The following is a 55,861-nucleotide window of genomic DNA, read 5'->3' on the forward strand; positions in this document are numbered from 1 at the left end:
GCTCGGCATTGACGAGGTCGGCCTTGTTAACTACCACCACATCTGCAAACTCGATCTGCTCAGCCAGCAGCGCGGCAAGTGAACGATTGTCTTCGTCGCCAGCCACCTGGCCGCGTTGCGCTAGCAGGTCTGCGCTTGAATAGTCGGCTAGCAGGTTGGCGGCGTCCACCACTGTCACCATGGTGTCGATGCGCGCCGAGTCATTGAGCGAGTCGCCATTCTCGTCGGTGAAGTCGAAGGTGGAGGCGACGGGCAAAGGCTCGCCAATGCCGGTCGATTCGATAAGCAGGTAGTCGAAGCGGCCTTCGGCCGCCAGTTTGCGCACCTCCAGCAGCAGGTCTTCGCGCAGCGTGCAGCAAATGCAGCCGTTGCTCATTTCGACCATTTTTTCTTCGGTGCGCGAGAGGGCCGAACCCGCGTTTTCGGCGCCGCGCTCAAGCAGCGAGGCGTCGATGTTGACTTCGCTCATGTCGTTGACGATAACGGCCACGCGCAAGCCCTCACGGTTGGCCAGCACATGGTTGAGAAGAGTGGTCTTGCCGGCACCCAGGAAGCCGGACAAGACAGTGACGGGAAGGCGATGGGGAGTCATGGAGTTTTCTTTTTTTCTTGGCGTCGATCAATGCGGCAAGAGCTCGCCAATCAGCAAAACCGTGCATAGCCCTAGCGTCAGCAACAGGCCTTGGCTCAGCCAGTCGGCAGGTTGGCGTTTGCGGTGCAGTTCCGGCACCAAGTCGGCCACCGCGATATAGATAAAGCTGGCAGCAGACACCGCCAGCACATAGGGAATGGCGGACTCTGCCTGTTGCAGTGCGGCGTAACCCACCACGCCGCCTGCCACCATCGCCATGCCAGACAGCGCGTTCAGCAGCAAGGAGCGGCGTTTGGTCACGCCGGCGCTGAGCAGCACCATGAAGTCCGACATCTCCTGAGGAATCTCGTGAGCTAGCACTGCTAGTGCAGTGGTCCAACCGAGCACCGGATCGGTGAGGAAAGCCGCAGCAATCAAGACACCGTCAACGAAATTGTGGAGGCCGTCGCCAACCACAATCATTGCCACGCGTGGCGCGTGGCTTGTAAGGCCCTGGGCGTGGCGGTGATCGTGGCGCCACAGCGCCACTTTTTCCAGCATGAAGAAAGCCAGCAGCCCGCCTAGCAGCACCAACCCCGCCTGGGCAGGGTCGAAGCCGAGGTGCATGGCCTCAGGCAACAGGTCGGTGAACGCAAATGTCAGCAACAGCCCAACCGCAAAGGCCACCATCCTGTCTGCAAAACGTGGCAGCCAGGTTAATGCCACAGTGGCGGCCAGCAACACGGAAAGCAGGCCTGCGGCCAAAGTTGCAACCAAGATAAAGAAGAGTGTCATGGGAGAGTGGTGATGGCGCAGTTGCTTTGCAATTGCAACTGTGTTGCGAAATCGGTATATTACTGCAACTTTGTGGCGTTACAGATTTCCCAATTTTTTTCGCTGTCCGGTGAACAAGCCAGTGCCTCAAAGCGCAGCCTTTTTGCTTCAGTGCTCTAGCGGGCCAGCTACAACAGATCACCTACATTCAAAAAATGGTCAAAAAACGATCTTGCCAACCATGTCGGTAGCCACCAGCTCGCTGCCCTCCGTGCGTATCAACGCCAAACGGATGTTGCACAAAAGCTTGATCTTTCTGCACAAGTGGCTAGGCGTCGCACTGGCAGTGCTGCTCCTCATGTGGTTTGCCAGCGGGGTGGTGTTGTATTTCGTGCCGTTTCCCGTGCTCAGCCAAGTCGAGCGGCTTGCAGGATTGCCGGCGCTTCGGCTGCCGCCAGGCTGTTGCCTGACGGCCGCGCAGGCTGCTGGCCAGGCAGGCCTGTCAGCCGGCGAAGCTCGGCTCGGCATGCAGGCCGGTCTACCAGTCTGGCGTGTGCTTGACGGGAGCGGGCCAGACGGTAGACCGCAGTGGCGCGCCCTCGATGCGCGTAACGGACTGTTGCTGCCGCCGCTGCCGGTTGAGGCTGCGGCGGCTCTGGCAGAGGCATTTAGCGGCCAGAAAGCGCTTCACACTGAGGTTTTAGAGCGCGACCAGTGGACGGTGCCGCAAGGCCTTGATCCCTACCGGCCGCTGGTGCGGGTCGAACTTGACGGACCTGGCGGGCTGGAGTTGTATGTTTCGCCGGCCGCGGCCGAGGTGGTGCGCGACACGCGGCGCGCCGAGCGATTCTGGAATTGGCTTGGCGCAGTGCCGCATTGGATTTACTTCACTGAACTGCGCAAGTATCCCAAGACTTGGCACAACCTCATCGTCTGGCTGTCGATTTCGGGTGTCATTCTTTTAGTGACGGGCATAGTGCTAGGTGTCTGGCATCTGTATCTAAACCGTTCGCGCTGGATTCCCTACCAAAAATTCTGGATGCGCTGGCACCACATCAGCGGGCTGGTGGCGGCAATCTTTACATTGACATGGATGTTCTCCGGCCTGTTGTCTATGAATCCATTCGGCGTCTTTTCCGCGCGCGCTGCGTTGCCGGCTGAGCGCAGTGCCTGGGTAGGTGCAAGAGCCGTGGCCCAGCTTGATCCGGCGGCGGCGCTAACCGCAGCACAGGGCTTGCAAGTGCGAGAAATCGATTCCCTTCAAGTGGGAGGGCAGGCCTGGTATCGCCTGCGCGGCGAGGCATCCCATCTGCTGCTGCGCGCAGATGGCACGGAAGACTTGAAAGCTATGACCGCGCTGCCAGACAGTGTGGTCCACGCATCAATGCAGGCGCTACGTCCTGGCGCGATGCAACTAACACGGCTCGACTTCTACGATGATCAGTATTACGCCCGCGAGATCACTAACAACACTCCGTACACTCGCCCGCTCCCGGTCTGGCGCGCGCAGTGGGCTGACGGCGTGGGAATATATGCGGACCCAGGCTCAGGGCGGCTGCTGCTACGCGCCGACACTTCTAACCGCTGGCAAAGGATTCTCTACAACGGTCTGCACAGTTTTGACTTTGCGCCCCTGCTCGCACGTCCTAGGCTGCGCGACACGTTGATTGTGCTGCTATCACTGCTGGGCACCGCCTTGTGCTTTACGTCTTGTGTGATCGCCTGGCGTGTGCTGTTCTCCGCAAAACGCAAGCGCTCCAGCACATCACCTGATGCCGGGCCAAAACCTACGGGGTTGACGAGAAAAAGTTTGATACGGCAGACGATGCTGTTTACAATTGCAACTCGGTTGCGAAAGCGCGGCTAATGCCGGATACCTTGCGTCTTTTTGCTCTCACCGTTTTTTTAAATGTCCAATTCCTTTAACGCCGACGCTTGGGTCGACGCCGCTTTGGCGTCTGCCGGGCTGCGCCGTACGGCGGCAACGCTGGCTTTGGCGCGGTTGTTTGCGCGGGGGGATGAAGCCATGTTGGCTCACGCTCAAGTTGAACAGTTGTTGGCCGCAGAAGGTTTGAAGGTGAACCGTGTGACCTTGTATCGGTTGCTCGACCGGTTTGCCGCTGCTGGCCTGTTGCGCCGGACAGTGGATGCACAGCGTGTTTCGCGGTTTGTACGTTCGTCCCAGGAGGGGGGTCCGGCGCCGCGCTTTGAGTGCGACGATTGTCATCGGCAGTTTCGCTTGGCAGACGACTCCCAAAAACTAAACGACGCTGCGCGCCAGGTGCTCCAGGTGCTGGAAGCTGCCGGGCATGAAGGTCACACCATTGATGTGTCCGTTCATGGACGCTGTGCTGGTTGCGCGACGGACGCGGCGCCCAGGAGCGCATCGTGAGGGTTTTGCGAAGCAAAGTGACTTCATATCCCTCAATGGCCGTAGCAAGCGGTTGTAGAAGGAATATTGGTTTTGCGGGCTTGCGGGCAAAACGCGTCTCGTCTCTCGCGCATTATCTGCTTGGTCTGGTGCTGGCTTCAGTGCTATTTGCGCAGTCGCTTGGACTGATGCATCAGTTGGTGCACGGGACACACGGGCAGGGTGCGCAATTTGCAGAACTGCAGCACCACCACGAAGACGAGCACGAGCACGAACACCAAGGCGGAGCAGGTGACCACGGTTCGGCAGGACTGGAAACACTTTTTGCCAGTCATGACGAAGGCAGCAACAGCTGCCGAATTTTCGACCAACAGGGCCACAGCGCCCTGATGATAGCCGTTGCATCGCTGGCCTTGCCCGGTGTGCTCGGCGTTCTGTTGCCGGCAGCAGGCATTCCCTGCCGCCTGGCGGCGGCCGCAGCGCCATTCGAAGCGCGCGCGCCGCCTTTCCGCTAGACCTCCTCCCGCTCTACGCACGTTGTCGGTGTGCCAGCCCTATTCGCTGGCATGCAGTGATTCGTTCGCGCGCTGCCGATGGCGGTGGCCACCCCTTTTCCCCCATGACCTTCAAGGATCACCATGCTTCAAGCCATTGGCCTGACCAAGAACTATGGCGCGCAGACCGCGCTTGACCGGCTCGACCTCGACATCCAGCCGGGCGATATTTATGCCCTGCTCGGCGCCAATGGTGCCGGCAAAACCACCGCGATCAATCTGTTCCTGAACTTCATCGCGCCGAGCGCCGGAGAGGTGCGCATCAACGGGCAGGACGTGACGGAAAACCCGCTGTCCACCAAACAGGACGTGGCGTATATCCCGGAGCAGGTCAACCTCTACGGTGTGCTGTCCGGGTTGGAAAATCTGGAATATTTTTCGGCGCTGGCACTAGGCCATCGCCTGCCGCGCACACGGCTGCTGGAGCTGATGGATGAGGCCGGGCTGGGCCGGGAGGCGGCTGAGAAGCGCGTGTCCGCGTACTCCAAGGGCATGCGCCAAAAGATCTGGATCGCGGTGGCGCTGGCCAAGGACGCCAAGGCCTTGCTGCTGGACGAGCCGACCTCTGGCCTTGATCCGCAGGCCGCGAGCGAGTTTTCAGCCCTGTTGCGCAAGGCCGCAGATAAGGGCGTCGCCGTGCTCACCACCACCCATGACCTATTCCACGCCAAGCACACGGCTACCCGCATCGGCATCATGAAAAAAGGTGTGCTGGTGGACAGCCTGGACAGCGCGCAGATCGCAGACACCGACCTGCAGGCCCTGTACCTGCAGCACATGAGGGACTGACCATGATCGCACTCATTGCATCAAGGGATTTTCTGGAACGCACGCGCGACGGGCGGCTCTATTGGGCGGGCGGCGTAGTGCTGGTGCTTTTGTTGGTGGCGCTGGCGGTCGGCTTCGGTCGCCAGCAAGAGGTGCGCGCCGAGCAGAAGGTGGCCCAGGCGCTGGACTACAAGGATTGGCTGGCCCAGGATAAGCGCCATCCACACGACGCGGCCCACCAGGGCACGCATGCCTTCAAGCCTGAAGCGGCGCTGGCCATCGTCGATCCGGGCATCAACCCCTACATCGGCGGCACGCTCTGGCTGCAGGCCCACCGCCAGAGCGAAGTCAAGTTCCGACCGGCGCAGGACGCCACCGGCTTGCAGCGCTTTGGCGACCTCTCTGCTGGCTGGATTTTGCAGGTGCTGGGGCCGCTTTTGGTGATCGTGTTGGGCTTTAACGCCTTCGCTGGCGAGCGCGAGCAGGGCATCTTGCGCCAGACCTTGAGTCTGGGCGTGTCGCCGCTGCAGTTGCTCTGGGGCAAGGCATTGGCGCTGGCCGCAAGCCTAGGCGTGCTGCTGGCTCCCGCCGCGCTGCTTGCAGGAGCTGCAGTGGCGATCGGCGCAGATCCCGGAGAGGCCAGCCACGCGCTGCTTCGCTTCGGCGCGGTGGCGCTGGGCTATGCGCTGTACCTCGCCATCTTTGTCTTCATGGTGCTGGGCGTCTCGGCGGCATCGTCTACGTCTCGCGTGGCCATCACCGTACTGCTGGCGCTGTGGATCGCCAACACGGTCATCGCGCCGCGCGTCATGTCTGAACTTTCGCGGGCCGTGCATCCCAGCCCGACCAAACTGGAGTTCACCAAGGAACTCTCCGCCGGCCTTAAAACCGAAGCCGACCGCGTCTGGCAGGAAGCCTTTGGCACCACCAAACGCTGGAGCAGCGATGTGCCTCTGAACAAGTGGGGCCTGGCACTGCAGATTGATGACAACGCCAGTTATGCGGTGCTGGATCGTTACTACGGGAAGCTCTGGGATACCTATGGGCAGCAGCAACATATGCAGGAGTTAAGCGGCATTGTGTTGCCGATGCTGGCGGTGCGCGCCTGGTCCATGGGGATGGCAGGAACGGATTTTGAGCACCACCGCGATTTCACCACCGCCGCCGAACAACATCGCCGCGTCGTGCAGAACCTGATGAGCGATGACCTGGTCGCCAAGGCCGACCCGCTGGGTAACCAGCATTTTTCCTACCAGGCGGGGCCGGAACTGTGGGCCAAGGTGCCGCCTTTCGACTATCACGCACGTGAGCCTGAATGGGCCTTGCTGCGCAACTGGCCCAGCCTGGCCGTTCTGGCTGCCAGCTTTCTGCTTGTGCTGGCATTTGCCTGGTTCGCCGTGACGCGCCAGCGCGCCTTGTAGGAGCTGACACCATGCAAACTTCCCAAACTCAAACCGCGCGCCTGGCCATGGTGATGCGCCAGGAGCTGCGGCTGCTGCTGGCCGAGCGCAGCCTCTGGATCGTTGCCACGCTGTTCCTGCTCTTGATCGGGTATGCGCTTTACAACGGCGTGCTGCAAACCCGGCTGCGCGACCAGGCCCAGGCCGCCATCGTCGCCAGCGACGCGCAGACCCGCGCCAGCCAGTTGGCGCTGCTTGGCAGCATCTTGCAGGGCAGCGTCAAGCCGGCGCCTTTCCAGAATCCGGCCGACCCCGCGAACATGGGCGGTGGCTACGGTGCCCAGCACGCAATTCTGCCCAGTGGCCCGCTGGCGCCGATCGCGCTGGGTCAGACCGATCTTTTTCCGGGCCAGTTCAAGGTGACGTTCCAGAGCCGCATTCATTTCATCCACAACAACGACATCGAGAACCCTTGGCACTTGTTGAGCGGCCATTTCGATCTGGCCTTCGTCATTGTCTATTTGCTGCCTCTTCTGATCTTTGCGCTCAGCTACAACCTGCTGTCGGGCGAGCGTGAAAGCGGCACGCTGCGCCTGCTGGTGTCGCAGCCACTGTTGCTGCGAACGCTGGTGCTCGGCAAGGTCGCCGTTCGGGCTGCCGTGTTGCTGGGCATGGCGGCACTGGTGCCCGTGGCCGTGCTGCTGCTGGCTAGGCCGGAGGCATTGGGCGCAGCGGGTGCCACCTTCTGGTGGGCGTTGCTGGTCGCAGCCTATGCACTCTTCTGGTTCGCCCTCGTGGTCGCCGTAAACGCGTTCGGAAAATCCTCCGCTACCAATGCCATGGTGCTGGTGATTGGCTGGGTGATGCTGGTGCTGATCGTTCCGGTGTTGCTGAACTTGGGGGTCACTGCCGCCAGCCCGGCGCCGTCCCGCACCGAGCTGGCTACCCGCACGCGCATGGTGACCATCGAGGCGATGAACCGCTACCAGAAGCTTCTGGCGGCCGACTACCGCTACATGGACAAGCCCGAGGTGTTGCTGCCCAAGGACGGGAAGATCGAGCTGAGTGGCCGTCAGCTGGCAAACTTTTCCATCCAGCGCCAGACCGACGATGAAATCCAGCCGGAGCTGGACCGCTTCGACGCCCAGCAGGCCAGACAACAGCAACTGGTAGCGCGTTACAGCGCGGTCTCGCCTGCCGCTGTTGCCTATGAAGCCATGACGGCGCTGGCCGGCACGGGGGGCCGGCGCCACACGCTTTTCATGGACCAAATGGCGCAATACCACCGCGACTGGAAAGCATTCTTCTTTCCGCGCATCGACGGGGGCGTTGCGATGTCCGAGGCCGACTTTGCGCGCATTCCCAAGTTTGCCTGGAAAGAAGAGCCTGCCGACCTGGTGCGCAAGCAGGCGCTGCAGTCATTGCTCCAGCTGATCCTGCCGTCCTTGTTGCTCTTGGGCGTTGCCGGCTGGCGGTTGCGGCGCTATGCCGTGGTTTAGACAATCACGACCCGCCACTAAAAATTTCAACAAAAGCATTCAATTTAACTGGAAAAGAAAATGAACCAAGTATTTATTCGCACCGCTGTGGCCCTGGCCGCTGCTGCCGTTGCGCAGCCGACTCTGGCGCAAGCCGTTGAAGACAAACAGCTTCCCGCCATCCAGGTGCAGGGGAACCGCGAGGTTGGCACCATCAAGCTCGATGAGGCGAGCAGCACCGCTTCGCGTTTGGGCCTGACCGTTCGCGAGACACCTGCTTCGGTGGAAATCCTGTCGAAAGAGGTGATGGAGGAGCGCGGGGCACGCACGTTTTCGGAAGCCTTGCGCGGTGCGTCTGGCGTCACTGGTGGCGGCCCACCATCAGCACCAACCACTCTCGTGACTCGTGGCTTCACGGCCCTGACTTATTTGTACGACGGTACGCGCTCATCGGGAGCCGGCTTCGTTAACCGGGTGCAGGACACCTGGAACTACGACCGTATTGAAATCCTGAAGGGTCCGGCCTCTGTGTTGTATGGCGATGGTGCCATTGGCGGCGCCATCAACTTCATCACCAAGCGGCCGGACCGCAATAACCCCGGGACAGAGGCCCTGCTGAGCTATGGCAGCGGGGGCTCGTACCGCGCGGCGGTGGGCAAGGGGGGAGCGCTCGGCGAGAGTGGAGCTTACCGCTTCGACTTCAGCCACAACGACAGCAAGGTGCGCAGCATTGCCAACAATGGCGAGAAGCTCGACCATTTCACCAGCGGGGTCACGTTCGACCTGAGCAGCGCGCTCAAACTTGACCTGTCGTTTGATTACCTGCGCGATGACAACAAGGTGTACTACGGCACGCCGCTAATTCCCGGTGCGCTGTCCACCCAGCCAACCGGTGTAGTGAGCACACCGGACGGCCGCGTCATCGACAGGCGCCTGACCGGACTCAACTACAACGTCAGCGACCAGAACAATTCTTCGGAGACCTTGTGGTGGCGCGCCAAGTTGACTGCGCAACTCTCACCTCAGTGGACGTTGCGCAACGAGTTGTCAATCAACTCTTCCGACCGGACCTTTCTCAGTTCGGAGTCTGCCGTCTTCGTGGCGCCCAACCTGATCAACCGCGACCAGACACTGATCACGCACGACCAGAAGTCCATCTTCAACCGCCTCGACGCCAGCCATGTGGGCAAAATAGGCGGCCTGTCCAACCGCTTCACCATAGGCGCTGAAGTCAGCAAAAGCGACTTCGACAGCATGCGCCGGTTTTCCAACGGATCCGTGGCGACCAACAATGCGCTGCGTGTCAATGCTTTCAGCCCCAACATCGGCGTCTACAACTCCGACCCGGCCTTGATGACGGGTGCGGGCAACCGGACAAATGTCACCTCCGACACCAAAACCGCGTCGGTGTTTGCGGAAGATGCCCTGAAGCTAACGGACGCCTTCACCCTGGTGGGCGGCCTGCGCCATGACCGCATCAACATCCAGCGCAGCATCCGTGATCTCAACGCTAACACTTTCAGCAGCTTTGGCACGACTTATGGCAGCAACGCGGTCCGGGCCGGTGCGGTGTATGACCTGTCGAAGGAATCGACGGTTTACGCCCAGTACACCAATGCCGCGACCCCGGTCGGCTCTCTGTTCCTGCTGTCTGCAACAAACTCGGCTTTTCCGCTATCGCGCGGCAAGCAGGTCGAGGTCGGCTTCAAGCAAAGCCTGGCGGAAAAGCGGTTTGAATGGACGGCAGCGCTGTACCAGATCGAACTGGGCAACGTGCTGTCGCGCGATCCGGCCAACCCGGCGGTGACCATCAACAACGGTCAGCAGTCTTCGCGCGGCATTGAGCTGTCCGCGGCTTGGCGGCCTACGCGCCAACTCACCCTGGCTGGCAATGTGGCGGCGCTGCGTGCGCAATTCGACACCCTGGTCGAGGCCGGCAATGTGTCGCGTGTCGGCAATGTGCCGACCAACGTGCCCGAGCGTGTGATGAACCTGTTCGCTACGTATCGCCTGGACCAGCTTCCGGTGGAGTTTGGCGGCAGTGTCAACCGCACCGGCAAGATGTACACCGACACCGCAAACACTATCCAGATCAACGGCTACACAACAGCAGACGCGTGGCTGAGCTACCGGATGAAGCCTGCGCTGCTTACTCTGCGTGTGCGTAACCTGACCGACAAGCTCTATGCCAACTATGGAGGCCGCTCGACCAGCCAGGTATTGCTGGCCCCCGGACGCACGGTAGAAGTGACGGCGAAGTTCGACTTTTGACTGGCCGCAGTAACCGCTTGCAGAGGGCTGCGGTGCTTCGTCAATTGCGACCATTCCAAAATGCCGCGAGTAGATGCGCTCACACGATAAATTGCACTGATGCCACTAGGATACCTTCGATCCTGTTAGGCCCAAAAGTACCTGCAGCAAGGAGAAGGTTTCCCCTTCTGGAGGCGGGTGCCAGTATAGAGCAGAAGTCTTCGCCGATCACAGCAAGGGATTGGGGTTTGCTGTACCGGGCTATTGAGGCTATGCTGGTCCTCACTGTGAATCAGCCCTTCGCGCTCTTAGCCAAAGATCAACACGGCGGCCATACGGGTTCGCGTGGCAATCTTGGATTGTGTGGAGGCTATGGACCAACTTCACCGTGAACTGATCAGTGAAGGCAGGAGTCGGCCTTCCGCTGAGGCGACCAGCTTCTTGCAGCCGCTTTAGTTAATGCAGTGACGGCAGGTGCCGCGGCAGGCTAATGGAAAAGATGCTTCCCGATCCGGGCAGGTCTCGCACGCTCAACACACCGTCATTGGCCTCGACGCTACGGCGACAAATCGACAAACCTAGGCCCGAACCCGATTTGTCGGTCCCGCTCTGCTTGAATGGGATAAACAAGTCTTCGATATTGCCGGGTGGCAGGCCTCCGCTCTGATCCTGCACATCAAAACGAATATTGTCGCCGTCGGCATAGACGGTCAACAGCACCTTGGTGCCTGGCTGCGTGAACTTAAAAGAGTTTTGCAGCAGGTTTCCTACAGCAGAGAAAAGCAGATCACGATCGGCCTTGATCGCGAGTCTGAGGCCAACCACAGAGCTGGAGAACTCACATCCCCTGGATTGCGCCTCCAACTTCGCTGATGCTTTGACTTCAGCGACAAAATCGGCAATAAAAATCACTTGCTGGTTGACGGGTATGCCCGCGGTTAAACGTACGTCGGTCAGGGTGCGGTCGGCCATGCCGCGCAAGCTGATCAGGGTCTTATCCAGCATCTTGCCCGTTGCTCCGCCAAAACCCACTTGGCCAGATTTGATGGCGCCAATGGCGTGCGTGATCGAATTGATATGATTTCGCATTTCGTGGGCCAGAAAGCCCAACCGCAGATTCAGCGCCTGATCTTCTCTGCCATCGCGAAGAAGCCTGCGCTGATAGGTAAATTCGGTGACCGCGTCCGCAATCGCGTTGTCCAGGCAGCGGTTGAGCGTGCGAAATTCGTCAGTCTCAATGGGCTCTTTGAACTCGTGGGCTAGATCCGTGATGGCCTGGCACAAGTCACCATAGTCGTGAACCACTTGCTCAATCGTAAAACCAAGCTCGGATAGCTCTCTTCCGTGCTGCGTGGCTGATTCGCCAATTTCCGGATATTCTGAAGGGCCGCCGGCAGGCCCGGACACTGACCTACTTTGCAGTGACGCCGAAGTTTGTTCAACCTCCAGAGTTTTAATCAGTTGGTCTATGAAGACGGATATCCCGTAGCGGGAGTTTGGTTTGTCGGTCGTGATCTCAGATCGTTCCGCCACTTTGGCGAGACACCTGTTGACCAGCTCTTGTCGGTTGCGAAATATGAATTGATAGAGCATAGGTAACAGTCAATATACGCCTGCAATGAGGTCAGGACTGTGCGCTAACGAACCCAGTTGTTTCATTCATTTGAAAGTTGCCATGAATACCCGAAAGAGAAAGCGCCGGATTTACACACTGTTTCACCACCGCTTCCATGGCGAACAGCTATGGAGATCAGCAGAGGAACAGGCCTGGCTGGACGTGGCTCCGGTGGGCCGGGAATTTGGTAGCTGGGACTATGAACGCCTCCAAATCCTGGATCTTTACGCGTCAGGGCAGTTGAACCGCGATGAGGTCATGGGCAAACTCGGTGTGGATCTGAAGGCGTTGCAGCACCAGATGTGGGCCGCTGGCCTTGTGGTCAAGAAGGACGAAGCGACATGAGAGAAGGCGCTCCAGACCTTGCCTTTGCTTAGAACGGCCACTCCCGAGTCCATTGCACAGGGTGTGGGGTCGGTGGGGCGTTCAGGCAAACTGCAGCTCGATTTTTCCGGCGCGGCGGCGCACCGGGCCGACCACGATCTTCACGTCATGCCCCAGCCTGGCTACCAGCTCCAGCAGCTTGGCTTCGCTGACACCACGGAACTGGCCACGCGTGATACGCGACACCTTGGACTGATCAATGCCCAGCAGTGCAGCCGCATCTTCCTGCGTGAGGCGGCGCGCCTTGATTGCACGGGCTATCTCGCCAGCCAGCTGGGACTTGCGCTGCATCTCGGCCGCGTCGGTGTAACCCAGGTCGGCGTAGACATTGGTGCTGCCTTCTTCGATGGTGATTTCGCTGTGCTCATTCATTTGCGTGCTCCTTGCTGTGCCTGCCAAACTTCGAAATCCTGTTTCGCGGCCTTCAGGCGGGTGTTGATCAAGTCCAGGTCCGGCTTCGGCGTGGCGATGCCGCTTTTAGACTTCTTCTGGAAGCAGTGCAGGACATAGACCCAGCCGGCGAACTTGACGGTGTAGACGGCCCGGTAGGTGTCGCCCTGGTGATCCTCAACCACCTCCAGCACGCCGGCCGAACCGAAACCTGTCATGACCTTGGCATCCTGGTGCTTGCCGCCAGCCTGGGCCAGGTCGATGGCATGGCCAAAAACGTCTTTGACATCCTCCGGCATCCCATCGAGGTCGCGCTTGGCGGAACTGACCCATTTGATAGGCTTGCGGGCTTGCTTCGACATCGCCTTAATTATGCCTGTTTGGGCATATTCTCGTCAACTCACCCCAGGGCCGAACTTTTAGCGGCATTGCGATTTTTTCCGCGTGGGCACATAAGCGCGCTTACGGCGCCAAACGGGTATTTGGCTCCCACCATACCGGCGCGACGGCTGAAGCGGCCCTAAAACAGCATCATATTCGATAATCTACTATTACCCAATGTTAGATATTTCTATATTCATAATTTCTTGACCTCATAAATAGTATGTAATATCATGGTACATACTATAGTACGAAATAACGAGGTGAACCATGGCCAGAGCCGGTATCTACAAGTCTGAAGTGCTGCGTGCCCGCAATAAATTGCTGGCCACGGGGCGCAATCCGTCCATCGATGCGGTGCGCGAAGAGCTGGGCACCGGCTCCAAAAGCACGATCCATCGCTACCTGAAGGAGATCGAGGAAGAGGAGGGGCCGGCCACTGGCAGCCGGGTGGCCGTCAGCGAGGCGATCCAGGACCTGGTGGGCCGTCTGGCCGCCCGCGTCAACGAGGAAGCGGAAGAACGGGTCACCACGGCGCAGGCCAGGCACGCCGAGCAACTCACGCAGCACCAGCAAGCCACCGCAGCCCTGAAAACCGAGGCGCAGTCCACCCGCCAGCAACTGGAGCAAAACCAGAGGACGCTGGCGGAAGAAAAGACCGCTCACGGCAAAACCAGCGAAACGCTGAACAGCAAGACCCTGGAATGCACGCAGCTCGCCCAGCAGGTGGTTGACCTGCAAGAGCGCCTCGCGGCCGAAGAACGCCATCGCCAATCCCTGGAAGAAAAGCACCAGCATGCGCGCCAGGCGCTGGAGCATTTCCGGCAGTCCACCAAAGAGCAGCGCGAGCAGGACCAGCGCAAACACGAGCAGCAGGTGCAGTACCTGCAGGCCGAATTGCGCACCGTGAACGAGACCTTGGCCACCAAGCAACAAGAGGCTGTCCGCACCCTTCAGGAAAACGCGCGTTTGCTGGGTGATTTGTCGCGCGCCCAGGGCGATCTGCACCAGGCCCAGGAAGAGGTGCGGGGCCTGCGGCCGCTTAAGGATGAACTGGGATTTGCGCAAAGGCGTACCGAGGAATTGGGCCGACGCCTGGTCGAGCAGGACAGTGCCGTCCAGCAGCTCAGCACCTCGAATAAGGAGTTGCTGACCAAGGTCGACGAGCTGCTGACCGCAAAGCAGCAGCTGGAAGTGGCGCTGGCGACGGCTAGGTCATCCGTCACGGCCCAAGAGCAGGTGGTGGCCAGCATGCTGGAGCGCTTTAGTGCGCCGGCGACTGGTCCGTCCTGATGTGGTTGCGAGCCCGGCTGAGGGGGCCGTTCGACAAGGGAAGAAGGAGTCGAAAAAGCCAACGGGGACAGGGACTTAAGCCTGTTTCTGCGGGTTTTTACATGAATCCCTGCCGACCCTCTTATCGGTCCATGGATCCAACCTGTCAGCGCCCTGCGCGTTCTGAATTAAATAAGCTCCGAGCCCATGACTGGTGGTCTTGGTTAGCTATAAAAATAGTAGCGATGACGCAACCGCACCAGCATCCTTCCTGTTTTCGCCCAAGCATGTAGGACGACGGAGCTTCCTGCCTTGGCTGATCTCCGTGGCGGGCAAACTGCAGCAATGCTTACACACGACACTCTGAAACTGAGCCGCTGGGCCGCGTCAGCCTGCCTGCTCACTGGCCTGGGCGCAGGTCTTGTTCATGCCCAGGCGCCGGCCGGCAGCGCCGCAGAATCGGGCGCTGCCTTGCAGGCCAAATACACCGCCTTGAGCCCCCAGCTTGCGCGCAACCCCTTCCAGCGTCCGCTGGTGATGGACTCGACCGAGTCGGCCAAGGCCGTCAGCGGTAGCGCCTATGCCGTCATCAACTACCGGTACACCACCGTGCTCGCTGCCTTCAAGGACCCGGGCAACTGGTGCGAGGTACTGATTCTTCACCTCAACACCAAACACTGCGGCGCCGACAAGGACAGCCGGCCGACAGCACTGTCGGTCAGCGTTGGGAAAAAAACGCCGCAGGAGCTCAAGGATGCGCACGCCCTGACCTTCAGTTTCACGCCAGCCGCAGCGCGAGCCGACTATCTGGCGGTGCGGCTCAACGCGGCCAAAGGTCCGCTGGGCACCCACAACTACCGCATTGACCTCGAAGCCGTGCCGATTGAGGGCGATAAGACCTTCATGCACCTGCGCTACTCCTACGGCTACGGCATGACCGGCCGATTGGCCATGCAGGCGTACATGGCCACGGTGGGCAGCAGCAAGATCGGTTTTTCAGAAGTAGCCAGCGAAAACGGGGGTGCGAAGGCACCGGTCGGCGGCATGCGCGGCGCGGTGGAACGCAACACCATGCGGTATTACCTGGCGATTGACGCCTACTTGGCGTCGCTGGCGGTGCCGGCCTCGCAGCAGTTTGAAAAACGGCTGCAGCACTGGTTTGACGCAACGGAGCGTTATCCGCGCCAGTTGCAGGAGATTGACCGGACGGCTTACCTGAGCATGAAACGCAGCGAGTACCAGCGCCAGCAGGCCACGCCGTGACCGTGGCTCGACCGTCTCCGCAGAATCTTCTCCACCCGTTTGCGCGCTCTGGCGCTATCCGTTCTGGCCTGAACCGGCGTCACCTTGCCCGGCTCCCGCACCGGAATCGTGGGTTCAGTGGACGGTGGCTCGATGATCTCTGGCGGACTCCCAGGCCCCGGCATGGGTGGCATGACTGGTGGCGGCATCTCCGGCGGGATCTGGGTACCGGGTTCGGGCGTGCTGGCAAGTGACATGGGGGTCATGGCGTCATGGGTTTTTCAAGAAAATTGTTGCCCAAGGCATCAGTGGCGGCGGCTCAGCGCGGCCTTGACCAGCGCAGCCAACAAGGCGCCTGCGGCCAGCGCGAGCAGCGCTGACTGCACCGGCTTTTCTGCCACGCGACGTGCCAGCCTGTCTGCGTAGCGAACGCGGCCTGGTGCCGGGTCGGCAGCTTCTGGCAAGGGCTCACCACCCTGCAGGATATCTGCCGATGCGGGATTGGCCAGCACCGCTTCTTCGGCGGACTGCAACACCTCCTCGGTCAAGGGCCGGGGAGGCGCCCCCAAAGGCGTGTCGTGGATTTCTGAAGCGGGCGTGCTCATGGTGCTACTTTCTAGTGACAAGGGTTGAGAAATATCGGGTCGCCTGAAGAGCCTTGGCGCTCAGGTCTTGGACAACTGCTGCGGCCGATTGGCCGCACCATCGAACTGACGGGCCAAAGCAGCGCAATACAGCAGCAAATCATCAATTTCGGTGCTCTTGTCAAAGACGGCATCCGCACCCAGCTGGGCGCAGCGCCAGCGAATCTCCGGCGTGGCGTGGTTGCTTAAAACCACCATCTTCTGGCTCGGGTGTCGATAGCGGCAGGCTTTGATAACCCCCAGACCGCTGCCTTCCTTTAAAAACAGGTCCACGATGGCCAGGTCCCATTGCGCGTCATTACGCGCCAGCCAACGTGTGCCTTCGTCTTCTGTTTCGGCTATGCCGATGGTTTTGATGGGGACCAACTCTTCCAGCGTGCCTATCAGGTTGTCACGAATGGTCACGTTGTCTTCAACGATGTAAGCCCGCATAAGTTGTTACTCCTGTATCCGTTGGTGCGCAGAGCCAGCTTAAGCCAGAGCGACCTACAAACTTTAAACCGTAGACAAGGTGCGCACGCGAGAAAGCCGACCGTGCTGTTGTAGGCGAAGGCCGTGCGCTGTTACGTCACGCGTTTGGGCACGCCTGCGCGCCCTCTTTCCGTGGGACAGGTCTTACAAGCAGTCGCGATAGCCCTTACACCGGTTACCGCTGGCCAGCTACGAGTCGGCCCAGTGCTTGTGCGTAAGGTCGACACTTCACTTGAGTTTTCTGCAGCGTGCCCGTTTTTTTCTAGTTTCTAGGACTCCTCATGACACTCGCAGCCTCCTCCCGCACTGGCGTGGGTGCCGCTCAACACGAGGCTGAGCCGGGCCACTTTGTTGCTCTGTGGCTGTCCGTCGCTGCGGCTTTTGCCATGCTGATCGCGTTTTTAACGCTCACACCAGACGGCGTTGCCGAGCCGGTACAAACCCTGGCGGGATGGTTGGTCGGAGGTGGCGTAGCCGCCCTCGCGGTCATCGCCGTGGTGACAGGCCTGGCGCGGCTGCTGGACTGCGAAGACGATTGAACCACGATGTGGCAACGACAAAGTTGCCGGCGCCATCCCCGTCCGGACGAAAGTCCCCGGACTTCTTCTTAGACATCTCAAGGAATCACACATGTCGCAATCCAAGCGCAGTCCCGCCAACGCCCCCAAAACGCCCCCCGGAACGGACAAACAAAAACAGCTACTGGCTTCGACTGCCGATGCGACAGGCAACCTGACGACCAACCAGGGCTTGCAGATTCCCGACAACCACAACTCGCTGAAAGCCGGCGTACGCGGCCCGACCCTGTTGGAGGACTTCATCCTCCGCGAAAAAATCACCCACTTCGACCACGAGCGTATTCCCGAGCGTGCCGTCCATGCGCGCGGCACGGCGGCTCACGGCTACTTCAAGGTCTACAAGCCGATGGTGCAATACACCAGCGCGGGCTTTCTGCAGGACCCGGAGGCCGAGATTCCTGTCTTCGTGCGTTTTTCCACAGTCGCCGGCTCGCGCGGCTCGGCAGACACCGTGCGCGACGTGCGCGGCTTCGCCGTCAAGTTTTATACCAACGAAGGCAACTACGACCTGGTGGGAAACAACATCCCGGTGTTTTTCATCCAGGACGCCATCAAGTTTCCGGACCTGATTCATGCCGTCAAGCCCGAGCCGCACAACGAGATGCCACAGGCTGCCAGCGCGCACGACACCTTCTGGGATTTTGTGTCGCTGATGCCCGAATCCACCCACATGTTGATGTGGGCCATGTCGGACCGCGCCCTGCCCCGCAGCTACCGCATGATGGAAGGTTTTGGTGTGCATAGCTTCCGTTTCATCAATGCACGCGGCGAGTCGCACTTCGTGAAGTTCCACTGGAAACCCAAGCTTGGCGTTCATGGCCTGGCCTGGGACGAAGCCCAGAAGATTGCCGGCAAGGATGCCGACTTCCACCGGCGCGATCTGTGGGAAGCCATCGACCAAGGTAACTTTCCTGAATGGGAACTGGGTGTGCAGATCATCGAGGAAGGCAAGGAAGACAAGCTCGGCTTTGACATCCTGGACCCGACCAAGCTGATTCCCGAATCGGTGGTGCCTGTTCAGTTGATCGGCAAGATGGTGCTCAATCGCAACCCGGACAACTTCTTCGCGGAAACCGAGCAGGTGGCCTTTCACCCCGGTCACCTGGTGCCGGGCATTGATTTTTCGAACGACCCGCTGCTGCAGGGCCGTTTGTTTTCATACACCGACACGCAGATTTCACGCCTGGGCGGTGCCAATTTCCATGAGCTGCCGATCAACAAGGCGGTCTGCCCTTTCCACAACTTCCAGCGTGACGGCATGCACCGCCAGACGGTCAACAAGGGCCGGGTCTCGTATGAGCCCAACACGCTCGCTACCGGCGCTGAATACCGCGTCGACGGCGGCGCCCAAGGCTTCCAGTCTTATCCCGAGCAGCTGGAATCGCCAAAAATACGGCGCCGCAACCCGTCGTTCGACGACCATTTCTCGCATGCCACGCTGTTCTGGAACAGCCAGAGCCCGGCAGAAAAAGACCATATCGTCGCGGCCTTCCGCTTCGAGTTGTCCAAGGTGGAGGTGCCGGAAATCCGCCAGCGCATGGTCGATAACCTGGCGCACGTGGACGCCAAACTCGCAGCGCGGGTAGCCGCGCCGCTGGGTATCAATGCGCCGGATGCCAAGGCGGCCGCAGGTCGCTTGGGCTTTCGTGAGTACCGGATCGTTAACACGGTGGAGGAAGATGCGGCCCTGAGCATGGCTAAACCATCGGATGGCATCAAAACGCGCAAAGTTGCGATCCTGGTGGCGGACGGCGTGGATTTGCTAACCTTCAAGCGCCTGCAGCAGGAACTGGTGGACGCGGGTGCAGTCTGCAAACTGATCGCGCCGCAGCTTGGCGCCGTCAAAACGTCTTCGGGCAAACAACTTGCGGTGGACCACACCTTTGCCAATGCGTCCTCAGTGATGTTCGATGCCGTGCTGGTGCCCGGCGGCGAAGCCAGCGTGGCGACCCTGTCGCAGCTTGGCGATGCGGTTCACTTTATTCTGGAGTCCTACAAACATTGCAAGACCCTCTGCGCTCTCAATGAAGGTGTGCAGTTGCTGGGCACTCTGGGTTTTGCGCTGGAAGGCAATGGCAACCAGGTGATGGAGCCGACAACAGGCGTGTTGCTGGCCGACGCGCGCAAGACGGCCGATGGGCAGATCGGCCAGGCCTTCATCTCGTCCATCGCCGCGCACCGGCATTGGGACCGGCTCAATGTGGGCGCCGTGCCTGCTTGATGCCAAGTAGTTGATGTCAATCCTAAAAAACGCTATCATTGACTTCGTTTTATAGGAGTGCTGTCAAATGGCAGTTGTTACCGTACGGAATCTACCCGAAGAGACGCATCGCGCCTTGAAGGTGCGAGCGTCGCGACACGGGCGCAGCACCGAAGCTGAAATCCGAGCCATTTTGGAAGAAGAAGTACGCCCCAAAAAACGCCTGCAGGTCGGCACGGCGCTGGCCGCTTTTGGCAAGCGAGTTGGCGGGTTAGACCTTCAAATCCTCCGCGATCAAAAACCCACCGAACCAGCGGCATTTGAATGATTATTCTCGACACTAACGTGGTGTCCGAGCCGATGAAGCCTAGCGGTAATCCCGTCGTTCAGGCTTGGCTCGACAACCAGGTGGCAGAGACTCTTTTCCTGACGTCGACCAGCCTTTCCGAGTTGCTGGTGGGTATTGAAATCTTGCCGGAAGGCAAACGTAAAAAGGGGCTTGACGCTGCGCTGAGCGAATTGATTGACATCCTGTTCGGATCACGCGTCCTGGCGTTTGACCATCAGGCAGCGTTGGCATACGCGCCCTTGGTCAGGCGCGCGCGGGCCACTGGATGCTTGATCTCCGTAGCGGACGCCCAGATCGCCGCCATCGCAACTGCCCACGGATTTACAGTTGCCACAAGAGATACCACGCCATTTATTGCCGCAGGGGTAACTGTTATCAACCCTTGGGAATTGGGATAAAAGGGCTTTGCTGCCGCAAATCTTCAGCCTCTCACCAGCGAAACCTGAAGGCCCGATATTCCTCCTTGCCAAGGTAGGCATTTTTCAGACTCATTACTTGCAGATCCAGAATGCTCGACGGTGCGCGCATGTCGCCACGCAAGCGTACTTTTCGGTGCCATTGCTTGTGAAAAGCGAGTACCAGTTTATGGCGCGAAGCGGATCGCAAGCGCCCTTCCTTATCCAGATCAAGGGCGAAACCCCTGCCAAGCATCCCCAGTACGAGCCGGTCTCCAAAGGGCGCACGGAATTCTTCAATGAGGTCGAACACCAGACTTCCTTGGTCGCGTGCCGTCCCATGAATGATCCCGAAGTACGGATCCAGCCCGGCCCGAATAACCGCCCTCCAGACTTCGCCGTACAACATGCCATAAACATAGTTGATCGCACTGTTTACCGGATCGCTTGCATGACGTGTGTGACGCCCCGGAAACGACAATCCTTCGGGGATCAAATCTGCGAACGAAGACCAATACTTCACCGCAGCGCGACCTTCATGCCCCATGGCGGAAGCGCGTACTGCAGCAACGGACGGATCGAGACTATCGAGCATTGCTGAAATGACCCGGATACCGTCTGCAGATTTCGTGAGCCGACTATAAGTCGCGTCATCGGTGCGCTTACGATAACGAGCGAAATATTTGAGTACAGATGCCTGGTTCGCTGTTTTGGCGGCAAGCATTCCCAAACCGACTTTCAAAATATCCGGATCATTCCTACGCAAGACCTGTAGCTGCCTCAAATTTGAGCGGGTACTTTGAACCGGTTGGGCTATGGCCGCAGGAAGTCCCACCAGCGGCGTGAAAACAACTGGCACATCTTTTTCGCATAGACGCATCGTTAGGTCCGCTGAGAGACCTAAACCCTTACCCTCCAAGTACACCATCGACAATTCAGTGATCGCCGTGCGAAAGATCTCGACCTTTCGCCGTCTTACCACCAGCTCGTCGCCATTGATGGTGACAAAGCAGCCGCTTGTCATGACGTGCAATCGACCATCGATGACCAGGACATCCGGATCGGTTGGCTGCTCGGCTTTCTTGGTCGATGCATTTGGCAATGGCACTGCGGGGGGAACTGCAACATTTAAATTCGGCCGACGGGAGTCATCATGGGCTGCGCCAAAGTACTCAGCCGATTGAGAAGTGCTGCCAAGCGGGTATCCCCCTGTCAGCACAGCCACTTCGGCCGCAGTCTGCGACTGCCTTTCACCATCACCACCATCGGGGGAAAACCTCTCCCGCAACGCCCATGCGGCAGCAATATCAGAAAGCGTCGCAAAGCGCGCGCTGGCAAATGCATCAACAGCAGCATCAAGCTCCTGCAACTGACTGAGAACGGTTGGGGCGTTGTCAATGAGAAAATAATTGCGAAAGCCTCGAATGCGCGGATTCACACTCATCACGGCTTTATGCCGCTCCCCCACCGTTAATGCTGAAGAAACAACTTTTTCAATAATTTCACTAACTGCCTTGATGGTTGCCTCCATCTTTTGTGGTGGTATGCACACATCTTCCAGACCAATTTTGAAACCAAGAAACTCTATACCGCCCGCGACCGGGCAGTAGTGGGTCTTTGCCGGTTTCAGGGCCAGCCGCAGAACCCCCTGCAGAAATTCACCCATCATTCGAAGGGCCGCCTGGGCCTCGGCCTCGCAATGGCAGAGAACGACATAGTCGTCTGCATAGCGCACAAAAGTGGTTCCCGCCTTCTCAAATTCTTTGTCTAACTGATCAAGATAGATATTGGCCAAAAGTGGCGAAATCGCCTCGCCCTGTGGCACGCCAAGCTCCGAGGGAATGATGTCCGTGAAGTCGATGACATCCGCGACCAGCCAATGCCGAATCAATTGAATCAGATCGCGGTCGCCAATCACATCTCCGATTAGTCGCAGAAGAATCTCATGGTCAATGCTGTCAAAGCATTTGCGTATGTCGGCAGTGACTGCCCAATGCTTTCCAGAGCCGATGGCGGAGCGCGCCAGGGCAACAGCGTGATGGGCGCCGCGGCCTGGCCGGTAAGCAAAGCTTGAGGGACTGAATCGTGCGTCAAATACTGGTTCGATCAAGTGCAGGCACGCCGCTTGCGCCACGCGGTCGCGGACGCAAGCTATTTTAAGAATGCGGACATCGCCATCAGGTTTGGGGATGCGCGCCGTTCGCAGGGGACGGCAGCGATAGCGCCCTTCCGCCATCTCCAGCGCTAGTTGCTGCAGCTCGGCGTCCAAATTGACACCAAATTGCCTGATGGTGACTAGATCATGTCCATGGGAGTCGCGGTTGTGCGCCTTGACGCGAAACCAGCCAGCATACAAGGCCTCCTTCGTGCATAACTTGCGGTAGAGGTCAGCGTTCACGGGCGTTTGCGAGTCGCTGCGTGGGAAAGTGGTCGAAAACTGCTTGACCGGCGCCAGTCGAAGTAGTTTTGACGCTTGCCGGCGAAAGCCATGCGCCAACGCGCCGTTGGCTTCAGGCACACGCACAAGCGCTGTAACTGCTTTACCGCTACTGCCTGACCGCACCCACACCTGTCCGGGCTGCAGGTCCCGCAGGCGATTGCGCTCGGATTCGTCAAGCCACCCAGCCTTGGCATCGCCCGGTAGCTGGCCAATGTCGCCGGCTATCCAGCAATCGGCATTTGCTGCAAGCCAAACTCGCGCCGGAAGAGGCAAGGGCTGCGTGGCAGAAAACGCGAACACCCCTATTTGCTTGACAGCCATCTCGCCGGCCAACAGCGTCAGGGGGCAAGCAGTAGGAAAAGCGTGAAGAAGAAGGGGAAGGGGAAGGGTCGAATGCCGTGCCGTGGCGTCTTGCGTGGGGTTACCCCCGGCGGAAAGCAGCGCATCCACCAAAGCCGCATCAACCATCCACGACACAAGTTGATGCTCCAGGCGCTCGAAATGCGCGCCCGACATCTCAAGCCATACCGTGCCCCCCGTCGTCAAGACCTGGCCTAAGTCAACCAGATTATTACCTTCCGATAAGGCCCACACCGCAGGAAAACACAAAGCCCACTCCAGAAGTTCCACCAGGCGGTCGAGCTCTTCAGCCATGCCCTGGTTTCGGCGCAAGGAATAGGACATTTCCGGGCGCCGAAGGCCGCGCACCAACGCGGCCAACCCAACGGCACCTTGATCCGCAAGGCGATATGCCATGTCAACGGCCGCCTCAATCGTGGAGGCCGAAACGGATGCAGCAACAAGCCGGACACAACTTTCGAGGAAACTTCTGAGGGCCAGCTTCATCCCCGGCGAACGCTTGAAGCGAAACAGGGCCGTGGGCCGCCGCCGATTGGCCAGATCGCACCACAGCATGGGGCCTTTGTGCAAGTTGCCCTTGTTTCGTGCCGTCAACAATGTTGCAAGATTGCCTTGGTAATCGACGACAAACAACGCCTGCCCCCGCTCTTTGGCATGCAGAATTCGACGCAATGCCAGATCGGCTGCGTTTGCAACGCGCCCAAGGATCAGCAGAGGCCGCGGCCGAGGGCACTCAGACGCCGCACTTGTTTTCATCGTCCGCTCCCACCGGCACGGCCAGTGAGTCCGTTGTGTAGTTGTGGGCGGGGTTTCGTCTGAGCAGGGCTCGTGAATGGTATTCGGGCCATGCAAGAAACAGTTTGATCTCGGGAAAGCCAGGTGCGAGCGCGTCGGCAACTGCCTTGCACACGAGACGATGTTTTCTTCGAGCAACGCCGCCGCCCTGGCTAAGTCGGTCGGTCGCCATGTTGCCCTCTGCACCATCCAGCGGAGAAAACTGGTCAATCACCCGCTTCAAGCTGGCAGCGCGGTCATTAAGCACATACAGCAAGTCGTGCGCTTCACGTCGGCTGAGGACAAACCCATCCTCAAGGGGAAATTGAACACCGGTCAGAAAACAATGAACCATGATCGGCTCCTTGAAAGTTGATGGTGACAAACAAACAATCCTCTCCCAACCCCTGGCCCCATCTTCTACGACAGCTCCTTCGCGTTGCAAGTTTTATCGTGTGTATCTGGACAGTTACACTCCAATTGGAAGAGTCGATTTGGAGAGGATGTCGGGAGCATGGAATTTTTGACATTGGCAGAAGCTCGGGAACGTGCCACGGAAATTCGAGCCTGGTTCAACCTCCTGATGGACAACCGCAAGCTGGCACCCCAAAAGAATGCCGCGCAGTGGCAGTTTTTCCGTTTGTGCCTTGACCGCACGCTTGGTGCATCACCCCAAGTACCGGATTGGCGCCCGCTACAGATTGCGCAATACAAGTTTGAAGTCGAAAACAAGTTGCGGCGCTTGTACTTGCGTGACAGTCAGCCGCTGGTGTTTATTTTTCGGCTCGCCAGCCGCCGTGACGCAAGGCGCGAAAACCTCGTGGTCGATGATGACTACCCCGAAACTGGTGGGTATCACCTACTGGTAAGCGACAGGCAAGACGCAGCAGGCTCGCCGCAATCGGTGACAACGAATCGTGAGCATATTGAAATGGTGATTGCTGCCTGCATGGACGCCGAATTCGAAGCGTACCGGGCATTACCCAAGATAGACGACACCAAAACATCACCCTGGTTTGTCAGCCAGGGGCCAGCACACCGGGACTTGCTTCACTCTTTGGAGCGGGTCGCACAACGCGGCCTGGTATTGACGAACCCCCGCAATCCATCAACAAGACGGTTATTGTCAATCAATGTCAAAGAAATAATCAACGACAAGGCAGTGGTACGAACCACTGAATACTGGTACCTGAGATGGTGGAGTTCAATCGAGGGCAAATACTATTACCCCTACCGCCAAACGACGCACCATACCTATATTCTCAAACAGTATGATGCCAATTGGTTGGTGGAAGAGATTATTCGCCCCCAACCTTTGCAGAATACTCCACACCGTTAGTATTCAACCGCTTCCACAATAGAATATATGTAAACCCCTTGATTTGGAACAAGTTTTTTATTCCTTGACTTATCTTCAACTTTACTAATTGCTTTAAAATCAATAAGCTTTCGCTTTCTCTGGGCATCGTCGAAAACCCCGCATTCGACAGCTTTCTGCCACCCGGCTTCGATTTGCGGCTAATTCATTGAGTACACAGGGGATTTTTATCAACAACAGCGCCACTCAATCTTGATGTCGAAAATCGCTCAGCCGATTGCCGGATTTCGTTAAACTGTGTCTAGATCAGAAGATGATTGCGCATTGCTTGGTCGATTGCGGATAAAGATTTGAGCGCAACAATCGTGTTTCGACAATCCCATGAACTGAAAGTGCGACTTCGTCGTCAGAATTGATTAGCGCACCCGATAAATACTCCGACTTCTTTTATATTATTACTGAGGTGGCTTTCCGCCATATAGTTATAATGCATAGTTAAAGGTAAATTCATTTATGTCCACTCTTACTGAATTGCAGCGGCAAGTTAATGAAGCTGAAGCCAAAGTCAATGAGTTGCGTGAAAAACTGGCGCAACAAAAACGTATTGAACGAGTACAAGCCATCACATCGGCAAAAGACTTGATTAAAACTTACCAACTTTCGATAGCTGATTTGGGCCTTGCTGGAAAAAGGTCTACAACACATAAAGAACGCTCCGACAAGCGCACCGTTGTAGCGCCGAAATACACGGACCCATTGACCGGAAAAACTTGGACAGGCCGCGGTAAACCACCCGCGTGGCTCGCCGCTCACTTATCTGCCGGCCACAGCAAAGCTGATTACCTTATTAGCAATTTGACATCTGAATAAAGCCATCAAAGGCCCCTCTGCCTTGGCTCGGTACTTTCGAGCAGAACCTACTCTGTCTGTGAAGCAAAACCGGGGGAGCGGGCTGATTCAAGGCGACAGCGTCAACTCATGCGCGAAAGCCGACGGATTCATTTGCAGTGGACGGTAGCTGACATCTGCCCAGGTTCTGCTCATGTCGCGGTAGCGGCTGGAAAACACCAGACCGCTCTGCCCGGTCTGGTAGATAAACTGTGATTTTTCCAGGTCCGCCAGGTCATAGACCGCACGCAGTGAAGCGGCATGCCGGTTGGCAAACGGAAATTTCGCATCGTTGGTCCAGTATTGGCCAACATTGACCGTGAACGAGTCGCCCCCGGTCGGTACGCTGACATCGAACAGGCGCGCCAGCGCAGGCACGTTGCTGAAAGGCCGGTGCGCCGACAGTGCCTGGTGCGCATCGCCCCACTTCCATTGCGCAGGCTGACCGCCGCGTGTGGCCTGCAACAGCGTCAGCGCGCGGTCCAGCGCGGCTGTGGACTGAGCGGCACACCCGCCCGCGCCGCACCAGGCTGTGTCATCGCGCTCCATCATTTCTTCAATGGCGCTGCGGAAATGGCGCTTGCCATACATGCTTTTCAGGCGTGCATCGCCCAACTTGCTGCCAATGACACCACGCGTGAGTTCATCGACCCAGACCGAAAAAATCAGCGGCGCGGCACTGTCAGCCCGCATCACGCCATCAAAACCGGCAAGCAGCGCCTGCACTTCGGCGGCCAGCGGGTGCTGCGACACCGTCTTCTGCAAAAACGGCAGCAAACGGGTGGTGGCCGACGACAACTGATCAGACTGGATTTTCTGCATGGATGCCGCGTCATGCCGGGACGCCCCGGCCAGCAGTTTCTCAATGCGGTCGAAGCGGTAAGGCACAACCCAATCCTGCCCCAGAAACAAGTCGGAGCCGGACGGCACCACGCTTTGGTTGGCGTTAGAAAACCAGCCTTTTTTGCCGATCATGGCCGCATCGGCCTGCGGTGTCTGCGCGTAGGGCAACCAGCCCGCCCAGTCATACCGGGCTTGCCAGCCCGGCGACGGCGCGACGCCAAGAATGTCGTTGTCGGCTTTGCGCAGCGGCACCTTGCCGATGGCCTTATAGGCCACCTTGCCGGCCACATCGGCCATCACCACGTTTTGCATCGGTGAGTGGTGGTCGGCATAGGCCGCGATCAACTCGTCCACCGACTGCGCCTGGTTGGCACGCAAGGCCGCCATCGCCGTCCGGTTGTCGGTTTCCAGCGCGCTCCAGCGCAGCGAGAGCACGTACCTGGCGGTGTCCAGCAACTCGGCATGGGGTTTCTGCGCATCGCTGAGCACCGGCCCATGACGGCTGCTGCGCACCTTCAGGCTGACATCGGGCTTGCCCTTGACCTTGATGAGCTCAACCCGTGTCTTGAAGTCCGCCCACTGCGCCGGGCCCGCACCGGGCACGCGGTACTGCTGCGGGTTGGCCGGGTTGATCTGCTCCAGATACAGGTCCTGCACGTCCGGGCCGGTGTTGGTGAAGCCCCAGGCCACCTTGGCGGTGCGGCCCAGCACCACAAAAGGCAGGCCCGGCAAGGTGGCGCCGATGACATCGAGCGCGGGTGTGGCCTTGCCGTCCGCGCCCTGGCCCGCCGGCGCCTGCAAGCGTGCGAAGTACCAGATGGCGGGCGCCGACAGACCCAGGTGCGGGTCGTTGGCCAGCAAGGGCTTGCCACTGACGGTGTGGCTGCCGGCCAGCACCCAGTTGTTGGAGCCCTTGCCTTCCACGTTGCCGATGTTGGCGGCCCAGTCATTGATGTCGAGTGCCAGCAAATTTGCCGATGTTGGTGTTGTTGGTGTTGTTGCCGATTTTTTAGCATCAAACAGGCCTCCAGCCCTTTCCCCATGGTCGTCAGTAGCTCCTGTTTTAATAGCGTCGGGACGAAAAACACCAAGCTCGGCGTAGAGCTTGGCGAAGTCGGTTTTGGACGCAGGCGCCTCGCCTGGGTAGGGTGTGAACAGTTGCCAGAGCTCTTCGGTGCTCAGGACTTTGGCCGCCGACAGGCGCGCAAACTCGTTGCCCCAGTTGCCGCCCAGGTCCAGCGCCATCATCAGCGCCCAACCCACGCTGTCCTGCGGTGTCCAGGGCTGGCCGCTGCCGCCCGGCTTGACGCCGAGGATGTGGAATTCCGGCGACAGCGCCTGCGCACTGCCGGCGTAAAACGCATTGATACCGTCGCTGTAGGCCTGCAGCGCCTGTTTCGCCTCGGTTGGCAGCACCTGCCACTGGCGCTGCGCCGCCTCCATGATGCCCAGCGTGCGCATCAGCTTGTCGGTGTCCAGCGTGGCTTCGCCCAGTACCTCGGACAACTCGCCGTGCATGACCCGGCGGTTGAACTCCAGCTGCCAGCCGCGCTCCTGCGCATGCACATATCCCAGCGCCAGCCACGCGTCGCGCGGCGACTGGGCCTTGATGTGGGTGACATCGGCGCCGTCACGCGCGACGCTCACCCCAGCGGTCAGCCCGCCGACCTTGAGCTCGCCGTCGAGCGCCGGAAAGCTGCGGTAAATATAAATGCCGATGGCCGCAGCCAGCAACAGCACCAGCAGCAACATGCCGCCGAGCAATCGTTTGATCCAGACCATGACGCTCTCCCCGGATGAAGGCCTCTGACGGGCCCGTGAAAATCAGGCCGCCGCGACGGGCTTGAGCTGCAAGGACTTGAACTCGAGGAATTCCTCGAAGCCATACACCCCGTTTTCGCGGCCGTTGCCCGACTGCTTGTAGCCGCCGAAGGGCGCGTTGCCGTTGAAGGGGCCGCCGTTGATATCGACCTGGCCGGTCCGGATGCGGCGCGCCACTTTCATGGCGTGTTCGTCGCTGCCGCTCCAGACGCCGCCGCCCAGGCCGTAGATGGTGCTGTTGGCAATCGCCACGGCATCTTCTTCATCCTTGTAGGGAATGACAACCAGCACCGGGCCGAAAATTTCCTCTTGCGCCAGGGTGTCGGTGGACTTGATGCCCAGAATGGTCGGCTGCACGAAGTAGCCCTTGGTGATAGCCGGCGGCTCGGCACCGCCGGCAATCACGTCGGCGCCCTCTTCGATGCCGGTGCGGATGAAACCCAGCACACGTTCGCGCTGGTTCGCGCTGACCAGCGGGCCAAGCCGGCTGGTCTCGTCCAGGCTGGGGCCGATGCTGAATTTGGCGATGGCGGTTTTGGCCAGCGCCTTGACCTCGTCGTAACGGCTGGCAGGCACCAGCATGCGGGTGTGGGCCGAGCAGGTCTGGCCGCTGTTGAGCATGCAGGCCGAAATCGTGCCCTTGACCGCAGCCTCGAAGTCCGCGTCTTCCAGGATCACGCTGGCCGACTTGCCGCCCAGCTCCAGCGCGACGCGTTTGACCGACTGGCTGGCCAGTTCGCTCACGCGTTTGCCGGCGCGGGTGGAGCCGGTGAAGCTGACCATGTCCACTTCGGCATGCGTGGCCAGCACCTCGCCAACCACCGGCCCCATGCCGTTGACCAGGTTGAACACGCCAGGTGGCAGGCCGGCCTCGTGAATGATTTCGGCCAGGATCATGGCGTTGACCGGTGCGATCTCGCTGGGCTTGAGCACCACGGTGCAGCCGGCAACCAGCGCTGGAGCAATCTTCAGCGTGATCTGGCTCAGGGGAAAATTCCAGGGCGTGATGCAGCCGACCACACCCATGGCTTCACGCACCACCAGCGAGTTGCCAACCTTCTTTTCCCATTCAAAGTTGCGCGCCACCTTGGCAAAGTTGCCCCAGTGCCAGATTGGGCCGCCGACCTGCACGGTTTTGGCCATTTTCAGCGGCATACCGACTTCGCGCGCTATCGCCATGGCCATCTCGTCGGTGCGGGCTTTCAAGCCGGCCGCCACCTTGTCCAGGTAGGCTGCGCGCGTTTCAACCGGCAGTGTGGACCAGGCGTCAAACGCGGCGCGGGCCGCCAGCACCGCCTGCTCGGCCTCTTGCGCAGTACCGGCAGGCACAGTGGCCATGACTTCTTCGGTACTGGAGTCGTGAACCGGCAGGGTTTCCTTCGATTGGGCAGCGACCCACTGGCCATTGATGTAGTGCGATGGGTAGGTGGTCATGGGTGGGCTCACAGCAGGTTGGGGAGGGGAATTAAAGGGGAAATTGATGTGAATATTTCACAATATCAACAAGCATAAACTCGACATTGGCGACGAAAAGGACAACGAATTCAAAAGTATTCATCTGGGGTACATCAGAGAATCAGCATGACATTTAGTTACTAACGCCTTGATTTGTTTGTTGTTTTACGTTAACCATGTCACACGATACATCTTGCATCCCAGCCTTCGGAGCTTTAATCTACCAGATCGTGCACTCACCCGCGCCCCGCTCAAACAGAAAGTCCCGAGACCTATGCGTTGGATTACACCTCATTTAAAAAGCAGCCTGCTCGGCTTGCTCAGCGGTGGCGAAGCAACTCCCGCCGTCTTGGAAAATCGAACGGAAGGCATCCGGCAACTGATGCTCAACGAGTTGGGCGAGTTTGGTGAAAAGCATTACCCCAAAATCGCGCTACGGGTGCGTTACGCCCAGGACGCCCAAGGCCTGTGGTACGCCCGCGGCGACGTGATGGCGGTGCTGTCGGCGATGCAGGGCGAAACCATTGCCCGGCAAAAGGTCAGCAGCATCACCAAGATGTTTGAAGGCCTGCTGCCTGGCAGCCTGGGCTCACGGCGCAGCTCTCTGAACTGAGCTTCAAGATCAGCTCACCACACCACGGTCAGTGGGTGTGGCCCCAGAGTAAAAATGCATCCCGACCTTCCACGGCCAGGGTCACCTTCGCGCCCACTGGCAGCAGCACCTTGGTCGGGACATGGCCAAAGGGCAGGCCCATCAGCACTGGCGCCTTGATCTGCTTTTGCAGCCACGCCACCACCGTCGCCAGTTTGAAGCCCTTGTCGTGCGGCACCAGCTTGTAGTTGGTGAACTGGCCCAGAACAATGGCTTTTTGCTGCGCCAGCACGCCCGCATGCAGCAGGGTCGTCAGCATGCGCTCGAGACGGTACGGGTGCTCGTGCACTTCTTCGAGAAACAGGATGCCGCCCTTGACCGCCGGAAAATACGGCGTGCCAACCAGTGAAGTCAGCACTGCCAGGTTGCCGCCCCACAAGGTTGCTTTTTTAATGTCAAATATGCCGCCAGCCCTTGCTGGTACTGATCTGGTGGCTCCTTCTTTGATAGCAGATGCGGGCAGGCGCCAGCCCGTGCCTTCACCCTGCCCCGTGATCAGGTCCTCAAAACAGGCTTCCATGATGTCGTCGGGCTCACCCTCGACGCCGAAGTCCTCGCCCAGCGCCGGGCCAGCCCAGGAGACGGCGCCAGTTTTGGCCAGCAGCGCGCTTTGCAGCGCGGTGAAGTCGCTGAGGCCGACAAATCGCGTGCCCTTGTCCACCGCCTTGACCACCGCCTTGTAATTGATGCCCGGCAAGATGCGCGTCAGCCCGTAGCCGCCGCGCGAAATCAGGGCCACGTCGGCGCCGCTGGCAGCCGCGCGATGGATGGCGGCGAGGCGAGTTTCGTCGTCGCCGGCAAAACGCTGGTGGCTGGCCAGCGCGGCCTCATCGAGTTCGACCTCATACCCCAAGGTCTTCAGGCGCGACACGCCACGGCGGAATGCCGCCTTGTCACGCACGGCGCTGGACGGGGAGTAAATGTAGATATGTTTTTTCACGGCTCCGAGTATCCCACTGCCCGGAACCAAGCGACCCGCAGGCCGCAGCATAAACGCCGCACCATGCTGCTTTATTTTCTCGATCTGTTCGGTGTCGCCGTGTTCTCCATCAGCGGTGCGCTGGCCGCTGGCCGGTTGGAGCTTGATCTGCTTGGCGTCGTGGTGCTGGCCTCGCTGACAGCCATAGGCGGCGGCACGCTGCGCGATGTGCTGATGAACCGGCCTCCGGTGTTTTGGATGGCCGACCCGACCTACCTGCTGAAAAAATCGACGGCCCGGCCGGCGATAGGCTCGCCATGCTCTTGCACAAAATGCCCGGCTTGCTCTATGAGCAGCGGCTCGGGGCAGCCCCGGATCAGCGCCTTTAGCTCGCGCATCACCGGCAGGCTCAGCACCGGGTCCTGCGCACCGACGGCCATCAGGGTCTGGCCCAGCCACTGGTCGCGCCAGAAATCACGCGCCTGACGCGACACGGCAGCGCCGTCCGAGTCTTCAAACTCCGGCACCATGGCCGGAAAGGCGCGCAGCGCTGCGCGGTGGCCTTTGTCGGGGAAAGGCGCGTTGTAGGCGGCGCATTCCTCTGCGCTCATGTGCGGGTTGCCGCGTGCAAAAAGTCGCGCCACGTCAAACTCCGGGTTTTTGGCGCACATGTCGCGCCACGCCAGAAAGCCCGGTGAGAGGGGCACATCTCCTGTCCCCAATGTGGTGTTCATCACCAGCAAGCCCTTGTAACGATCTGGCGCCGCCATCGGCAGGGTCAGGCCCAGCAGGCCGCCCCAGTCCTGCACCACCAGCACCACGTTTTTCAGATCCAGGTACTCCACCAGCTCCAGCAGAATCTGCCGGTGCCGGCTGAATGTGTGAAAGCTGTCTTTTTTAGGTTTGTCACTTTTGCCGAAGCCGATCAGATCTGGCGCGACCACGCGCTGCCCGGCGGCCAGGAACACCGGCAGCATCTTGCGGTACAGGTAGCTCCAGGCCGGATTGCCGTGCAGGCACAGCCAGGTCAGGCGTTCAGGCGCACCTTCATCCAGATAATGCAGGCGCAGGCGATCCAGCACGGGTAGATGGCTGAGGTAATGAGGCTGCCAGGGGTAGCCCGGCAGCGCGGCAAATGCGCTGTCGGGCGTGCGCAGTGCGTCATCGCGCAGCGGATGGTTCAAGCTGGCCTGTAGGCGCTGATCGCCCCGCTTTTGCCGGAAAAAATCCTGCAACACGGCGCCACATTCGTCGGCCAGCACCCCGCCCTGCACCTGCGTCTGGTGGTTGAGCTGCGCATGGTCAAACAGGTTGAGGACCGAACCGGCGGCGCCGGTTTTCGGGTCGGCCGCGCCGAACACCACACGTTTGAGCCGGGCGTGCAGCATGGCGCCAGAGCACATGGCGCAGGGCTCCAGCGTGACAAACAGCTCGCAGTCGTCCAGCCGGTAATTGCCCTGGGCCGCCGCTGCCGCCCGCAGGGCCTGCATTTCAGCGTGAGCGGTCGGGTCATGCCTGCCAATCGGCGCGTTGCGACCGCTGGCGATGACCCGGCCATCACGCACCAGCACGGCGCCGACCGGCACTTCCCCCTCGGCGGCGGCCTGCCGGGACTGCGCCAGCGCCAGTTGCATGAAGTCGGCATCACCCATCAATGCTTCTCTTTTGATAGCTGCTTGCGCAGGTATGGCAAGGGCTAGCACAGTGTTGCACGCTATCTGGAACATAAAAATGCGTCTTTTGCGCCATGGCTGCGTTGCAAATCCGCGCGATACACGGGGTATCGCTGTGGTTTGCGCCTTGCCCTGACCCAAAATCCATCATTTTTATTTGTTCCATCCAGCATGCAACACTGCACAAGCCAATTTGATGCTCAGGGTAACCTGTCCATCCAGCCGGCAAGCGCCTGTTCGTCGGGTGAACCGGTGCTGTACATGGCCTTCATTGCCGCACGCGCCTCGGGCTGGTGTTGGTTGAGTTTGAGCTTGCACTGCATGGTCAACACACGCAGCTCAAACGCGACGATACCGTTCATCATCTTATGCTGGTATTGCTCATCCAGTCCGCGCCACTGGTCGGCATAGGCCGGGTCGTGGTCGGCAATCAGGTGCTTGAGCAGGCGGTCCTTGTCCGCAAAGTGCTCAATGATTTTGGCTTCAACCGTGCAATACACCATCACATAGTTCCACGTCGGCACACGCGCCAGGTCGGGGTAAACGCGCGGCGTCATGTAGGCGTGTGGGCCCATGAAGGTGACGACAGCTTTGGGCCGCGCTACCAGAAAACGCCAGTGCGGGTTGGGTTTGGCGCAGTGGCCCAGCAACAGAGTTTCATCAGCTTCGGTCAGCAAATGCAGCGGCAGCGGCGTGACGAAGGGCAAGCTGTCATCGTCAGTCGATATCAGGCTGGCAAACGGATTGGCGCGGATTAGTACGTGGGCTGTGGCGGCGTCTTTGGCTGCGAATTGGGGCGACAGGTACATGGTTTTCAGTGGCCTAAGTTGCTGCTCCGTCATTTGACTTGGTATGCATGTTGATATATATTGTCATACATCTACATCCAAGGAAACTTTTTATGAGTTCAATGGTTTTAACCCAAGTTTACCTAGAGCCCTCGCAAAAACAAGCGCTCGCCAGCCAGGCCAAAAAATCGGGCCGCAAGGTGTCAGAAATCATGCGCGATGCAGTCGATGCCGCCATCGCAGGCGTGACGCTGGAGGAAATTCAAACCCTGGACATGGGCACCCAGCGCGCGCAAGGCGACATCAGCGCCATGCTGGCTGACCTCAAAGTCAACACCACCGAGCACACCGCCTTCATGCGCGAAATAGCCAAACTGCAAAAAGCGGCCGCCAAGGAATTCGCATGAGCGTGCTGACTGACGTCATGGACCGGCTGACCGATATTTCGTCACTGCGCACCCAGGTTACCGAATTGATTCAACAGCAGCGCGAAATGCGCGGGATCATGTTGAGCCAGCAACGTGAACTGGCTGAGGTGCGGGGGCAGTTAAAGGCGCTGATTCAGATGCAGGGTGTGGCGGCACGGAAATAAAGATCGACACCGAAATCCGCCATGTAACAAAGCCGGGCGCGAACCTCTTCCTGGAGCTTGGCTTCGCACCCGCTGAGGCCAAGCGTTTGCAGGCAGCCTCTCGCAAACAGATCAACGACACCCAGTTGCTGAAACAGCAGTTGATGGATGAGCTGTCCACCTGGATTGCCGAGCATCACCTGAAGCAAGCCGAGGCCGCCGAGATCCTGATGGTCTCGCGCCCGCGCGTGTCCGACGTGGTGAACAGGAAAACGGCCAAGCTCACCATCGACACGCTGGTGGAAATGCTCAGCCGCATTGGCAAGCCAGTCAAGCTGGCCATCGGTTGACGCGCTGAACGACGACCACCTCTATCAATTCCCGCACCAGCGGCGGTAAGCATCAATCCATTCCGCTCCCTCTGGCGGCGGATCAGGTAGCGGCAGATCGAGGATAGGGATTGCTTGAGTTGATTTTCCATGCACGCAAATAGCGACGATTTGATCGCGGTTGGTGATATCGGCCTTGGCCACCGTCACTGCCTGCCCGAGCACCCGGGTCGTGAATGGCAGGGAGAGATTCTCTTCGATCATGGCGAAGAATCCGCCAGCCTGCTCCGATTCGGAATAGGCGTCCGTGGTCGCCTCCTCGATGAGTTTATCCAGGTATTCCACAGCGAACTTCGTCGTCTTTTTCGTTTTCGCTTTTGTCATCGCAAAGACTCCTTCCAGAGACCCGCATCGGCGAGGCGCCGAACCAAGGCGCCGCGTTTCCCATGCCGGGCCATGAACTGAACCAATTTTTGGTCGAAGTCGGCTCGTGTCGCGCACAGCGCATAGGCATCGGATAGATCGACGAACGCGCGCTTGACCTCGTCGTAGGCAGACGCGATGCCACGTTCAGCCAGTTTGTCGGCAGCCTGCCGGCAGCGGTCGAAATCGGCTGCCAGCGTGCGCAGGTAGGTTTCCCGCTTGGCCTGCCGTTCGGTCTCAGCCCTTTTGCGCTGTACTGCTTCCTGGCTTTTTCTCGCTTCGGCAGCGGACGCCGCCAGTTCATGAAGCTCTGCGACAGTGCGCCGCCGCGTTTCCTGTTTTGCAACCGGCTGTTGTTCGCGCTGCCAGGTCAGGAAACGTAATTTCAGTTTACGCTCGGCCTGCTGCGTATTTCCGGTCAACAGCAGTTTGAGCATCGCGGTTTTCTCTGCCGCAGGAAGCGCGGCGATCCAGACATCCCGTTCCGCGTCGCTCTCGCTGTCGGGTTTTGAACCTTGCCGGTCGGAGAATCCGGCGGCGGCCAGCAGATCCTCATCGACTTCCAGAAATTCCGCCAGCGATTGCTGGGCAGCGGTCAGCCGGGAGAGTCCGGGCGGCGGCTGGGGCTCAATGGCCTGTTCGTCAACTTCGCCGGCGCTCACGCCGGCCAGCCAGCCGAGATACAGCGGGCGCATGTCGCCACGCAGCAGATCGTCACGCAATGGCGCCAGCCTGCCCATCCAGCCTCGCCCATCCTCTTCGGCAAAGCGATCATAGTTGTCGCTCTCGTTCAGTTCCCATCCAAGCAGCCAATGCGTCTTCGTCTGCTCCACCGAAAAAACGGTTTGGGTTTTGAAGCCCCGGAGGAGCTCGGCATCGAATACATTTTTCGGCACGCGCAGGTACAGAAGGCAAGTACACCAGTTGGCCACATAGACGTGAGCATCAAAGTAATGTCGCATCCAGTCGGCGGGATCGCCCTTGAGATTGCCCCATTGGTAATCATTGACGAAGCTGGTCGGGGTAATGCTGGCGCGAGACGAGCACGCGCGCAGTTCCGCCATGTGCTTCGGGGTCAGCGGCGTGTCGATGGCAACGAATTCGTAGTACTGGTATTCGCTCATCACGATTCACTTTCTGTGAAGGCCATGCAATCCGATCAATGGCATTCATCCGCCGATTCGATACCCCATGGCAGTGTATCCGCGCCGATGCTTGTCCCACATCCGCAGCAGTGCCGGGTGGCCCGTGTCCACGAAATCGATGATCCGCACGTCGGTCTTGTTGGCATGCTCGCGGCGCAGCCGGCCAGCGTACTGCTGCAAAGTACCCTTCCACGACACCGGCATCGCCAGCACCAGGGTGTCCAGCGGTGGATGGTCGAACCCCTCCCCGACCAGCCTGCCCGTCGCGAGCAATACGCGCGGTGCTTCCGAGGGTAGCGCATCGAGCTTTTCAATCATTGCCGCTCGCAGCGAGCGTGACATCCGGCCATGCAGAACAAACAGTTGTGGAATTTCTCCGTCCAAAGCCGCCGAAATGGCTTCGAGATGGTTGGTACGCTCGGTCAGCACCAGCACCTTCCGGCCTTGGCTGAAGGTGCGTCCGATTTTGCTCGCAATGGCGGCTGTTCGGTCCTGATCGTTGGCGAGGTGCCGGAACACATCCTGAATTCCGGCTTCGAGCGGCAGGTCGATGCATACATGCAGCGAATACGGCGCCACCTCCAAATCGTGCCGAGCACCGGCAGGTTTTGCCGCCGTGTGCCGAATCGGTCCGCATTGCATGAAGATGATCGGTTGCTGGCCGTCGCGACGGATCGGCGTGGCGGTGAGGCCAAGCACGTATTTCGCCTTGGTGCGCTTCAGAATGGCATCGAACGACACCGCACCGACATGGTGGCATTCGTCGTTGACGCAGGCCGGCGAGTAACCCGACTTGGCCGAAGTCTTGCTTTCCCAGCGGATCGGGTAGACATCCGTGCGTCCCCGGAACAAGCGGCGAAACAGCGCCACCTTCTCGTCCGTGGAAAGCCGCGAGGGCTCCGGCATCGAAACTGGTGGTACTACATGCTCAGGCTGCGCGCGCCATTGAATGCCGTTCGCTTCCAGCAGGGCGATCAAGCGGGCGTTTTCAGCCTTCAACGCCAACAATGGATCGCGCTCAATCATGGACTCATTCCATTTCCAAATCATCCGTGCACGTTGTCGGCTTCGCTCGCCGGACGCTACGCTGGTCGATCCCGCTTCGCGGGGCCCTCGCCCTTCGCTTCGCGTCCTACTCCCACTCAATCGTTGCCGGCGGTTTGCTGCTCACGTCATACGTCACGCGGTTGATGCCGCGTACTTCGTTGATGATGCGGCTGGAGACTTTTTTGAGCAGCGCATACGGCAACTCGGCCCAGTCGGCGGTCATGAAGTCGCTGGTCTGCACCGCGCGCAGGGCCACCACGTAATCGTAGGTGCGGCCGTCGCCCATGACACCTACTGATTTGACGGGGAGGAACACGGTGAAGGCCTGGCTGGTGGCTTCGTACCAATTCTTTGGTGCTTTGGTGGGTGTGGGTACGGGGAGGCCCTCACCCCTGCCCTCTCCCAGGGGGAGAGGGAGTGAAGCCGGGGAAAGATTGGGCACAAAGGGAAAATTGCGCAACTCTTCTATGAAAATCGCATCGGCCTGGCGCAGCAAATCGGCATATTCCTTTTTCACTTCGCCAAGGATGCGCACACCCAGGCCGGGGCCCGGAAACGGGTGGCGGTACACCATGTCATGCGGCAGGCCCAGAGCAACGCCCAGTTCGCGCACCTCGTCCTTGAACAGTTCGCGCAGCGGTTCCAGCAATTTGAGACCCAGCTGCTCAGGCAGGCCACCGACGTTGTGGTGGCTTTTGATGACCACGGCCTTTTTGCTTTTGGCGCCGCCGGACTCGATCACGTCGGGGTAAATTGTGCCCTGGGCCAGCCATTTGGCGCCTTGGTGACCGCCATCGCCGGCCTTGAGACGCGCGGCTTCAGCCTTGAACACTTCGACGAATTCGCGGCCGATGATCTTGCGCTTGGCTTCGGGTTCGCTAACGCAGGCCAGGTGGCCGAGAAACTGCGCGGCGGCATCGACCCGGATGACCTTGGCATGCAGCTTGCCGACAAACATGTCCATGACCATGTCGCCCTCGTTCAGGCGCAGCAGGCCGTGATCGACGAACACACAAGTTAGCTGGTCACCGATGGCACGGTGGATCAACGCTGCGGCGACCGATGAATCGACGCCGCCCGACAGGCCAAGAATGACTTCTTCATCACCCACCTGCTGGCGGATTTTCTCGACCGCTTCGCTGATGTAGTCACCCATGACCCAGTCGGGGCGGGTGCCGCAGATGTCTAAAACAAAGCGGTTTAATATCGCCTGACCCTGGGTGGTGTGCGTGACCTCTGGGTGAAATTGCACAGCGTAAATTTTGCGCGCTTCATCGGCCATGCCGGCAATGGCGCAACTGCTGGTCGACGCCATCAGCTTGAAGCCTGGCGGCATGGCGGTGACGTTGTCGCCGTGGCTCATCCAGACATGCAACATGCCGTGGCCTTCGGGCGTGGTGTAGTCGGCGATTCCATCCAGTAGCGCAGTGTGGCCGTGCGCGCGCAACTCGGCATGTCCGAATTCGCGTTTGTGGCCGCCTTCAACGGTGCCGCCCAGTGCCTCTGCAATGGCATACATGCCAAAGCAGATACCCAGCAAGGGGATGCCCAGTTCAAACACGGCTTTGGGGGCGCGCAGGCTTTCGTCTTCCCACAGGCTGGCATGGCTGCCCGACAGAATCACGCCTTTGAGGCTGCCGTCTTTGGCGTAGGCGCGTACCCAGTCGTCGGTCACATCACAGGGGTGCACTTCGCAGAACACATGGGCTTCGCGAATGCGCCGGGCGATCAGCTGGGTGACCTGGGAGCCGAAATCGAGGATGAGGATTTTTTGGTGCTGCATGAGAGGCGTTTCAGGCAAAAAAGAAAAAGGCGTCCTTGCAGACGCCTTGGGCCATCGAAATAATCAGTCCGCCCGGTAGTTGGGTGCTTCCTTGGTGATCTGCACATCATGCACATGGCTTTCGCGGATGCCGGCGGTGGTGATCTCGACAAACTCGGCCTTGTTACGCATGTCCTCAATCGTGGCACAACCGCAGTAGCCCATGCTGGCCCGCAGGCCGCCGGCCATCTGGTAGACGATGCCGACCATGGACCCTTTGTAGGGCACGCGGCCTTCGATGCCCTCGGGCACCAGCTTGTCGGCGTTCGGGTTGCCGGTGGTGGCTTCCTGGAAGTAACGATCGGCACTTCCCTGCTGCATGGCACCAATGCTGCCCATGCCGCGGTAACTTTTGTAGCTGCGGCCCTGGAACAAAATCACCTCGCCGGGCGCTTCTTCGGTGCCGGCAAACATGCCGCCCATCATCACCGTGCCGGCGCCAGCAACGATCGCCTTGGCAATGTCGCCGCTGTAACGGATGCCGCCGTCGGCAATCAGCGGGATGCCGCTGCCGCGCAGCGCTGTGGCGACGTTGTCAATCGCCATGATCTGCGGCACACCCACGCCGGCGACGATGCGGGTGGTGCAGATGCTGCCAGGGCCAATGCCGACCTTGACCGCATCAGCGCCTGCCTCGGCCAGCGCCAGCGCAGCCGCGCCGGTGGCAATGTTGCCGCCAATCACATCGATCTGCGGATAGTTCTTCTTGACCCAGCGCACACGCTCGATCACGCCATGGCTGTGGCCGTGGGCGGTGTCCACCACAATGGCATCCACGCCGGCCTTGACCAGCGCCTCCACCCGTTCCTCGGTGCCCTCGCCCACACCGACCGCAGCACCCACACGCAGCCGGCCGGATGCATCGCGTGCGGCATTGGGAAAGTTGGTCTGCTTGGTGATGTCCTTGACGGTGATCAGGCCCTTGAGCTCGAAATCGTCGTTCACCACGAGGACACGTTCGAGCTTGTGTTTGTTCAGCAAGGCCTTGGCTTCGGCAGCGGAAGTGCCTTCCTTGACCGTGATGAGCCTCTCGCGCGGCGTCATGATCTGGTGCGCCTTCACGTCGTAGCGGGTCTCAAAGCGCAGATCGCGGCTGGTCACAATACCGACCACCTTGCCACCGTCGCAGACTGGAAATCCCGAGATACCGAGTTGCTCGGACAGTTCCAGGATCTGCAACACCGTGTGTTCCGGCGTGATGACTACCGGATCGCGCACGACACCGGACTCATACCGCTTGACCTTGGCCACATGGGCGGCCTGCTGCTGGGGCGTGAGGTTTTTATGGACGATACCGATGCCACCCTCCTGCGCAATGGCAATCGCCAGACGCGCTTCGGTCACCGTATCCATGGCGGCTGACACCAGCGGCAAATTCAGGCGGATGTTTCTTGAGAACTGGGTGGAAAGCGAGGTGTCCTTGGGCAGGACCTGGGAGAACGCTGGCACCAACAATACGTCGTCGAAGGTGAGCGCTTTGCCGAGTAGGCGCATAGGGATGGCTCCAAAAACACGATTGTACCCGCGCCGGTCAGTACAAACCCTGCCACCCGCCATCCCATGGGCCGCGTTACAAAAAAACGCCACATCCTCATGGAAGCCCTGTCCTGTCGAGGCGGGTGAACGCTACACTGGAAAGCATGGATTTGAAAATCACGCCGAAACACCTGATCCTGGCCCTGGCTGGCTGGGCTTTTGCGCTGTCCGCAGCGGCCCAGTACCAGTGGGTGGGCAAGGACGGTCGCAAGGTATTCAGTGACCGTCCACCGCCAGCAGATATTCAGGAAAAAGACATCCTCAAGCAACCCGGCGGTCGGCGTGCGGCCGTGCTCGTGATTCCGACCGAGACCGCAGAAGTGGCCAGCACCACCGCCGCAGCGGCAGCCGCGAAACCGAAAGTTGACCCCAACGCCCCGAAAATTTCAGGCAAAGACGCCGAACTGGAGGCCAAGAAAAAGAAGCTTGAAGAAGAAGCTGCGGCCAAGAAAAAAGCCGAGGACGAAAAAATCGCCCAAGCCCAGGCCGAAAACTGCGAACGCGCCAAAAAGGCCGTCGCCACCTTTCAGTCTGGCGTGCGCGTCGCCAGCACCAATGCCAAGGGAGAGCGCGAGATCATGGACGACAGCGTCAGGGCCTCGGAACTCAAGCGCGTGCAAGCCGTGGTTGACCGGGACTGCAACAGGCCCGCAGCTCAGTAACCGGCCTTGGCCCCTGCTCTCTTGCGGGCAAACAGCCCCGATTTTTTGACCCCCTGGCTGCTGAAGCGCTCACGCCGCGCAACTTTGGGATCGACCCGCAGCGGGCGATAAATTTCCAGCCGATCTTGCGCCTGCAGAACCTGCTTCAAGCTGGCTTTACGCCCCCAGATACCGAGCGCGAGTTTGCCTGACGCGAGCTCCGGGCATGCGGCCAAAATACCGCTGCTTTCAATAGCCTGTGCCACCGTGCAGCCTGGCGGCAATACCAGCGCCCACTCCCGCACCTGGCGCGGTGCCGGCGAATACACCAACACAATATTCATGGACCGGTCTCAGGTTTCGCCATAGACCTGGCCCGCGCGTTTGACGAAGGCGTCCACCATGCTGCCGGCAATTTTGTCAAAGACCGGGCCGACCAGCGCGGCCAGCGCCGTTTTGTCGAAGTCATAACGCAGGCTGAAGTTGACCTTGCAGGCGCGCTGGCTGCCGTCGCCCAAGGGCGTGAAGTCCCAGTGCCCGTCGAGTTTTGAAAACGGGCCGTCCACCAGTTTGAGCGAGACCTTGCGGTCTTTCACATGGGTGTTGCGGGTGGTGAAGCTCTGGCTCAGGCCAGCAAACGAGATGCCGACCTTGGCCGTCATGCCGTGGGCGTCTTCCTCCACCACGTCGGCCTGGTCGCACCAGGGCAGAAACTTCGGATAACTGGCGACATCGGTGACCAGGGCAAACATCTCAGCTGCGCTGTACCAGATCAGGACGGACTTTTGGACGGTTTTCATACAATCAGGGGCTGCGCCCGATTGTATTAGCCGGTGACGCCCTTACCTCCTAGCCATGGCCACCAAAGAAGCATCCTCCAAAAAACCGGCCGCCGCCTCCTCCGGAAAATCCACCGGCAAGCCCGCCATCAACCTCACGCCCAAGGCCGCCGCCGCGGCGGTGCGTATTGCCGACAACAAAAAAGCGCTGTTCAACTACCACATCGAGGAGCGTTTCGAGGCCGGTATGGTGCTCGAAGGCTGGGAGGTGAAATCGCTGCGTGAAGGCAAGGTGCAACTCACCGACGGCTACGTCGTGATCCGCAATGGCGAGCTGTTCATCATCGGCTGCCAGATCAATCCACTGGGCACCGCGTCCACCCATATCCGGCCGGACTCGGTGCGCACCAAGAAGCTGCTGATGCACAAGGACGAGATCCGCCGACTGATTGGCAAGATCGAGCAAAAGGGCTACACGCTGGTGCCTCTGAACCTGCACTGGAAGGCCGGCAAGGTCAAATGCGAGGTCGGGCTGGCCAAGGGCAAGGGCGAACACGACAAACGCGACACCATCAAAGACCGCGAAGGCAAGCGCGAGGTCGAACGCGCCATGAAGTCGCGCAGCCGTTAACGCGCCCTGCTTTCTTGGTCTATTTTTGAGCATGAGGGAATAAACGTCGATCTGCCGGTGTTTATCCCAGTGCAGACATCACTCTGCCTCAACCCTCACCGGAGCCTTTCCATGAAATTCCTGCCTATCGCTTTCCTGACCGCCGCCCTGCTCGGCGGCTGCGCTTCCATGATGACCGCACCCGCCAAAGTCGCCGATGGCGTGCTGGTTGGCCCCAGCGGCATGACGCTGTATGTATTCGACCGTGACACTGCGGGCAGTGGCAAGTCGGTCTGCAACGGCCCCTGCGCAGCCAACTGGCCGCCCCTGATGGCCTCGGAGATGGATAAGCCGGCAGGCGACTACAGCGTCATCACGCGCGACGACGGCACGAAACAATGGGCCATGAAAGGCAAGCCGCTTTACTACTGGATCAAGGACACCAAGGCCGGCGACAAAACCGGCGACGGTGTGCAAAACGTCTGGCACGTCGTCAAACCCTGAGCGGTCTGAATGGCATGAAGCGGAAAACCATGGATGACTGATTTCCCGCTGGTAGACCACATCCCGAGCCTGCGGCGTTATGCACGCGCGCTGACTGGCGATGCCTGGCTGGCCGACGACCTGGTGCAGGACACGCTGGAGCGTGCCTGCAGCAAATGGCGCTTGTGGACCGTTGGCAGCGATTTGCGCGCCTGGCTGTTCACGCTTATGCACAATATTTTTGTGAACCAGGTGCGCAGCGCGGTCCGGCGGGCAGCGGCTGGTACCCTGGTTGACCTTGACGATGTTGCTGACGCACTGGTGGCCGAAGACAACGGCACGGCGCAATCGCTGGACCTGCAGCGCTGCCTGCTGCGGCTGCCGGACGACCAGCGTGCCGTGCTGCTGCTGGTCAGCCTGGAAGATCTGTCGTACGCTGAGGTAGCGACCATCACTGGCGTCCCAGTGGGCACGGTGATGTCGCGCTTGTCGCGTGCGCGTGTTCGCTTGCGCGAATTGATGGACGGGCCTGCCGTCGCGCCCGCCAGTCAGAGCCACACTGCGCCGCCGCTCAGGCGCCTCAAATAACTACCATGGACAAACAAGGCCCCTTCATGCAGGACAAGATCAACGCGCTGATCGATGGCCAGTTGCCGGCAGACCAACAGGCCGAGGTGCTGGCACGGCTGACCAGTGACCCGGCCGCGCAGGACACCCACCAGGCCTGGCAGGCCCAGCGCGATGCTCTGCGCGCCCACTACAACCCGCTGCTCGACGAAGCGGTGCCCGACACCCTGCTGGCCGCTGCTACTCGCGTGCAACAGGGGCGTCAGCAATTGAACCAGTGGTGGCGCTGGGGTGGCATGGCGGCCGCGCTGATGCTGGCTTTTGGCGTGGGTTGGTTGTCGCATGGCCAACTTGACACGCAGGCCGGCCGGCAGATGGCGGGGGCCCCGGCGCTTTCGGCCCAGGCCTTTGTGCGCCAGGCCTCGCTTGCGCACGCGGTTTATTCCCCGGAAGTGCGCCATCCGGTAGAGGTGCCAGCCGCTCAGCAGGAGCATCTGGTGCAGTGGTTGTCCAAACGCCTGGGCAAACCCCTGAAGGTGCCGGTGCTGGCGACGCAAGGGTATGAGCTGGTCGGCGGCCGCTTGTTGCCCGGTGAAGCTGGGGCCCGTGCGCAATTCATGTTCCAGAATCCGGCGGGCGGGCGTGTCACGCTGTACTTGGGCGCGCTAGATGCCAATGCTGGAGCCTCAGCGGGCAGCAGCGAAACCGCTTTTCGCTACAGCGCCGACGGACCGGTGCCCTCGTTTTACTGGATGGACCAGGGCTTTGGTTATGCCTTGAGCGGCGCGGTGTCGCGCGACGAGCTGATGCAGCTAGCCGAGCTGGTGCACCAGCAGCGCTGATCTGCGGTTTTAAAGGTCGCGCAGCGGGTGCGTCTCGGCGGTCCAGGGACTGGCAAAAAACGCCTGGGTCATCGCCGGCTTGACGTCCTCGATACGCGCCGGGTTCCACTTCGGCGCGTAGTCTTTGTCGATGGCCAGCGCGCGTATGCCTTCGACGGTTTCACTGGCGGCACCGGAGTTCAGATGGAAGCAGTGATGCACGATGTCGCGCTCCATGCGCAGGTCGTCGGCCAGGCTCAGGGTCCTGGCGCGGCGGATCTGCTCCAGCGTGACATGGAGCATCAGCGGCGAGCGCTTGCGCAACAGGGCGCCTATTTTTCGGGCCGCTTCGTCGGGCGCGGCCTCCAGCGCATCCACCATGTGTTTCACCCGTGTGAGCGAAAAATATTGATCAAACTGGCCTCCAGCCCTTTCCGGACGGGCATAATTTGCTATTAAATCAGTAGCAATCCATGCGTCCACAGCGGCCGTTGAAACAAAAACCTGATCACCCAGTGTCTGCCACACGGCCGGCAAATCGGCGGCCGGCAGTTTGAGGTCGGCCAGCCCATAAGCCAGCGCCTCATCGCCGGTTATCACCACGCCGGTCAGCGCCAGGTACTCGCCGATGCTGCCGGGGCAACGGCTCAGGAAGTAACCACCGCCGACATCGGGGAACAGGCCGATGTTGGTTTCCGGCATGGCGAGCTTGCTGCGCTCGGTGACAATACGCACCCGCGCACCCTGGCTCAAACCCATGCCGCCGCCCATGACCACACCGTCCATGAAAGCGATGTAGGGCTTGGGGTAGTGGTGGATCAGGTGGTTAAGCTTGTATTCCTCGGTGAAAAAATCCTCGAGCGACGTGTCACCCGCCAGCGCCATCTGATGGAAAAAGCGAATGTCGCCGCCGGCCGAAAAACCGCCAAACAGCGCCTCGGGCGTGCCGGGTCGGCCGACCTTGTTGGTTCCGCGTATCGCCACCGCCAGAATGGCCGGGTCGCCCTGCCAGGCCGTCAGCGCTGCAGCCAGCTCACGCACCATGGACAGCGACAGCGCATTGAGCGCCTTGGGCCGGTTCAGGGTGATGAAGGCGACCTGGCCGCGTACCTCGGTCAGCACGTCCCCCGTCGTTTTTAGCCGATATGTCTGGTTCATGCTCTTTGTCTCCATCCCATCACTTCGTTAAGCACCAGTGCGGCTATGACCAGCAAGCCACCGCTGAGCACACTGGTGGCTGGCACCTCGCCGGCACCCAGCCAGGCCAGCAGGATGCCAAAAATAATTTCCAACAGCGCCAGCAACGCCATCTCGGGCGCTTTCAGCACGCGGGCGCAGATGACCGAGAGCACACAGGGAATGGCGAGCTGCACCAGCCCGAGCAATGCCAGCAAGCCCAGGTCCCGCCCGGTGGCGGCAAACGGAAAAGCCAGCGGCAAGGTCATCAGCGAGGAAATCGCCGCGCCCACCAGCACGGCCGGCACCAGGTCGATTTTTTCGCCATGCGCCTGGCTGCGCTGCACCACCGTCCAGTTCACGGCCGCAGCCATGGGCACCAGCAACGCCACCAGCGTGCCGGCGAACTGCCCCAAGCCGCCACCCAAGTTGATCTGGCTGCCATACATCCAGGCGATGCCCACCCCCGCCACGGCAATCGCCAACCAGGTACGCGGCGCGATACGGTGGCCGATAAAAACCCGTGCGATCAGCGCCGTCAGGAAAGGCCCGAGCGCCATCGTCACCAGCACGTTGGCCACGGTGGTCATGGTCAGCGCCAGCATGAAGGCGGTGAACATGATGCTCCAGCAAACGCCGGAGATCCACAGGAAGCGGCCTGCGTGGCGGATTTTGGTAAACACCTGGCGCCCCTGAAACATCGGCAGGATCACCAGCAACGACAGCAAGGTAAAAAAGCTGCGCCAGAAAGTCACCTCAAAGCTGCGTGCCGATTCGAGGTGACGCGTGACCACGCCGGCGATGGACCACATCAGCGTGATCGCGATCATGAGCAGTACGGCTTTGGAATGCGTGAGTTTCATGATGAAAGAAGTTCAGGCGATCATGTTCTACACAATTAAAGGCCGCTGGAGCAAGAGCGCGTAGCGGTCTGATCAAACGTTCAGCTCAGTCGCCGCCCCGCCCGATCCAGTCCAGCAGGGGCCGCGGGACTGGCTTTGCCAGACCGCAGGCGCAGCGGCCCCTTTTTTCCTGTGCAAGGGGCAGGGAGTTGCCGCAGGCTCGCAGTGAGCGACCGTGGGGGCTTTACTCACCGTGGGGGCCTACCTTCCAGCGCGCTTGCGCTCGCTTTCCGTCAGGTGGCGCTTGCGCAGACGCACCGACTTGGGCGTGATCTCGACCAGCTCGTCCTCCTCGATAAATTCAACGCCGTATTCCAGCGTCAGCTCGATAGGCGGCGTGATCTTGATCGCGTCTTCCTTGCCGGACACACGGAAGTTGGTCAGTTGCTTGGTACGCGTGGCATTGACCACCAAGTCATTGTCACGGCTGTGAATGCCGACAATCATGCCTTCATACACAGGGTCATTGGCGCGCACAAACATGCGGCCACGGTCGTCCAGCTTGCCCAGGGCGTAGGTGAAAATTTCACCTGCATCCATGGAAATCAGCACGCCTTGCTTGCGGCCGCCGATGTCGCCCTTGTGCGCCTCGTAGCTGTCGAAGATGTTGGAGATCAGGCCGGAGCCGCGCGTCAGGTTCAAAAATTCGTTGGTAAAACCAATCAGGCCACGCGCCGGAATGCGGTACTCCAGGCGCACGCGGCCACGGCCATCGGACTCCATGTTGACCAGGTCGCCCTTGCGCTCACCCAAAGCCTGCATCACGCCACCCTGGTGCTGTTCTTCAATATCGGCGGTAACCAGCTCGATCGGCTCGTGCTTCTCGCCATTGACTTCCTTCATCACGACGCGCGGCTTGGACACAGCCAGCTCAAAACCTTCGCGGCGCATGTTCTCCAGCAGAATGGTCAGGTGTAACTCGCCGCGGCCCATGACTTCAAAGATGCCTTCTTCGCCGGTTTCCTTGACGCGCAAGGCCACGTTGTGTTGCAGTTCTTTTTGCAGGCGGTCCCAGATCTGGCGGCTGGTGACGTACTTGCCTTCACGGCCTGCCAGCGGGCTGGTGTTGACGCAGAAGTTCATGGTCAGTGTCGGCTCATCGACCTTGAGCATGGGCAGCGGCATCGGATTGACCGGGTCGGTGATGGTCACGCCAATGCCGATGTCAGTCAGGCCGTTGATCAACACGATTTCTCCGGGGCCTGCGTCGGTGGTCTGCACACGTTCCAGGCCCTGGAAGGTCAGCACCTGGTTGATGCGGCCTTTGACAGCTTTGCCATCCGGGCCTTCCATGACCATCACGTCCATCATGGGCCTGACTGTGCCCTGGCTGATGCGCCCGACACCAATGCGCCCGACAAAAGTCGAAAAGTCGAGCGCAGAAATTTGCAGTTGCAGCGGCGCTTCAGGGTCGCCCTGCTGGTGCGGCACATGATCGAGGATGGTATTGAACAGGGCCGACATGTCGGGGCCCCACTGTTCATTCGGCGGGCCCTCAACGAGTGAAGACCAGCCGTTGATGCCCGAGGCGTAAACCACGGGAAAATCGAGCTGTTCATCGGTCGCGCCCAGCTTGTCGAACAGGTCGAAAGCGGCGTTGACCACGTAATCAGGGCGCGCACCGGGCTTGTCCACCTTGTTGACCACCAGAATGGGTTTGAGGCCCAGGGCCAGCGCCTTCTTGGTCACAAAGCGCGTCTGGGGCATGGGGCCTTCCTGCGCGTCAATCAGCAGCACCACACCATCAACCATCGACAGCGCACGCTCGACTTCACCGCCGAAGTCGGCGTGGCCGGGGGTGTCCACGATGTTGATGTGCGTGCCTTCCCAGGTCACGGCGCAGTTCTTGGCCAGAATCGTGATGCCCCGCTCTTTTTCGATGGCGTTGTTGTCCATCACGGTGTCGACTATTTTTTCGTGCTCGGCAAAGGTGCCGGACTGGCGCAGCAGCTGGTCGACCATGGTGGTCTTGCCGTGGTCAACGTGGGCGATGATGGCGATGTTGCGGATTTGTTTGTGACTCATGGTTGGCTTTCTAAAAACTTCAAATCGGTGGGGCTAAGCCATCGCGGCGCTGGCCGCAGGGCTGGAGGAAACGGGTGAGACGGGGCGGCGGGCAGCCAGCATGTCCTGGATTTCAATCGGGCTGAGCAGGCGGCTCGGAATCAGTTCATCGGCGGTGACATGGGCCGAGCCCAAAAACGCCGCAGGATCCGTGGCGAACACCTGCACCAGCTCGGCATCAGGCCCCCACTGGCCGGCATTGCCGCGGCGGCGCAGGCCGCTGAGAAAACGCCCAGCATCATCGACGCCCAATGTGACAAGGGGATAACTGGCAACCAGCGACTGCACCGGCAGCAGGCAGGCTTCGCGCTCGGCCTCGCTCATGGCTTCCAGTGCCGGCAGGCTCACGCACTGGCTGTCGGTAAATCCACCGGTTTCCAGCCGCCGCAGCGCGCCAAGGTGGGCACCGCAGCCAATGGCCTCTCCGATGTCTTCACCGAGTGTGCGGATGTAGGTGCCCTTGCTGCAGGATACTATGATTTTGATAGCTGCTTGCGCCCGTGGATCATGGGCTGGAGCCATATTTAGCGTATAAATGGTGATGTGGCGGGCGTCCCGCTCGACCTCCTGCCCCTTGCGCGCATATTCGTACAGCGCCTTGCCGTCTTTCTTGAGCGCCGAATACATGGGCGGCACCTGGGTCTGCGCACCCAGAAACCGCTGGGTCAGCTCTTCCAGCAGCGCGGGGGTAATGACGGGGACCGGGCGCGTTGCTATCACCTCGCCTTCGGCATCGGCGGTGCTGGTTTTCTGGCCCAACAGCAGCACGGCTTCGTAGGTTTTGTCGGCGTCAAGCTGGATCTGGCTGAACTTGGTGGCCGCGCCGAAACACAGGGGCAACACGCCGGTGGCCAGCGGGTCCAGCGTGCCGGTGTGGCCGGCCTTGTCGGCGCGCAGCAGCCACTTGGCCTTTTGCAGCGCCTGGTTGCTCGACTGGCCCAGCGGCTTGTCGAGCAGCAACACGCCATGTACGGGACGTCGCTGTATTTTCTGGCGGTGAAGGGGTGTTTGCGGCATAAACGTTTCGACAAGCTCAACGCGAACGGAAACAACCGTTCGCGGAAAGTACCGTTCACCCTGAGCCTGTCGAAGGGGAACGGTACGTTTCAGTCGTCCTGAGCGCGGGAGGAAACCGCCTTGGCAATCAAGGCGTTCATGTCGGCCGCACGCTCGGTGGTGCGGTCGAACTGAAAATGCAGCGTAGGCACCGTGTGGATCATCAGCTTTTTGAACAGGCCGTTGCGCAGGAAACCTGCCGCCTGGTTCAGCGCGGTTTCGCACTCGGTCGGGTCGCCGATCAACACGCTGAAAAACACCTTGGCATGCGCGTAATCGGCCGTGACCTCGACCGCCTGGATCGTGACCATGCCCACCCGCGGGTCCTTCAGCTCGCGCGCGATCAGCTCCGTCAGATCACGCTGGATCTGATCGGCAACGCGAAAACCGCGGTTCGGGGTGGATGATTTTTTACGCATAACTCAATGAGCCTGCCGGTCGGCTGGCTGCCCTTTCGGCAGGCAGCCGGCCTTGCGGCGATCAGACCTCCAGCGTCCTGGCCACTTCGCGGATTTCAAAGAACTCCAACATGTCGCCAACCTGGATGTCGTTGTAACCCTTGACGTTCAAGCCGCACTCAAAGCCTTCCTTGACTTCCTTGGCATCGTCCTTGAAACGCTTGAGCGAGTCGAGTTCACCGGTGAAGATGACCACGTTTTCGCGCAGCAGGCGCAGGCGCGCGGAGCGGCGGACCACACCGGCAGTGACCATACAGCCGGCAATCGAGCCGATCTTGCTGACCTTGAACACCTGGCGAATCTCGGCGGTACCGATGACTTCTTCCTTCTTGTCCGGCGTCAACATGCCCGACATCGCGGCGCGTAGCTCGTCCACAGCGTCGTAAATGATGTTGTAGTAACGAATCTCAACACCGTTGTTTTCAGCCTGCTTGCGGGCCTGGGCATCGGCGCGGGTGTTGAAACCTATCACCACCGCCTTGGACGCGATTGCCAGGTTGACGTCGGACTCGGAAATGCCACCGACACCGGAGTACACCAGTTGCACCTTGACCTCTTCGGTCGAGAGCTTGAGCAGCGACTGGGCCAGCGCTTCCTGCGAACCCTGCACATCCGCCTTGATGATGATGGGCAACATCTTGACCTCGCCGGCGCCGATGTCAGAGAACATGTTCTCCAGCTTGGACGCCTGCTGTTTGGCCAGCTTGGTGTTGCGGAACTTGCCGGCACGGTAGGTGGAGATTTCGCGGGCCCGGCGCTCGTCGAGCATGACCATGAACGCGTCACCGGCCTGCGGCACTTCCGTCAGGCCCTGGATTTCCACCGGAATCGACGGGCCTGCGGTCTTGATCGGCTTGCCGTTTTCGTCGAGCATGGCGCGCACGCGGCCAAAGGTCGAACCGGCCAGCACCACGTCGCCAGCTTTCAGCGTGCCGGCCTGCACCAGTACGGTGGCGACCGGGCCGCGGCCCTTGTCGAGGCGGGCTTCAATCACCAGGCCCTTGGCCAGCGCATTGACCGGCGCACGCAGCTCCAGCACCTCGGCCTGCAGCAGCACTTGCTCCAGCAGCGCGTCGATGCCGGCGCCTGTGTGGGCAGACACGCCAACAAAAGGCACATCGCCACCGAACTCTTCGGGAATCACTTCCTCAGTGACCAGTTCGCCCTTGACCCGTTCCATGTTGATGCAGGGCTTGTCAATCTTGTTGATCGCCACCACGATGGGCACGCCTGCCGCTTTCGCATGTTTGATGGCTTCCCGTGTCTGCGGCATCACGCCGTCGTCGGCCGCCACCACCAGGATCACAATGTCGGTCGCCTGGGCGCCGCGGGCACGCATGGCGGTGAAGGCTTCGTGGCCCGGCGTGTCCAGGAAGGACACCATGCCGCGTGGGGTTTCCACGTGGTAGGCGCCGATGTGCTGGGTGATGCCGCCGGCTTCGCCGGAGGCCACTTTAGCGGTGCGGATGTAATCGAGCAGCGAGGTCTTGCCGTGGTCGACGTGGCCCATGACGGTGACAACCGGCGCGCGCGGCAGCAGCTCGGCCTGCTGGCCCTGCACGTCTTCGTCGGCAAAAGCCTCCGGATCGTCCAGCGACGCGGTGACCGCCTTGTGGCCCATCTCTTCCACGACGATCATCGCGGTGTCCTGGTCCAGCGGCTGGTTGATGGTGACCATCTGGCCCAGCTTCATCAGGTGCTTGATCACCTCGGACGACTTGACGCTCATTTTGTGGGCGAGCTCGGCCACCGTGATGGTCTCTGGCACATGCACTTCAATGACTTTGAATTCAATCGGTGCCACAAAGTTGGACTCGGAACGCGAATCGCGGTCCGGTGTGCGGCGGCCGCGCGGGCCACCCCGGAAGTTGCCACGGCCCGGCACCACAGGTGCGCCACGGGTCTTGATTTCGCTTTTTTTCTTGGCTGCGTCGTCTTTCCAGGTCGAAGACAGATTCTCCGACTTGACTTCCTTTTTGCCTGCGGCACCAGCGGCTGCGGGCGCACCTGCGGCCACCGGTTTGACGGCGCCCGGCACCACGGCCGGCTTGTGCAGCGTACCTTTGATGGCAGCCTTGGGGTCGACATGGGGCACCAGGACGCGTTTGGGCGCGTTCATCATGGCGCGAATGCCGGCGGCCTCGGCCTCGGCTTTTTTGCGGCGGTCCTGCAAGTCCTGCGCCTTGACGGCATCGGCCTGGAATTCAGCGGTGGCTTTGGCTTTGGCTGCTGCCTGCACGGCGCTGGCTTGAGCCGCCTTGGCAGCCGCTTTTTCCGTCGCTGCCGCATCGTCGGCAGCGGGCACCTCGGCGGTCGCTGCTTTGGCAGCGGCTTTGCCTGCGGGCTTGGCCAGCTTGCTGGCAGCTTGGGCGCTGGCCTGTGCTGCCAGTTCTGCGGCCTCGCGCTCCTGCTGCTCGCGGGCCTGGTCCCTGGCGTCCTGCTCTTCGCGCAAGCGGCGTTTTTCTGACAGCTCTTCTTCCTGACGGCGCAGGAGCTCCGCATGGCGGCTGGCTTCCTCCTCGCGGCGAACAAGTTCAGCCTCATCGATCTGCGGCAACTGAGGCGCTTCCGGCATGGCGACTGTGTCGTCAGCAGGCTGCTCTGAGCTCTCATCACGCTTGACGAAAGTACGCTTCTTGCGAACCTCGACCTGAATGGTGCGGGCACGGCCAGTGGCGTCCGCCTGCTTGATCTCGCTGGTGGACTTCTTGACCAGGGTGATTTTTTTGCGCTCGGCGCTGGCGGTGCCGTGGCTCGCCTGCAAATAACTCAGCAGCTTTTGCTTGTCGGACTCGGACAGGTGGTCATCGGCTTGCGCCTTGGCAACACCGGCACTGGTCAATTGCTCGATCAGTGTGGCGGTGGGTTTATTCAGTTCAGCTGCGAATTCAGCGACGGTAGTGGTACTGGACATATGTTTTTTTCCTGCTGGCCTCCATGATCATTGCTCTTTGGGCGCGAGGTCTGCACTTGCAGGCTCAGCGGCAGCGGCAGGCTCGGCAGCTTCATCGGTGAACCAATGGGCGCGGGCGGTCATGATCAGGGCTTTGGCTTCGTCCTCGGACTGGCCGGTGATCTCGGTTAATTCATCGACCGCCAGATCGGCCAGGTCGTCACGGGTGTTGACACCCGCCTCAGTCAGCTTGGCAATCAGCTCAGGGCTCAAGCCGTTCACGTCGCGCAGATTCTGCGAGACACCCTCGGCGTTTTCTTCCTTGGCGATTTCCATGGTCAGGAGGGCATCTTTGGCGCGTGTACGCAGCTCGTTGACAGTGTCCTCGTCGAAGGACTCGATCTCCAGCATCTCCTGCAGCGGCACATAAGCCACTTCTTCAAGGCTGGTGAAGCCTTCGGAGATCAGGATGTCAGCGATTTCCTCGTCCACATCGAGTTTTTCCATGAACAGCTTGCGGCTGGTATCGGTTTCCAGCGACTGCTTTTCAGCCGACTCGTCGGCCGTCATGATGTTGATCTTCCAGCCAGTCAGCTCGGCGGCCAGGCGCACGTTCTGGCCACCACGGCCGATGGAGATCGCGAGGTTTTCCTCATCGACCACCACGTCCATGGCGTGGCGCTCTTCATCGACCACGATGGACGACACATTGGCCGGGGCCAGCGCACCAATCACAAACTGGGCAGGGTCTTCGCTCCACAGCACGATGTCGACACGTTCGCCAGCCAGCTCGTTGGTCACGCCGTTGACGCGGGTGCCACGCACACCGACGCAGGTGCCAATCGGATCGACACGCTTGTCGTGCGACAACACGGCAATCTTGGCGCGCGAGCCCGGGTCGCGGGCGCAGGATTTGATCTCCAGCAGGCCTTGTTCAATCTCGGGCACTTCCTGGCGGAACAGCTCGATCATGTATTCGGGCGAGGTGCGCGACAGGATGATGGGCGCGCCCCGCAAGGTGGTGTCGACTTCCATGATCATGGCGCGGACGCGGTCGCCGGAGCGCAGGTTTTCTTTGGGGATCATGTCGCTGCGGCGCAGGCGGCCTTCAACACGGCCGGACTCGACAATGATGTCGCCCTTGTCCATGCGCTTGACGGTGCCGACAAAAATCTTGTCGCCGCGCGACATGAAGTCGTTGAGCAGCATTTCGCGCTCGGCATCGCGGATTTTCTGCAGGATGACCTGCTTGGCCGCTTGCGCGCCAATGCGGCCAATGGGCAGGCTTTCGACCGGTTTTTCGATGAAGTCGCCCTCTTCGATGTCGGCGATCTCGTCGCGCGCATCGCTGACCAGCTCTTCGGCTTCGGGATTTTGCAGGCCGGCTTCGTCGGGAACGACCAGCCAGCGGCGGAAAGTTTCGTAGTTGCCACTGTCGCGGTCAACCGCAACGCGGATGTCCACTTCGCCCGCATACACCTTCTTGGTCGCGGAGGCGAGCGCGAGCTCGACCGCGCCGAAGACGACGTCACGTTCAACATTTTTCTCACGCGAGATGGCATCAACTAACATCAACAGTTCGCGATTCATTTCACAAGCCTGCCTTTCCTTTTTATATCTCTGTTGCGGGCGGGCTTTTCGGCCGGCGCCCCTTGAAGTCAACCACAGGCGCCAACCGCGCCTGTGCAATCTCATCGAGTGTGAAACCCATTGCCTGCAGCGGCGCGGGAACCCTGTTCTTGCTCACCTTCACGCCGGGTTTGACGGCGGGCTCTTCGCTCCAAACAATCTGCCAACCCGATGCCGCACGCTCAAGCGTGCCGCGAAATTTCTTGCGGCTGGCCGCGATGCCTGATCCGGCCGCAGCCGCAGAACCGATCGCCGCCTTCAGCGTGATGTCTACCAGCTCGCCGGCAAACCGCACAAAATCCTTTTCACTGCGCAGCGGCCGGTCTATGCCCGGCGAGCTCACCTCAAGCCGGGAATAGGCCGCGCCTTCAACTTCGAGCACAAACTGCAATTGGCGCGTGACCTTCTCGCAGTCTTCCGCATTGATGAACTGTTGGGGCACGCCTTCCACCTGCGGCTGGTCAATCGTCACACGCAGCAAACCACCGCTGGTACGCTCGATGTCCACCAGCTCGTAACCCAGTCCCGTGACGGTCTGCTCAATCGTTTCGTGTAAGGCCATTCAGTGCTGATGTCGCTTTGCCGGCTTCTCAAAAAAATCAGTTTGCAAAAACAAACGCCCAAAAAAAATGGGCGGTGAAAACCCGCCCAGTTGGTCGTGAAGTGCATATTCTACCCCGATGCGCCTGCCTGTGCAAGCAGTTTGCATGCCCGTAGCCAGTGACGGCCACTGTGGTGGCGGATCGGGCAAGAGAAATGATTAATTTGCTTTATCTGCTTTGGACGCGCAAATTCGCCAAAACTGATTTTTGCTATCAATCCTGTGCTGCCACCAAGATGCGGGTGTAGGGATGCGCCGGCCGGTCCAGAACCTGGTCCACTGGTCCCGTT

General features: G+C 60.1%; 56 protein-coding genes and 1 pseudogene (2 of these 57 running past the window's edge). 26 read left to right on the plus strand and 31 right to left on the minus strand.

The genetic code is table 11. The features are described 5' to 3' along the window. Positions 1-592: the beginning of a GTP-binding protein gene (locus Q8O29_RS05335; protein WP_305561022.1), read on the minus strand. It extends 641 nt beyond the left edge of the window; only the first 592 of its 1,233 coding nucleotides appear in the window; it begins with the start codon at positions 590-592; its stop codon lies off the left edge, out of view. A 27-nt stretch (positions 593-619) separates the two neighbouring features. Continuing rightward, positions 620-1,366 carry a ZIP family metal transporter gene (locus Q8O29_RS05340; protein WP_305561023.1) on the minus strand — a complete coding sequence of 249 codons (747 nt, stop codon included), beginning with the start codon at positions 1,364-1,366 and terminating at the stop codon, positions 620-622. A 220-nt stretch (positions 1,367-1,586) separates the two neighbouring features. Between Q8O29_RS05340 and Q8O29_RS05345 the strand changes: the two genes are divergently transcribed. From Q8O29_RS05345 to Q8O29_RS05375, 7 genes are all read left to right on the plus strand, one after another. Continuing rightward, positions 1,587-3,212 (plus strand): PepSY-associated TM helix domain-containing protein, encoded by a 1,626-nt coding sequence (locus Q8O29_RS05345; protein WP_305561024.1) that lies wholly within the window; start codon positions 1,587-1,589, stop codon positions 3,210-3,212. Between the two features lie 42 nt (positions 3,213-3,254). Then, positions 3,255-3,737, plus strand: a complete 483-nt coding sequence (locus Q8O29_RS05350) for a Fur family transcriptional regulator (RefSeq protein ID WP_305561025.1) — start codon at positions 3,255-3,257, stop codon at positions 3,735-3,737. Further along, the gene (locus tag Q8O29_RS05355; protein WP_305561026.1) at positions 3,734-4,231 is read left to right on the plus strand and encodes a hypothetical protein; all 498 of its coding nucleotides are present in this window, start codon (positions 3,734-3,736) and stop codon (positions 4,229-4,231) included. Before Q8O29_RS05350 ends, Q8O29_RS05355 begins: the two co-directional genes overlap by 4 nt. A 123-nt stretch (positions 4,232-4,354) precedes the next feature. After that, a complete protein-coding gene (locus tag Q8O29_RS05360) occupies positions 4,355-5,059 on the plus strand; it encodes an ABC transporter ATP-binding protein (RefSeq protein WP_305561027.1) in 705 nt (234 codons plus the stop codon). 2 nt (positions 5,060-5,061) lie between these two features. Continuing rightward, complete coding sequence (locus Q8O29_RS05365) at positions 5,062-6,459, plus strand: ABC transporter permease subunit (protein ID WP_305561028.1); 1,398 nt, start codon at positions 5,062-5,064, stop codon at positions 6,457-6,459. Positions 6,460-6,470: 11 nt separating this feature from the next. Continuing rightward, a complete protein-coding gene (locus tag Q8O29_RS05370) occupies positions 6,471-7,937 on the plus strand; it encodes an ABC transporter permease subunit (RefSeq protein ID WP_305561029.1) in 1,467 nt (488 codons plus the stop codon). A 60-nt stretch (positions 7,938-7,997) separates the two neighbouring features. After that, positions 7,998-10,187 carry a TonB-dependent siderophore receptor gene (locus tag Q8O29_RS05375; RefSeq protein ID WP_305561030.1) on the plus strand — a complete coding sequence of 730 codons (2,190 nt, stop codon included), beginning with the start codon at positions 7,998-8,000 and terminating at the stop codon, positions 10,185-10,187. A 435-nt stretch (positions 10,188-10,622) separates the two neighbouring features. On the opposite strand, the gene Q8O29_RS05380 is transcribed toward Q8O29_RS05375, so the two are convergent. Next, positions 10,623-11,759, minus strand: coding sequence for a sensor histidine kinase KdpD (locus Q8O29_RS05380; RefSeq protein ID WP_305561031.1), 1,137 nt, complete (start codon positions 11,757-11,759; stop codon positions 10,623-10,625). An 82-nt stretch (positions 11,760-11,841) separates the two neighbouring features. On the opposite strand from Q8O29_RS05380, the gene Q8O29_RS05385 reads away from it, so the two are divergent. After that, complete coding sequence (locus tag Q8O29_RS05385) at positions 11,842-12,126, plus strand: hypothetical protein (protein ID WP_305561032.1); 285 nt, start codon at positions 11,842-11,844, stop codon at positions 12,124-12,126. 81 nt (positions 12,127-12,207) lie between these two features. On the opposite strand, the gene Q8O29_RS05390 is transcribed toward Q8O29_RS05385, so the two are convergent. Together Q8O29_RS05390 and Q8O29_RS05395 are read right to left on the minus strand one after the other, a co-directional pair. Beyond that, positions 12,208-12,537 (minus strand): helix-turn-helix domain-containing protein, encoded by a 330-nt coding sequence (locus tag Q8O29_RS05390; protein ID WP_305561033.1) that lies wholly within the window; start codon positions 12,535-12,537, stop codon positions 12,208-12,210. Next, on the minus strand, positions 12,534-12,917 hold the full coding sequence (locus Q8O29_RS05395; protein ID WP_293596053.1) for a type II toxin-antitoxin system RelE/ParE family toxin: 384 nt from the start codon (positions 12,915-12,917) through the stop codon (positions 12,534-12,536). The genes Q8O29_RS05390 and Q8O29_RS05395 overlap by 4 nt, the downstream gene beginning before the upstream one ends. A 289-nt stretch (positions 12,918-13,206) precedes the next feature. On the opposite strand from Q8O29_RS05395, the gene Q8O29_RS05400 reads away from it, so the two are divergent. Then, a complete protein-coding gene (locus tag Q8O29_RS05400) occupies positions 13,207-14,229 on the plus strand; it encodes a DNA-binding protein (protein ID WP_305561034.1) in 1,023 nt (340 codons plus the stop codon). Between the two features lie 324 nt (positions 14,230-14,553). Then, positions 14,554-15,471, plus strand: a complete 918-nt coding sequence (locus tag Q8O29_RS05405) for a hypothetical protein (protein WP_305561035.1) — start codon at positions 14,554-14,556, stop codon at positions 15,469-15,471. Here Q8O29_RS05405 and Q8O29_RS05410 read toward each other — a convergent pair. From Q8O29_RS05410 to Q8O29_RS05420, 3 genes are read right to left on the minus strand one after another with little or no spacing between them, the layout of a single operon-like run. After that, the gene (locus tag Q8O29_RS05410; protein ID WP_305561036.1) at positions 15,420-15,716 is read right to left on the minus strand and encodes a hypothetical protein; all 297 of its coding nucleotides are present in this window, start codon (positions 15,714-15,716) and stop codon (positions 15,420-15,422) included. The two genes, Q8O29_RS05405 and Q8O29_RS05410, sit on opposite strands and share 52 nt — an antisense overlap. A gap of 39 nt (positions 15,717-15,755) precedes the next feature. Next, entirely contained in the window at positions 15,756-16,055 is a 300-nt protein-coding gene (locus tag Q8O29_RS05415) for a hypothetical protein (RefSeq protein ID WP_305561037.1), read from the minus strand. A gap of 60 nt (positions 16,056-16,115) precedes the next feature. Beyond that, entirely contained in the window at positions 16,116-16,526 is a 411-nt protein-coding gene (locus Q8O29_RS05420) for a response regulator (RefSeq protein WP_305561038.1), read from the minus strand. A gap of 320 nt (positions 16,527-16,846) precedes the next feature. Between Q8O29_RS05420 and Q8O29_RS05425 the strand changes: the two genes are divergently transcribed. The 4 genes from Q8O29_RS05425 to Q8O29_RS05440 all read left to right on the plus strand — a co-directional run bounded on the left by Q8O29_RS05425 (position 16,847) and on the right by Q8O29_RS05440 (position 20,090). Next, positions 16,847-17,104, plus strand: a complete 258-nt coding sequence (locus Q8O29_RS05425) for a hypothetical protein (protein ID WP_305561039.1) — start codon at positions 16,847-16,849, stop codon at positions 17,102-17,104. Between the two features lie 91 nt (positions 17,105-17,195). Next, the gene (locus Q8O29_RS05430) at positions 17,196-19,364 is read left to right on the plus strand and encodes a catalase (RefSeq protein WP_305561040.1); all 2,169 of its coding nucleotides are present in this window, start codon (positions 17,196-17,198) and stop codon (positions 19,362-19,364) included. 67 nt (positions 19,365-19,431) lie between these two features. Beyond that, on the plus strand, positions 19,432-19,671 hold the full coding sequence (locus Q8O29_RS05435; RefSeq protein WP_305561041.1) for a plasmid stability protein: 240 nt from the start codon (positions 19,432-19,434) through the stop codon (positions 19,669-19,671). Further along, a complete protein-coding gene (locus Q8O29_RS05440) occupies positions 19,668-20,090 on the plus strand; it encodes a type II toxin-antitoxin system VapC family toxin (protein ID WP_305561042.1) in 423 nt (140 codons plus the stop codon). Before Q8O29_RS05435 ends, Q8O29_RS05440 begins: the two co-directional genes overlap by 4 nt. Positions 20,091-20,121: 31 nt before the next feature. Here Q8O29_RS05440 and cas1 read toward each other — a convergent pair whose 3' ends face one another. Next, entirely contained in the window at positions 20,122-23,559 is a 3,438-nt protein-coding gene (gene cas1 / locus Q8O29_RS05445) for a CRISPR-associated endonuclease Cas1 (protein WP_305561043.1), read from the minus strand. A gap of 61 nt (positions 23,560-23,620) precedes the next feature. Next, positions 23,621-24,016, minus strand: a complete 396-nt coding sequence (locus tag Q8O29_RS05450) for a hypothetical protein (protein ID WP_305561044.1) — start codon at positions 24,014-24,016, stop codon at positions 23,621-23,623. Between the two features lie 159 nt (positions 24,017-24,175). On the opposite strand from Q8O29_RS05450, the gene Q8O29_RS05455 reads away from it, so the two are divergent. Continuing rightward, on the plus strand, positions 24,176-25,000 hold the full coding sequence (locus Q8O29_RS05455) for a hypothetical protein (protein ID WP_305561045.1): 825 nt from the start codon (positions 24,176-24,178) through the stop codon (positions 24,998-25,000). Between the two features lie 492 nt (positions 25,001-25,492). After that, complete coding sequence (locus Q8O29_RS05460; RefSeq protein WP_305561046.1) at positions 25,493-25,849, plus strand: H-NS histone family protein; 357 nt, start codon at positions 25,493-25,495, stop codon at positions 25,847-25,849. A gap of 87 nt (positions 25,850-25,936) precedes the next feature. On the opposite strand, the gene Q8O29_RS05465 is transcribed toward Q8O29_RS05460, so the two are convergent. Both Q8O29_RS05465 and Q8O29_RS05470 read right to left on the minus strand, forming a co-directional pair. Then, a complete protein-coding gene (locus Q8O29_RS05465) occupies positions 25,937-28,492 on the minus strand; it encodes a penicillin acylase family protein (protein WP_305561047.1) in 2,556 nt (851 codons plus the stop codon). Positions 28,493-28,534: 42 nt separating this feature from the next. Continuing rightward, positions 28,535-29,965, minus strand: a complete 1,431-nt coding sequence (locus Q8O29_RS05470) for an aldehyde dehydrogenase family protein (RefSeq protein ID WP_305561048.1) — start codon at positions 29,963-29,965, stop codon at positions 28,535-28,537. A 370-nt stretch (positions 29,966-30,335) separates the two neighbouring features. Between Q8O29_RS05470 and Q8O29_RS05475 the strand changes: the two genes are divergently transcribed. Beyond that, positions 30,336-30,599, plus strand: a complete 264-nt coding sequence (locus Q8O29_RS05475; protein WP_305561049.1) for a hypothetical protein — start codon at positions 30,336-30,338, stop codon at positions 30,597-30,599. A gap of 28 nt (positions 30,600-30,627) precedes the next feature. On the opposite strand, the gene Q8O29_RS05480 is transcribed toward Q8O29_RS05475, so the two are convergent. Beyond that, positions 30,628-31,629, minus strand: coding sequence for an LD-carboxypeptidase (locus Q8O29_RS05480; RefSeq protein ID WP_371134155.1), 1,002 nt, complete (start codon positions 31,627-31,629; stop codon positions 30,628-30,630). A gap of 12 nt (positions 31,630-31,641) precedes the next feature. Here Q8O29_RS05480 and Q8O29_RS05485 point away from each other — a divergent pair. Next, a pseudogene (locus Q8O29_RS05485) lies at positions 31,642-31,779 on the plus strand (TRIC cation channel family protein); the annotation flags it as partial. 50 nt (positions 31,780-31,829) lie between these two features. Here the strand turns inward: Q8O29_RS05485 and tadA are convergent. Then, the gene (gene tadA / locus Q8O29_RS05490; protein ID WP_305561051.1) at positions 31,830-33,209 is read right to left on the minus strand and encodes a tRNA adenosine(34) deaminase TadA; all 1,380 of its coding nucleotides are present in this window, start codon (positions 33,207-33,209) and stop codon (positions 31,830-31,832) included. A 221-nt stretch (positions 33,210-33,430) separates the two neighbouring features. Then, on the minus strand, positions 33,431-34,039 hold the full coding sequence (locus Q8O29_RS05495) for an FMN-binding negative transcriptional regulator (RefSeq protein ID WP_305561092.1): 609 nt from the start codon (positions 34,037-34,039) through the stop codon (positions 33,431-33,433). Positions 34,040-34,131: 92 nt separating this feature from the next. On the opposite strand from Q8O29_RS05495, the gene Q8O29_RS05500 reads away from it, so the two are divergent. From Q8O29_RS05500 to Q8O29_RS05510, 3 genes are read left to right on the plus strand one after another with little or no spacing between them, the layout of a single operon-like run. Further along, complete coding sequence (locus Q8O29_RS05500) at positions 34,132-34,425, plus strand: hypothetical protein (protein ID WP_305561052.1); 294 nt, start codon at positions 34,132-34,134, stop codon at positions 34,423-34,425. Beyond that, entirely contained in the window at positions 34,422-34,610 is a 189-nt protein-coding gene (locus tag Q8O29_RS05505) for a hypothetical protein (RefSeq protein WP_305561053.1), read from the plus strand. Before Q8O29_RS05500 ends, Q8O29_RS05505 begins: the two co-directional genes overlap by 4 nt. After that, positions 34,607-34,939 (plus strand): helix-turn-helix domain-containing protein, encoded by a 333-nt coding sequence (locus Q8O29_RS05510; RefSeq protein WP_305561093.1) that lies wholly within the window; start codon positions 34,607-34,609, stop codon positions 34,937-34,939. The genes Q8O29_RS05505 and Q8O29_RS05510 overlap by 4 nt, the downstream gene beginning before the upstream one ends. 24 nt (positions 34,940-34,963) lie before the next feature. On the opposite strand, the gene Q8O29_RS05515 is transcribed toward Q8O29_RS05510, so the two are convergent. The 5 genes from Q8O29_RS05515 to guaB all read right to left on the minus strand — a co-directional run bounded on the left by Q8O29_RS05515 (position 34,964) and on the right by guaB (position 40,849). Continuing rightward, on the minus strand, positions 34,964-35,302 hold the full coding sequence (locus Q8O29_RS05515; RefSeq protein ID WP_305561054.1) for a calcium-binding protein: 339 nt from the start codon (positions 35,300-35,302) through the stop codon (positions 34,964-34,966). Beyond that, positions 35,299-36,465: a hypothetical protein gene (locus Q8O29_RS05520; RefSeq protein WP_305561094.1), complete on the minus strand. Its 1,167-nt coding sequence runs from the start codon at positions 36,463-36,465 to the stop codon at positions 35,299-35,301. The genes Q8O29_RS05515 and Q8O29_RS05520 overlap by 4 nt, the downstream gene beginning before the upstream one ends. Positions 36,466-36,510: 45 nt before the next feature. Then, positions 36,511-37,512: a DEAD/DEAH box helicase family protein gene (locus Q8O29_RS05525; protein WP_371134156.1), complete on the minus strand. Its 1,002-nt coding sequence runs from the start codon at positions 37,510-37,512 to the stop codon at positions 36,511-36,513. A gap of 106 nt (positions 37,513-37,618) precedes the next feature. Beyond that, positions 37,619-39,316: a glutamine-hydrolyzing GMP synthase gene (gene guaA, locus Q8O29_RS05530; RefSeq protein WP_305561055.1), complete on the minus strand. Its 1,698-nt coding sequence runs from the start codon at positions 39,314-39,316 to the stop codon at positions 37,619-37,621. 63 nt (positions 39,317-39,379) lie between these two features. Next, positions 39,380-40,849, minus strand: a complete 1,470-nt coding sequence (gene guaB, locus Q8O29_RS05535) for an IMP dehydrogenase (RefSeq protein ID WP_305561056.1) — start codon at positions 40,847-40,849, stop codon at positions 39,380-39,382. A 146-nt stretch (positions 40,850-40,995) separates the two neighbouring features. Between guaB and Q8O29_RS05540 the strand changes: the two genes are divergently transcribed. Further along, positions 40,996-41,553 carry a DUF4124 domain-containing protein gene (locus Q8O29_RS05540; protein ID WP_305561057.1) on the plus strand — a complete coding sequence of 186 codons (558 nt, stop codon included), beginning with the start codon at positions 40,996-40,998 and terminating at the stop codon, positions 41,551-41,553. Here Q8O29_RS05540 and Q8O29_RS05545 read toward each other — a convergent pair. Next, positions 41,547-41,876, minus strand: a complete 330-nt coding sequence (locus Q8O29_RS05545) for an RnfH family protein (RefSeq protein WP_305561058.1) — start codon at positions 41,874-41,876, stop codon at positions 41,547-41,549. The two genes, Q8O29_RS05540 and Q8O29_RS05545, sit on opposite strands and share 7 nt — an antisense overlap. 9 nt (positions 41,877-41,885) lie before the next feature. Beyond that, entirely contained in the window at positions 41,886-42,332 is a 447-nt protein-coding gene (locus tag Q8O29_RS05550) for a type II toxin-antitoxin system RatA family toxin (RefSeq protein ID WP_305561059.1), read from the minus strand. Positions 42,333-42,387: 55 nt separating this feature from the next. Between Q8O29_RS05550 and smpB the strand changes: the two genes are divergently transcribed. The 4 genes from smpB to Q8O29_RS05570 all read left to right on the plus strand — a co-directional run bounded on the left by smpB (position 42,388) and on the right by Q8O29_RS05570 (position 44,813). Continuing rightward, complete coding sequence (gene smpB / locus Q8O29_RS05555; RefSeq protein ID WP_229676450.1) at positions 42,388-42,942, plus strand: SsrA-binding protein SmpB; 555 nt, start codon at positions 42,388-42,390, stop codon at positions 42,940-42,942. A gap of 111 nt (positions 42,943-43,053) precedes the next feature. After that, positions 43,054-43,425 carry a hypothetical protein gene (locus Q8O29_RS05560; RefSeq protein ID WP_305561060.1) on the plus strand — a complete coding sequence of 124 codons (372 nt, stop codon included), beginning with the start codon at positions 43,054-43,056 and terminating at the stop codon, positions 43,423-43,425. Positions 43,426-43,458: 33 nt separating this feature from the next. Next, entirely contained in the window at positions 43,459-43,992 is a 534-nt protein-coding gene (locus Q8O29_RS05565) for an RNA polymerase sigma factor (protein ID WP_305561061.1), read from the plus strand. A gap of 5 nt (positions 43,993-43,997) precedes the next feature. Further along, on the plus strand, positions 43,998-44,813 hold the full coding sequence (locus Q8O29_RS05570; protein ID WP_305561062.1) for an anti-sigma factor: 816 nt from the start codon (positions 43,998-44,000) through the stop codon (positions 44,811-44,813). 9 nt (positions 44,814-44,822) lie between these two features. Here the strand turns inward: Q8O29_RS05570 and Q8O29_RS05575 are convergent, their stop codons facing one another. The 9 genes from Q8O29_RS05575 to Q8O29_RS05615 all read right to left on the minus strand — a co-directional run. After that, positions 44,823-45,950, minus strand: a complete 1,128-nt coding sequence (locus tag Q8O29_RS05575; protein ID WP_305561063.1) for an enoyl-CoA hydratase/isomerase family protein — start codon at positions 45,948-45,950, stop codon at positions 44,823-44,825. Next, the gene (locus Q8O29_RS05580; protein ID WP_305561064.1) at positions 45,947-46,831 is read right to left on the minus strand and encodes a DMT family transporter; all 885 of its coding nucleotides are present in this window, start codon (positions 46,829-46,831) and stop codon (positions 45,947-45,949) included. Before Q8O29_RS05580 ends, Q8O29_RS05575 begins: the two co-directional genes overlap by 4 nt. Positions 46,832-47,071: 240 nt before the next feature. Beyond that, positions 47,072-48,895: a translational GTPase TypA gene (gene typA, locus Q8O29_RS05585; protein ID WP_305561065.1), complete on the minus strand. Its 1,824-nt coding sequence runs from the start codon at positions 48,893-48,895 to the stop codon at positions 47,072-47,074. Positions 48,896-48,928: 33 nt separating this feature from the next. Continuing rightward, complete coding sequence (truB, locus tag Q8O29_RS05590; protein WP_305561066.1) at positions 48,929-49,951, minus strand: tRNA pseudouridine(55) synthase TruB; 1,023 nt, start codon at positions 49,949-49,951, stop codon at positions 48,929-48,931. An 89-nt stretch (positions 49,952-50,040) separates the two neighbouring features. Continuing rightward, entirely contained in the window at positions 50,041-50,409 is a 369-nt protein-coding gene (gene rbfA / locus Q8O29_RS05595) for a 30S ribosome-binding factor RbfA (protein WP_296922700.1), read from the minus strand. A 61-nt stretch (positions 50,410-50,470) separates the two neighbouring features. Further along, positions 50,471-53,362 (minus strand): translation initiation factor IF-2, encoded by a 2,892-nt coding sequence (gene infB, locus Q8O29_RS05600; protein ID WP_305561067.1) that lies wholly within the window; start codon positions 53,360-53,362, stop codon positions 50,471-50,473. A 27-nt stretch (positions 53,363-53,389) separates the two neighbouring features. After that, the gene (nusA, locus tag Q8O29_RS05605) at positions 53,390-54,931 is read right to left on the minus strand and encodes a transcription termination factor NusA (RefSeq protein WP_305561068.1); all 1,542 of its coding nucleotides are present in this window, start codon (positions 54,929-54,931) and stop codon (positions 53,390-53,392) included. A 22-nt stretch (positions 54,932-54,953) separates the two neighbouring features. Beyond that, complete coding sequence (gene rimP, locus Q8O29_RS05610) at positions 54,954-55,532, minus strand: ribosome maturation factor RimP (RefSeq protein ID WP_305561069.1); 579 nt, start codon at positions 55,530-55,532, stop codon at positions 54,954-54,956. A gap of 253 nt (positions 55,533-55,785) precedes the next feature. Next, positions 55,786-55,861 carry the final stretch of an ABC transporter ATP-binding protein gene (locus Q8O29_RS05615; RefSeq protein ID WP_305561070.1) on the minus strand. The gene runs 1,691 nt beyond the window's last position, so only the last 76 of its 1,767 coding nucleotides appear in the window; its start codon lies beyond the right edge, outside the window — the gene reads right to left on this strand; it ends in the stop codon at positions 55,786-55,788.

The sequence above is a fragment of the Polaromonas sp. genome (assembly GCF_030689685.1).
Lineage (GTDB): Bacteria > Pseudomonadota > Gammaproteobacteria > Burkholderiales > Burkholderiaceae_C > Polaromonas.

Bases quoted from the DNA above. Each gene is read 5' to 3' on its own strand.
- Q8O29_RS05505 (WP_305561053.1), top strand. From the start codon at position 34,422: ATGAGCGTGCTGACTGACGTCATGGACCGGCTGACCGATATTTCGTCA.
- Q8O29_RS05425 (WP_305561039.1), top strand. From the start codon at position 16,847: ATGACACTCGCAGCCTCCTCCCGCACTGGCGTGGGTGCCGCTCAACAC.
- smpB (WP_229676450.1), top strand. From the start codon at position 42,388: ATGGCCACCAAAGAAGCATCCTCCAAAAAACCGGCCGCCGCCTCCTCC.
- rimP (WP_305561069.1), bottom strand. From the start codon at position 55,532: ATGGCCTTACACGAAACGATTGAGCAGACCGTCACGGGACTGGGTTAC.
- typA (WP_305561065.1), bottom strand. From the start codon at position 48,895: ATGAGTCACAAACAAATCCGCAACATCGCCATCATCGCCCACGTTGAC.
- Q8O29_RS05350 (WP_305561025.1), top strand. From the start codon at position 3,255: ATGTCCAATTCCTTTAACGCCGACGCTTGGGTCGACGCCGCTTTGGCG.
- Q8O29_RS05440 (WP_305561042.1), top strand. From the start codon at position 19,668: ATGATTATTCTCGACACTAACGTGGTGTCCGAGCCGATGAAGCCTAGC.
- Q8O29_RS05575 (WP_305561063.1), bottom strand. From the start codon at position 45,950: ATGAACCAGACATATCGGCTAAAAACGACGGGGGACGTGCTGACCGAG.
- Q8O29_RS05385 (WP_305561032.1), top strand. From the start codon at position 11,842: ATGAATACCCGAAAGAGAAAGCGCCGGATTTACACACTGTTTCACCAC.
- Q8O29_RS05450 (WP_305561044.1), bottom strand. From the start codon at position 24,016: ATGGTTCATTGTTTTCTGACCGGTGTTCAATTTCCCCTTGAGGATGGG.
- guaB (WP_305561056.1), bottom strand. From the start codon at position 40,849: ATGCGCCTACTCGGCAAAGCGCTCACCTTCGACGACGTATTGTTGGTG.
- Q8O29_RS05430 (WP_305561040.1), top strand. From the start codon at position 17,196: ATGTCGCAATCCAAGCGCAGTCCCGCCAACGCCCCCAAAACGCCCCCC.
- Q8O29_RS05570 (WP_305561062.1), top strand. From the start codon at position 43,998: ATGGACAAACAAGGCCCCTTCATGCAGGACAAGATCAACGCGCTGATC.
- Q8O29_RS05375 (WP_305561030.1), top strand. From the start codon at position 7,998: ATGAACCAAGTATTTATTCGCACCGCTGTGGCCCTGGCCGCTGCTGCC.
- Q8O29_RS05560 (WP_305561060.1), top strand. From the start codon at position 43,054: ATGAAATTCCTGCCTATCGCTTTCCTGACCGCCGCCCTGCTCGGCGGC.
- Q8O29_RS05435 (WP_305561041.1), top strand. From the start codon at position 19,432: ATGGCAGTTGTTACCGTACGGAATCTACCCGAAGAGACGCATCGCGCC.
- Q8O29_RS05360 (WP_305561027.1), top strand. From the start codon at position 4,355: ATGCTTCAAGCCATTGGCCTGACCAAGAACTATGGCGCGCAGACCGCG.
- Q8O29_RS05420 (WP_305561038.1), bottom strand. From the start codon at position 16,526: ATGCGGGCTTACATCGTTGAAGACAACGTGACCATTCGTGACAACCTG.
- Q8O29_RS05480 (WP_371134155.1), bottom strand. From the start codon at position 31,629: ATGCTGCGGCCTGCGGGTCGCTTGGTTCCGGGCAGTGGGATACTCGGA.
- Q8O29_RS05400 (WP_305561034.1), top strand. From the start codon at position 13,207: ATGGCCAGAGCCGGTATCTACAAGTCTGAAGTGCTGCGTGCCCGCAAT.
- Q8O29_RS05395 (WP_293596053.1), bottom strand. From the start codon at position 12,917: ATGTCGAAGCAAGCCCGCAAGCCTATCAAATGGGTCAGTTCCGCCAAG.
- Q8O29_RS05525 (WP_371134156.1), bottom strand. From the start codon at position 37,512: ATGATTGAGCGCGATCCATTGTTGGCGTTGAAGGCTGAAAACGCCCGC.
- infB (WP_305561067.1), bottom strand. From the start codon at position 53,362: ATGTCCAGTACCACTACCGTCGCTGAATTCGCAGCTGAACTGAATAAA.
- Q8O29_RS05415 (WP_305561037.1), bottom strand. From the start codon at position 16,055: ATGAGCACGCCCGCTTCAGAAATCCACGACACGCCTTTGGGGGCGCCT.
- tadA (WP_305561051.1), bottom strand. From the start codon at position 33,209: ATGGGTGATGCCGACTTCATGCAACTGGCGCTGGCGCAGTCCCGGCAG.
- Q8O29_RS05500 (WP_305561052.1), top strand. From the start codon at position 34,132: ATGAGTTCAATGGTTTTAACCCAAGTTTACCTAGAGCCCTCGCAAAAA.
- Q8O29_RS05455 (WP_305561045.1), top strand. From the start codon at position 24,176: ATGGAATTTTTGACATTGGCAGAAGCTCGGGAACGTGCCACGGAAATT.
- nusA (WP_305561068.1), bottom strand. From the start codon at position 54,931: ATGAATCGCGAACTGTTGATGTTAGTTGATGCCATCTCGCGTGAGAAA.
- Q8O29_RS05470 (WP_305561048.1), bottom strand. From the start codon at position 29,965: ATGACCACCTACCCATCGCACTACATCAATGGCCAGTGGGTCGCTGCC.
- Q8O29_RS05515 (WP_305561054.1), bottom strand. From the start codon at position 35,302: ATGACAAAAGCGAAAACGAAAAAGACGACGAAGTTCGCTGTGGAATAC.
- Q8O29_RS05545 (WP_305561058.1), bottom strand. From the start codon at position 41,876: ATGAATATTGTGTTGGTGTATTCGCCGGCACCGCGCCAGGTGCGGGAG.
- Q8O29_RS05550 (WP_305561059.1), bottom strand. From the start codon at position 42,332: ATGAAAACCGTCCAAAAGTCCGTCCTGATCTGGTACAGCGCAGCTGAG.
- Q8O29_RS05580 (WP_305561064.1), bottom strand. From the start codon at position 46,831: ATGAAACTCACGCATTCCAAAGCCGTACTGCTCATGATCGCGATCACG.
- Q8O29_RS05460 (WP_305561046.1), top strand. From the start codon at position 25,493: ATGTCCACTCTTACTGAATTGCAGCGGCAAGTTAATGAAGCTGAAGCC.
- Q8O29_RS05540 (WP_305561057.1), top strand. From the start codon at position 40,996: ATGGATTTGAAAATCACGCCGAAACACCTGATCCTGGCCCTGGCTGGC.
- Q8O29_RS05520 (WP_305561094.1), bottom strand. From the start codon at position 36,465: ATGAGCGAATACCAGTACTACGAATTCGTTGCCATCGACACGCCGCTG.
- truB (WP_305561066.1), bottom strand. From the start codon at position 49,951: ATGCCGCAAACACCCCTTCACCGCCAGAAAATACAGCGACGTCCCGTA.
- Q8O29_RS05495 (WP_305561092.1), bottom strand. From the start codon at position 34,039: ATGTACCTGTCGCCCCAATTCGCAGCCAAAGACGCCGCCACAGCCCAC.
- Q8O29_RS05565 (WP_305561061.1), top strand. From the start codon at position 43,459: ATGACTGATTTCCCGCTGGTAGACCACATCCCGAGCCTGCGGCGTTAT.
- Q8O29_RS05405 (WP_305561035.1), top strand. From the start codon at position 14,554: ATGCTTACACACGACACTCTGAAACTGAGCCGCTGGGCCGCGTCAGCC.
- Q8O29_RS05380 (WP_305561031.1), bottom strand. From the start codon at position 11,759: ATGCTCTATCAATTCATATTTCGCAACCGACAAGAGCTGGTCAACAGG.
- Q8O29_RS05390 (WP_305561033.1), bottom strand. From the start codon at position 12,537: ATGAATGAGCACAGCGAAATCACCATCGAAGAAGGCAGCACCAATGTC.
- Q8O29_RS05345 (WP_305561024.1), top strand. From the start codon at position 1,587: ATGTCGGTAGCCACCAGCTCGCTGCCCTCCGTGCGTATCAACGCCAAA.
- guaA (WP_305561055.1), bottom strand. From the start codon at position 39,316: ATGCAGCACCAAAAAATCCTCATCCTCGATTTCGGCTCCCAGGTCACC.
- Q8O29_RS05410 (WP_305561036.1), bottom strand. From the start codon at position 15,716: ATGACCCCCATGTCACTTGCCAGCACGCCCGAACCCGGTACCCAGATC.
- rbfA (WP_296922700.1), bottom strand. From the start codon at position 50,409: ATGCGTAAAAAATCATCCACCCCGAACCGCGGTTTTCGCGTTGCCGAT.
- Q8O29_RS05365 (WP_305561028.1), top strand. From the start codon at position 5,062: ATGATCGCACTCATTGCATCAAGGGATTTTCTGGAACGCACGCGCGAC.
- Q8O29_RS05370 (WP_305561029.1), top strand. From the start codon at position 6,471: ATGCAAACTTCCCAAACTCAAACCGCGCGCCTGGCCATGGTGATGCGC.
- Q8O29_RS05340 (WP_305561023.1), bottom strand. From the start codon at position 1,366: ATGACACTCTTCTTTATCTTGGTTGCAACTTTGGCCGCAGGCCTGCTT.
- Q8O29_RS05465 (WP_305561047.1), bottom strand. From the start codon at position 28,492: ATGGTCTGGATCAAACGATTGCTCGGCGGCATGTTGCTGCTGGTGCTG.